This is a genomic window from Mesorhizobium sp. J428, from assembly GCF_024699925.1.
Lineage (GTDB): Bacteria > Pseudomonadota > Alphaproteobacteria > Rhizobiales > Rhizobiaceae > Mesorhizobium_A.
In genome coordinates, this window is record NZ_JAJOMX010000001.1 from 2,118,434 (window position 1) to 2,175,426 (window position 56,993).

Genomic DNA, 56,993 nt, shown 5'->3' on the forward strand with positions numbered 1-56,993 from the left:
TTTCGGCGGCAACGATGCCTGGCGCCTCGCCCAGGCGGACGCAATGGCGAGGACGACCGGCCTGTCTCTGATGGCCACCAACGACGTGCTCTATCATGAACCCGGCCGACGCCATCTGCAGGATGTGTTGAGCGCCACCCGGCTGAAAAGGACCGTGGCGGAGGCAGGGTTTGAACTGGAGGCCAATGCCGAGCGCCATCTGAAATCACCGATGGACATGGCCCGTCTCTTCCGCGGCTACCAGCATGCGATCGCCGAGACGATGCGCTTCGAGCAGGAGCTGAAATTCTCTCTTACCGAACTCAAATACAATTATCCCGATGAACCGACACGCGATGGGGCGACACCTCAGCAGGAACTTGAACGCCTGACCTGGGAAGGCGCGGCATGGCGGTTTCCCAATGGGGTCAAGGACAAGATCAGACAAACGCTAGAGAAGGAACTGCAGCTCGTCGAGGAAATGAAATATGCCGGCTACTTCCTGACCGTGCACGATATAGTCCGAACGGCGAGAGGCATGGACATTCTATGCCAGGGTCGAGGCTCTGCCGCGAATTCGCTGATCTGCTACTGCCTTGGCATCACCGACATCGGCCCCGACCGGATGGAGACCCTGTTCGAGCGCTTCATGTCAAAGGAGCGCGGCGAACCGCCGGACATCGACGTCGATTTCGAGCATAGCCGCCGCAACGAGGTGATCGAATACGTCTATAGAAAATACAACGAGAAACATACCTCGCTGGCCGCCGCGGTCGTCACCTACCGCTCACGCTCGGCGATGCGCGAGACGGCAAAGGCACTCGGCCTGTCGGAAGACACGATCACCGCCCTGTCTTCCTCGACATGGCGCTGGACCTCCGAAGGACTCGGCGCGACCGAGGCGCGAGATGCCGGCCTCGACATGAGTGATACGCTGACGAAGCACCTCTTCGACAATGCCAACGCGTTGATGGGTTTTCCGCGTCACCTCTCCCAGCATGTCGGCGGCTTCGTCATCACCAAGGACCGGCTCGACGAGATCGTTCCGATCATGAAGACGGCGATGCCGGAACGGAAGATGATCGAATGGGACAAGGACGATCTCGATTCCGTCGGTCTCTTCAAGGTCGACATCCTCGCGCTCGGTATGCTGTCCTGCCTGCGCCGCTGTTTCGAGCTGCTCAAAAAGCATTATCCCGAACGCCGAGAAAAAGACCTGGCGACGATCACGGAAGGTGAACAGGCGGTCTACGATATGATCTGTCGCGCCGACACGCTGGGCGTCTTCCAGATCGAAAGCCGTGCGCAGATGACCATGTTGCCACGGCTGCAGCCGCGCGAGTTCTACGATCTCGTCATCGAGGTGGCGATTGTCCGCCCGGGACCGATCCAGGGCGATATGGTGCATCCCTATCTGAGGCGTCGCGAAGGCAAGGAGATACCGGACTACATCAAGCCGGAGCTCGAGGCGATCCTGAAGCGGACACTCGGCGTGCCGCTGTTCCAGGAACAGGCGATGAAGATCGCCATCGTCGCCGGGGGTTTCTCCCCTGACAAGGCCGACAAGCTGCGTCGCGCCATGGCGACATTCCGGCGCGTCGGCACGATCGGCAAACTGCGCGACGAGATGATCGAGGGCATGGTCGGCAAGGGCTATCCGCGCGATTTCGCCGAACGCTGCTTCAAGCAGATCGAAGGCTTCGGCGAATACGGCTTCCCCGAAAGCCACGCCGCCTCCTTTGCCCTGCTGGTCTACGCCTCCTGCTGGTTCAAGGCCTATTATCCCGACGTGTTCTCGACTGCGATTCTGAATTCCCAGCCGATGGGATTCTACGCGCCATCGCAGCTGGTCCGCGACGCGCGCGAACACGGCGTCGAGATCAGGCCCGTCGACGTCAACTGTTCGGACTGGGACTGCACGCTGGAGGAGACACCGTTCGATCCCTCGCGGATTGCGCCGCGCCACGCCTCCATGGCGGGCGTCATCCGCGCGCGCCATGCCGTCCGCCTTGGGCTGCGGCAGGTCAAAGGCCTGGCGAAGAAGGACATGGAGCAGCTTATGGCCTGCCGGGGCGCAGGCTACGATTCAGTGCGCGACCTCTGGCTGCGCAGCGGCCTGCGCGCCGACGCGATGGAGAAGCTCGCCCAGGCGGACGCTTTCCGTTCCCTCGGCCTCGACCGCCGCGAGGCGCTGTGGGCGGTCAAGGCGCTCGACCGCAAGGGAGCGGCAGAGCGGCTGCCTCTGTTCGATCAGTTTCGGATCAGATTGCCCGATCTCGAGCCCGAGACGAGACTGCCAGCCATGCCGCTCGGCGAACATGTCATTCACGACTATCGCTCACTTACCCTCTCGCTGAAGGCGCATCCGGTATCGCTTCTGCGCGAGCGCCTCGCGACCGCGGGCATCGCCCGCTCCGCCGCGCTGGAGACGGCCGCCAACGGCCGGCGCGTTAGCGTCGCCGGCCTGGTTCTGGTTCGCCAGCGCCCCGGTTCAGCCAAGGGCGTCATCTTCATGACCATCGAGGACGAATGCGGCGTCGCCAATGTCATCGTCTGGCCGAAGACATTCGAAACCTACCGCGCCATCGTGCTCGGGGCGCGCTTCGTCAGCGTAACCGGGCGCGTCCAGTCGACAAAGAGTCCCAAATCCTCCACCGCCGTCATCCATGTCGTGGCCGAAAGTATCGAGAATCTGACGCCGTGGCTCTCCGACCTGTCAGAGGAGGCGGACGGCATCGACAGCCTCGCCCACGCGGACGAGGTCCGCCGCCCCGTGGTGGAACAGCGCGACCGCATGTCGCCGCGCTCCGCCATCGGCCGGCTGATCCGAGCGCATCCCGAGCTTGGGCAAGAGTTTGAAAAACTCGCCGCTGAAACCGGCAAGATCATGCCCAAAGGCCGCAACTTCCAGTGATCGTCAGTCCCGCTGCTTCCTGCGTGCCGCAATCTCGTCCTCGCCGAGCTGCCGCGCTTCGGAGGGCAGCATAATCGGAATTCCCTCGCGCACCGGATAGGCGACCTTCGCCGAAAGCGAGACCAGCTCCTTCCTCTCGGCGTCGTAGGAGAGCATGCCCTTGGTCAGCGGGCAGCAGATGAGTTCGAGCAGTTTCGGATCGATGACCGTTTCGGCAGCGCTTTCAGGCATGTCCGTCACTGCAGACTGGAAGAGAAATCGTCACGCTCGCGCGCGAGCGACATCTCGGTGATGGCGATCAGCGTCTCGGCCCGCGTCTTGAGGTCCGGTGCCTCGAGAAGCGCCTGCTTCTCGGCGGCGCCATAGGGCGACATCATCGACAGCGCGTTCACCAGCGTGGCATTTTCCGCACGGCTGATGTTGTCCCAGTCGGCTTCCAACCCGTTCGCTTCGAGATAGCTGCGGAAGCACTTGAGCAGCGCGGCCCGGTCCACACGCTCCGCACCCTTGTCTTCGTCCAGATCGGCCAAAAACGGCATCAGCCGGCAGCGGCGGTAGGGAGTCCTGACCGGGAGTTCCTCGGTCACGCGGAAGCGGCAGATTCCTTGCAGCGAGACGAGATAGCGGCCATCACCCGTCTCAGCGAAGGAGGTGATGCGGCCCAGGCACCCGGTTTCGCACAGTTCCGGCTCACCGTCCTCGCGCAGCGCCCCATCGAGTCGCGGCTGGATCATGCCGATCAGCCGCGTCGAGGCCAGCGCGGCGTCGACCATCTCAAGATAGCGCGGCTCGAAAATGTTCAGCGGCATCCGCCCGCCGGGGAGCAGAAGCGCCGCCGTCAGCGGAAACACCGCCGCTTCCTGCGGCAGATCCTCTTGCCTGCGATAGAATGCGTTGCCGGCCTGCACACCGATACCTTCGCCGAGAATGAGCGGATCAGGACTATGTGGGGCGCTCCGCCTGTTCCGCAAGAGCGCCGACAGGAAGGCCGCTCAGGAAAACAACAGCGACGAAAGCTTGCGGCGGGCGGCCAGCGTCGCCTCGTCGGTCATGCCCCAGGCCTCGAAGAACTGGAGGAGTTGCTTGCGCGCGCCGTCCTCGTTCCACGTCCGGTCGGCCTTCATGATCTCCAGCAGGCAGTCCGCCGCTTCGGTCCGCTCGCCGCGCGCATTGTGCAGCATGGCAAGGTCGAAACGCGCCTGGTGATCCTTGGGATTGGCCTCCAGCCGTCGCAGCAGGTCGCCCGCATCGCCGAGTTTTTCAGCCTGCTCGGCAAGCGCGATGCGCGCGGTAACGCCTGCGATCGATGCATCCGACCGCTTGTTCTCGGGCGCCGTCTCGAGCACCGATCGCGCGGCATCGATCTGGCCTGCGTCGATCAGCAGCCCCGCCAGGCCAGCAATGGCCGCCAGCGTGTCCGGCGCCACCTGAAGGATCTCCTGGTAGATATCGGCAGCCGTCTGGCCGTCGCCGGCCGCAAGCGCCTCGGTGGCCGCTGCGAGCGCCGCCTCGATCTGCGCTCCGGCCCCGCCCGGCCCCGCCACCCGGTCGATGAACTCGTTGACCTTGCTTTCCGGCAGCGCACCCATGAACCCGTCCACCGGCTGGCCATCCTTGAAGGCGATGACGGCGGGGATCGACTGGATGCCGAGCTGCCCTGCGACGGCAGGATGGTCGTCAATGTTCATCTTGACCAGCTTGACGCGCCCGCCGGCCGCCTTGACGGCCTTTTCGAGCACCGGTGTCAACTGCTTGCACGGTCCGCACCACGGCGCCCAGAAATCAACCAGCACCACCTGGTTGCGCGATTCCTGGATCACGTCCGCCGAAAAGCGTTGAGTCGTGGTGTCCTTGACCAGATCGCCCTTCGGTTCGTCCGGCGACGCGCCGAAGCTGACATTGGCCGAATACTGCGCGCCGGCCGGAGCGAACGGATTGTTGTCGGTGCTCATTCGGTGGCTCCCTTAGAGACGGCGCGGCGGATGACCTGAATTGTCGTCAGGCCCGGCGACGCGCCACATGTGGCGATCACTGTCCGACTTTCAAGATGGCGGGGTCGTGGCCGGTCGCGCGCATGAAACGCACGAGGTCGCCCGGTGCGATGGATGTCGTCGCGGTGTTGACGAGCGGATGGCCGTTGACGATGTCATGCGACATGAGCTCCTCGTCGAGAATCGCCTTCACCTGACCGCCCTCGTCGTTGATGACGCCGAAGGCCGTCACCGCGCCGGGCACGACGCCGAGATAGTCCATCAGCTTTTCGGGGTTGCCGAAAGACACCCGGCTCGCCGCTCCGATCAGCTGATGGATCGACTTCAGGTCAACCTGCGTGTCCTCTCCCACAGTGACGAGGAAGAAATTGTCCTTCTTGTCCTTGAGGAACAGGTTCTTGGTGTGACGCCCGCTGATCTCGCCGCGCAACGCCTGCGATTCGGCGACGGTATAGAGCGGCGGGTGCTGTCTGGTCGTCACCCCGATCCCGAGAGCGGAAAGGAAAGCGAACAATTCGTCTGGTGTCTTGGGCATGGCGTCGATGCTCGTGTGCGTGCCTGCTCTAGGCCCAAACCGTGCCGCTGCCAACCCGCAACCTGCCACGCTTGCGGGGCAAGATGCGGCGTCTTGCGCGACAACTCAAACCCGCCCCGCAGCTTTCCGTTCGATCGGCAACTGCATTGCACAATACATGATTTCCCTGTTGCATTCCCCCCGCGCTTCGGCCATATAGGCGCGGCTTTCGGCCTTTGGGCCGTGCGAGCGGGTGTAGCTCAGGGGTAGAGCACAACCTTGCCAAGGTTGGGGTCGAGGGTTCGAATCCCTTCGCCCGCTCCAGTTCCTCTAGGGAAATCAAGCGATTACAACGAAACCGCCGAGAGGCGGTTTTGTCGTCTTTGGCGTGGACCACGCGGTGACCACCAACACCTGCCCGTGGAAAAAACCGTGCCGCGTTCCCGCGACATGTGGCGGCTCTCCCATTGTGCCGGCGAATCCAAAGATGACGCGGGCGGTGTTACCGGCGGTTACATTATAAAACGGTTTGACCGGCCGCTCATCGAGATGGCTGACCGCGTGTCGGATCACATTCTCAGGACGATGCTAGGAGTGCAGATCACGGCGGAGATTGTCATCTTCCGGCCGAGGTCGATTTCCCGCATGCGAAAGACCGCTGCTCCAGGCGAGAAGCGTGAAACCCAAGCGGTCCAAGATCCAGAAAAAGCGTCGGAGGAGTATTCAGGAGTCGAGAGAGTATCTCACGCCAGATGTACCCGCGTCGTCCCAATGCCGGCGTCGAGCATTGGCCGGATTTCATCCTCCAGTCTTTGGCGTTCCTCGACGACCATGGAGACGACATTCTCGCGTCGCGTACCCGTGAGGCGAGGCGTCACCGCCGTAACGTGAATGGCTCCGGCCGGCTGGCCGTCGGATCTGCGCAGCGCCACGGCGACTGCCGCCATGCCAGTCATTTCCGCCATGTCCTTGTAGATGTGCGTGTCGCTAAATGCATATCCATGCTGGCGGGTGAAGGCGACCATGTCGCGCAGCCTGTCGTCGCTGAATGCGTAGCGCAACCGCTCCGCCTGCTGCTGCGCCATCACGCGCTCGATTTCGGGGTCGCTCATGGCCGCCATGATCGCCATGCTGCCCGCGCCGACGCCAAGCGGGCGCTGGTCGCCGACATTGAGCGTCAGCACCTTGATGGGAAACGTGCCTTCGCGTGAATCGAGGCATACGGCATGGTCGCCGATCTTCCCGACGAGATAGACCGTATCCTGCGTCTTGCGGGCCAGCCGCGTCAACGCCGGCTCGGCGAGCTTGGCGATGCCGAACCGATTGCGCGCGGCCGAGGCCCAGCTCAGCAGGCGGATGCCGATGAAGTAGCGGCCGGTTTCCTCGTCGAAATCCACCAGGCCCTGGTCCGCCAATCCGTTCAGCAGGCGGTGGGCCGTCGTCTTGCCCAGTTCTGTTGCCTCGACGATGTCGGTCAGGCGAAGCCCGTGCGCCGATGCGCGCGACAACGTCTCCATGATGATCATCAGCCGCTCGGTGCTGCGCGGCGCATCTCCGCCTTCTGTCGTCTTCAGTTCCATTTTTTTGCCCTTCTGAGAGCGGCCTGATCCGTTCAGCTATCTTAAAACTTTCCCCCTCTCAAGATTCCCGGCCCGAATCCGGCGCAGGGTGGATTGACGTGTTCCGAAAAATATAACATCAATCAAGAAAATTGGAACTCGACAGCTTCATGAACACGGCAAACTTCCTCGCATCCCCGGCATCGCGTCGCACCGCAAGCGACCGCATATGCTACATCGACGGCGGCTTCGTGCCCGAGGCCGAAGCGCGTGTCTCGGTATTCGACCATGGCCTTTTATACGGCGACGGCGTGTTCGACACGGTCGTGGCGTGGAAGGGCTCGCTGTTCCGGCTGGACGACCATGTCGCACGGCTGTTTCGCTCGATGAAGGCTGTGGGGCTGGACGTCGAGTTTTCCGGCGACGACCTCAAGGCGCTGACACTGCGGGCGGTCGTCCTCAACGGACTCCGGGACGCCTACGTGAAGTGGATCGTCACCCGCGGCTCCAACGACACGCCGCTGATGGACCCGGCGGGCTGCCACCCGAACCTGATCATCGTTGTCCGCCCCTACATCGAACGCTTCACCGCGAACGCCGACAAGGGCATCAGCCTGAAAACCGTCGCGATCCGCCGCACGCCGGCGCAATGCCTCGATCCCGGCGTCAAGAATCTCAACTACTTGAACCTGATCCTGGCCAAGATGGAGGCCAAGGCGGCGCAGTGCGACGAGGCGCTGATGCTCGACTTGCAGGGCAACATCTGCGAGGCGCCGGGATATAACGTCTTCGTCGTCGAGGGCGGGCGGCTGCTGACGCCGAACCGCGACATCCTCGAGGGCATCACGCGAGCGAGCGTGCTCGACCTCGCGCGATCACGCGGCATCGAGACGTCGGAGCAGGATATCGGCCTCTACAGGGCCTACACCGCCGAGGAAGTGTTCCTGACGAGCACTGCGGGTGGGTTGATCCCCATCACCAGGGTCGACGGCAGGACGATCGGCGCTGGCCGGCCTGGCCCGGTCTACGCGGCGCTCTCGCGCGCCTACGCCGAGATACTGGGCTCACCCGAATGGGGCGTGCCGGTCGAAGAACCAGACGAAATCGCAACGGAGGTACTGCAATGAGACTGCTTCATGCCTGCCTGGGCGCTGGTGCGCTCGCCCTCATGTCGACCGCAGCTCCGGCGGCCGACCGCTTCGTCACCATCGGCACCGGAGGCGTCACCGGCGTCTATTATCCGGCCGGCGGCGCGGTGTGCCGGCTGGTCAACGCCCGCCGCGCCGAGCACGGACTGCGCTGCTCGGTCGAATCGACCGGCGGATCGGTGTTCAACGCCAACGCGCTCAAGCGCGGCGACCTCGAACTGGCGATCATCCAGTCCGACTTCCAGGCCTACGCCTATGAAGGCACGAACGTGTTCGAGACGCCGTTTCCCGAGATGCGGGCGCTGTTCTCGCTGCATGGCGAGCCCGTTCAGCTAATGGCGCGCACGGATGCGGGCATCAGCGGTTTCGAGGCGCTGAAGGGCAAGCGCGTCAACATCGGCAATGCCGGCTCCGGTCACAGGGTCATGATGGAACTGGTCATGGCGCATGTCGGCATAACCAATGCCGACTTTGCGCTGACTTCGGAGCTTGCCTCGGCTGAGCAGGCCTCCGCGCTGTGCGACAATAGGATCGACGTCGCCTTCTGGGCAGCCGGCGTGCCCAACGGCTCCACCCAGGAAGCCGCCGCCACCTGCGCCATCTCCCTCGTGCCGCTGGAAGGCGAGTGGATGGACAGCTTCCTGGCGCAGAACAAGGCTTACGCGGCGGAGATCATCCCGGCCGGCGTCTACCCCGGCGTCGATGTGGACGTGCCCACCTTCACCGCGCGGGCGACCGTCGTCACCCGGGCCGACATCGCCGACGACGACGCCTATGAGATCGTCAAGTCGATCTTCGAGTCCCTCGACGACTTCAAGCAGCTCCATCCCGCTCTGGCCAATCTCGACCCCACGGCAATGGCGACGACGGCGCTGACGGCACCGCTGCATCCCGGCGCCGAGCGCTACTTCCGCGAAAAGGGCCTGCTCCAGTAGGTTCCTCCGCGGGAATGCCGTCTTGGCGTCCCCGCGGTGATCGCAGACCATCCCTCGCCCACCGCAGGAGTCCGCGTTGACCGTCATCATGAAAGCCACGCAGAGCGACATCGAGGACTATGCGATCCGCGCCGAGTTCGGGCAGCGCGCCCATGCGGGAGCGGCAGGCCGGGTGGTGGCGGCGGTGGCGCTGGTCTGGTCGCTGTTCCAGCTCTGGTATGCGTCGCCGCTGCCGTTCGTCGTGGGCTTCGGGATGTTCAACGACGCCCAGGCGCGCCTGATCCACCTCGCCTTCGCGCTCTTCCTGGCCTTCGCCATCTCGCCGGCATGGTCGCGCTACAGCGAGCGCGTTCCGGCGATTGACTGGCTGCTCGGCCTGGTCGGCGCGGGAACCTGTCTGTTCGGCCTCTACTTTTTCCAGGCACAGGCGATGCGGGCGGGCCTTCCCTCATTCGCGGACCTGGGGATCGGTGCCGTCGGCATCCTGCTGGTGCTCGAGGCGACGCGCCGGTCGATGGGGCCGTTCCTGGTGCTCGTCGCGGTCGTCTTCCTCGCCTATTGCTGGCTCGGGCCTTTCATGCCGGAGGTTATCCAGCATCGCGGCGCGTCGCTCACCCGCATCATCGAACACCAATGGCTGAGTTCGCAGGGAATTTTCGGCGTGCCGCTCGGCGCCTCCGCGACCTTCGTCTTCGTCTATGTGCTGTTCGGAACCGTCTTCAACCAGGCCGGCGCAGGCAACTACATCATGCAGCTTTCGCTGGCGTTTCTCGGGCATCTGCGCGGGGGGCCGGCAAAGGTCGCAGTCGTTTCTTCGGGACTGAACGGCCTGATTTCCGGCTCCTCGCTGGCGAACGTGGTGGCGAGCGGCATCTTCACCATTCCGCTGATGAAGAAGACCGGCGTCTCGGGTGTGAAGGCGGGCGCCATCGAGACCTCGGCGTCGATCAACGGGCAGATCATGCCCCCGGTCATGGGCGCGGCCGCCTTCATCATGGTCGAATATGTCGGCATCCCCTATGCCGAAGTCGTTCGCCACGCCTTCCTGCCTGCCGTCATCTCCTACATCGCGTTCTACTTCATCGCCCACATCGAGGCGCTGAAGACCGGCATCGAGCCGCTGCGCAGGGCCGGCGGCCGCTCCATACGCGGGACGCTGCTGCGCTATGCGTTCGGGACGAGCGCGACGATCGTCGTGGTCGGAGCCATCTACTATGCACTCGACGCGGTCGCGTTCGTCTCGGGCAGCTATGCGCCGGCTGTGCTGGGGGCGCTGGTTCTCGCGCTCTATGTCGGTGGCGTCGCCCTGTCGGCGCGCTATCCGGACCTGCCGCCCGAAGACCCCGACGTGCCGCTCACCGAACTGCCGAACGGCTGGGAGGTGACGCGCACCGGATTGCATCTGCTTCTGCCGGTTGTCGTGCTGGTCTGGTGCCTGATGATCGTGCAGATGTCGCCCGGCCTCGCCGCCTTCTGGGCGACCGTTAGCGCCATGGCGATCATGGTCTCCCAGGAACCGCTGAAGCGGCTGATCCGAAGGCAGGACGGGCTGGCGCCGGCATTCGCCGGCGGTTGCCGCGCAACCGCCGAGGCTCTGGTCCTCGGCGCGCGCAACATGGTCGGCGTCGCGCTCGCCACAGCGACGGCCGGCCTCATCGTCGGCACGATCACGCTGACGGGTCTCGGCCTCATGATGACCGATGCGATCGGCCTCCTGTCGGGCGGCAACATCTATTTCGTGCTGCTGCTCACCGCGCTGGTAACATTGGTGATCGGATGCGGCGTGCCGACGACGGCCAACTACGTGCTCGTGGCGACGCTCATGGCCCCGGTCATCGTCGAGCTGGGCTCGGAAGCCGGGCTCGCCATCCCCCTCATCGGCGTCCATCTCTTCGTGTTCTATTTCGGCATCATGGCCGACGCGACGCCGCCTGTCGGGCTCGGCTCCTATGCTGCGGCCGCGATCTCCGGCGAGTCGCCGATAGCGACCGGCGTCCAGGCCTCCATCTACGGCCTGCGCACGGCCGCCCTTGCCTTCGTCATGATCTTCAATCCAGAGATCATGCTCATCGGCATCGAAAGCATCTGGCACGGCCTGATCGTTACGATTGCGAGCATTGCCGGTTGCCTCGCTTTTACGGCGGCCACGATGCACTACTGGCTGGTGCGCAGTCGCCTGTGGGAGACTTTGGCGCTGCTCGTGGTCGCGCTCGCCCTGATCTATCCTGCTGGCTTCTTCGACTTAGCCTACGAGAAATATCGCGAAGTCCCGGCAACGGAACTAGCGACCCATGTGGAGGCGGCGCCGGCGGCCGGTAGGCTCGTCGTCCGCTTCACCGGCACGACCATCGAAGGCCAGGACATAACCCGGCTGGCCAGCCTGCGCCTCGGCCCGCAGGCGGCGGCGAGCGAACGGCTAGCCTTTTCCGGGCTCCAGTTCTCGGAGAGAGGCGAACGCCTCGTCGTCTCCAACGTCGCCTTCGGCAGCTATGCGGCCAGGCTGCGCATCGAGCCCGGCTTCGAGCTGGCCGCGGTCCTCGTGCCCACCGAGAGACCCAGCAATCTTTGGGTCTACGCGGCCGGCATGCTGCTCCTCGGCGCCGTCGGCTTGATGCAGGTGAGAAGGCGGCGAGCCGGCATCCGGCCATGACGCGCAATGAACGCGGCGTTGTCGTAGGTTGTCGGAGCCGAGTGAACCTGCTCGGCTCGATCACCGACCTTCGACCGGAACATTCGGGACAGCCGGTGCTCGCCGGCTCCCATGGCGGGCGTATCACGGGCCTGTTTGCCGCGGATTTCGGGCTCTCCGGACTCATCTGCCACGACGCCGGCATCGGGCTCGACAAGGCCGGCATCGCCGCCCTCGAAATCCTCGATACTCGTGGAGTACCCGCCGCTGCCGTGGGTCACCTGTCGGCGCGTATCGGCGACCCGGACGACATGTTGAGGCACGGTGTCCTTTCATGCGCCAATCCAAGCGCCAGCGCGATCGGCATCCAGGCGGGAACGACGGTTCGGTCAGCCATGCGCATTCTGCAGGAGCGACAAGGGGGGACCGGCGGTTCTGCAACGCGCCGCCGATGCCGACGGCTATCTTCACGCGCGCGCTGCGCGCAGTGGAGGCCGGCGACTCCGCTTCCACGGCCGTGCTTCTCGATTCTGCTTCGTCTATCGGCCCGCAGGACGAGGGCAAATTCGTGGTCACGGGTTCGCACGGCGGGCTACCCGGAAACTCCGCGACGCGCGCGATCAAGGCCGCGGTCCGGCTCGTGATCTTCAACGATGCCGGGATCGGCAAGGACGATGCGGGCACGCGACGTCTGCCCGCACTGGAACGGCTCGGAATAGCCGGCCTTTGCGTTTCGGCCGCCAGCGCAAGGATCGGTGAGGCAGCGTCCACCTACGAGACGGGCATCGTGTCGGTCTGCAACGCCCTTGCAGGAGAACTTGGCATCCAGCCCGGAGACTGGATCAAGGATCTGCACGCGCGGCTGGCACGAGCCGGTTCGACGGCGTGACGTCCCCCTCCATCGCAACGCAGGAATTCAAATGACCGCGACCATCATGAAAAGCGAAGCCTCAAACAGCACGATTTCCCTCACCGGCGGCGAGGCGATCGTCGAGATTCTGGAGCAGGCGTGCGTTGGACCGATGTTCGGTATGGGCGGGTTCCAATTGCTGCCGTTCTACGACGCAGTTCGCCGGAAGGGGCTGAAGCATCATCTGATAAACGACGAGCGCTGCGGGGCTTTCGCGGCCGATGCGTGGGCACGGATTTCAGGCAGGCCGGGCGTCTGCGACGCCACGCTCGGCCCCGGCGTCACCAATCTGGTGACGGCGCTGGTTGAGAGCTTCAACGCCGGCATCGCCCAGGTGGTCTTCGTCGGCGACACCCACCGCGACCATTCCTGGAAGAACATGACACAGGAGACCCGCCAGCTCGATATATTGCGGCCTGTGGTCAAGGACGTGATCCGCGTCGAGCGGTCCTCCCGGGTGCCGGAGGCGGTCCGCCGTGCCTTTGCGGTCGCCACCTCCGGCAGGCCTGGCCCGGTGGTCGTCGACGTGCCCGAGGACGTCGCGCACGAGAGCTTCGACTATCCGCTCGCAGATTTGTGGATCGACCCGGCTACGACGCGATTTCCCGCCTACAGGTCGAGGCCGGACGCACGCGACATCGAGCGCGCCGCTACCGTGATCGCGAAGGCGAAGCGCCCGCTCCTGCTTGTCGGCGGCGGCATCCACATCTCGCAGGCCTACGATGCGCTGCTGGTCTTCGCCGAAGCCCATGCGATCCCGGTCGCCCATACGCTCTCCGGCAAGGGCGCCATCGCCTGCACCCATCCGCTCTCTGCCGGCCTGTTCGGGCGTTATTCGCGTATCGCCAACGAACTGATCGAGGCGTCGGACTGCCTGATCGTCGTGGGCTGCAAGCTCGGCGAGATCGCGACGAGACGCTTCCAGCTCTTCAACGGTCACGCGCCGGTCATCCACATCGAGGTTATGCCCGAGGAGATCGGCCGCACGACCCGCACCGACCACGCGCTCGTCGGAGACGCACGGTTGGCGCTTGAGGATCTGTCGGTCGCCCTTCAGGGCGAGGCCGCCAAGGCGCGCGCCGTCCGCGTGGACTATGCTGCCGAAGTCCCTGCCCGCATGACAAAGTGGCGCGAGGGCGCGGCGGACCGGCTGCTCTCCGATGAGGTGCCGATCAACATGGGCCGCATGCTCAACGAACTGAACAACGAGATGCCGCCCGAATCCGTACTGGTCGCCGACGGCGGCTTCGCCGCACACTGGGGCGGCCTGCTCTACGACACCAAGACGGCGGGTCGCAGGTTCGTGGCCGATCGGGGCTTCGCCTCGATCGGCTACGGACTGCCCGGCGCGATGGGGGCACAGCTTGCCGTGCCCGGCCAGCCGGTCGTCGCCATCACCGGCGATGGCGGCTTCAACATGACGATCGGCGAACTGGAGACCGCGCGCCGCGCCGGCACACCGTTCACGCTGATGATCGTCAACAATGCCGCCTCCGGCTACATCAAGGCACTTCAGCACGCCATGTATGGTGGCTACCAGTCGTCGGACCTGATCGAGATGAACTATGCCGAGATCGCGAAGGATTTTGGCTGCCACGGCATCCGCGTCACCGATCCGGAACAACTCGCGCCCGCCATCCGCGCCGCCAACAAGGAACGCTCGAAACCATCAGTCATCGACGTCGTCGTCGCCCGCGACCCTGCAAAGATGCTGCCCGGCGTCGACAACCGCACGCTCAAGGTGACCAAGGGCGATCGGCCCGTCTGAGCGTGAATGGAATCGGACGGACGAACGTGAGGATCACATTTCCTGAAAAGTGCATGTCGGGACACCTCCGAGTTCCCGATCAACGTCAGCGCAATGCACACGCTAGCAGCATGAGAACGCGGCGAGCTGCGCTCGCATTGTCCTGATCGGCTGCGGCTGAAGCCTTGCCGATCCCGAGGGGAAACCAAGGGGTCTTACCCCTTTCTCCCCTCAAACGCCGCCTGCGCAATGGCAGGGCCGCCCGCTTCTCAGGTCGGGACATAGCCAGACCCACCCTCAGATTTCCGATCCGAACCGCTCGCCGCGCAGCCCGGTCATGCTCGCCGGCATTTGTCCCCTCCCATCCCCGCGCGCTCACGCCCCCGGGGAGGCATGTCGGGGACATGCCTCCGGCATTAACGGGAAAAGGAGCAACGACCATGAACAGCATCAGCACCAGCCAGAACAGCCAGCCGGTCAGCAGGGGATTCCGCTTGGACATCTCGCGCGGCGAGAATATCGGCCGTGTTTCGTCGGAATGGTTCTCGCGGCCGGATGACGAGCGTTATCTGTCGCTCACCGAGCCTTACGATGCCGTGAAGGCGCGCGCGGATCGCGCCAAGGCCCGCACCGTGGAGAGCCGCGCCGCGCGCGTGGAGGCGAGCCGGGAGAATGCGGAGAGGCTTTCGCTCATCGTCCCCGGTCAGGAACAGCCCGCCCCCCCCGACGCATTGGAGCTTCGGGCGGCTTTGCAGCCTTGTCGGCGCACCTACCAGCTACATGCGGCAGCTTCCCGCGCTGCTGGCAGGCATCAACCTGCAGCACGGCCTGCTGTCGCGTCGCGCCGAGCTTGTGAAGACGCTGGAAACCGAGGATGGCCGCATCGAGCTTCGCGCCGTCACGGGACCGGATTACGGCCGCATTTGGGACCATAAGCTTGTCGCCGCCGTCATGAAGATCGCCGGCAATGGCGTCGGCGATACCATGTGGAAGGTGCCCGGCGTGCTGGGGGCGACCATGATACACAATCCTTTCGTGGACATCACGAAGGACACGACCACGCTTTATGCCAGCGACCGCGACGTGTTCCTGTTTCTGGTGGACGATACGCACCCCATCGAGGCCGGACGCCTGCCGAACGGAGAGCCCGACCTCTATTTTCGCGGCTTCTACTGCTGGAATAGTGAAGTCGGATCGAAGACCCTCGGAATTGCGAGCTTCTACCTGCACGCTGTTTGCATGAACCGCAACCTTTGGGGCGTGGAAGGTTTCGAGGAAATCAGCATCCGGCACAGCAAGTTCGCGGCGCAGCGTTTCGCCCATGAAGCAGCCCCGGCGCTGACCAGCTTCGCCAATTCCTCGCCCGCGCCCTTCGTGGCCGGCATCAGGCGGCGCGGGAGAAGATCGTCGCCCGCACGGACGACGACCGCGAAACCTTCCTGCGCAAGCGCGGTTTCTCGAAGGCCGAGACCGGCCGGATCATCGAGACCGTGTTGCAGGAGGAAGGTGGCCCGCCGGAAAGCATCTTCGATTTCGTGCGGGGCATGACGGCGCACGCCCGCACCAAGGCCCATCAGGACAGCCGGCTTGAGCTGGAGGCGAAGGCGAAGACCCTGCTGGAAAAGGCAGCGTAAGCACGGACGCCGCGCTGACGGAACTACGGCCGCGCGGCTTTCCTTATCTGGAATTTTCCGCCGATCCGTAAAGCCGGATCGGCGGCGCGGCTGTGCCGTTTAGGCACGGCTGCCGCTCGCCGACAGGCCAACTCGGCCAAATTTCGGCTTCTGGGTGGAAAGCGGTCAATCAGGTTTTGCAGGAAGCACAACGGGAGCTGCTATGCACGGAAGCCTCCCTTCATGGGTTGACGGGGTTCAGAACGCACCGACTAACCTTTCCGCTATACTCTCTTCTGCAGATAGCACAGGCGGCGACCATCGCTGGGCGCAGCCTGTTTGTAGAGTTCAAAGGTCCGGGAAGAGACCCCGGACCGGACTCACGCTCTCCAGAAGCGAAGCCACGTGCAGGATCGTGGACTCTGCCTGCCATGCCCCGGCGACCTGCACGTTAATCGGCAACCCGTCCCGGCTCGTTCCAAACCGCATTGCCAGACCGGGCAGCCCGGTGACGTTGAGGGGCACGGTCGCACCCTGTAGGTAGGTCGCGTCCACTGTCTGGCCGTCGATGGTGAACTCCTTGACACCGTGTTTGTGCGCCGGGATTGGCAATACGTGAGTGATCAGGGCATCGAAGCGGGCAAAGTAGTCGGCGTAGCCGTCGCGCAGCCTTTCGGCCGCCTGCTCGGCGTCGATGAAATCGGACATCGACGTGTCGGGCAGCGACAGCATGGTCTTCGACATCTTGTACATCTCAGCTTCGTGGCCGTTGGTCGCCTCACGGAAAGCGGGTTTCATTTCCATGACATGAAGGCGGTTGAACACGTCGAGGGCGAAGTCGCGCTCCAGCGCCGGAATTCCCACGTGCTCGACATGGATGCCAAGGTCCTTCAGGGACTCCGCCGCGGCCTTGACGGTCGCCGCGACCTCGGGATCGACGGGACCGAAGCCGGGACCGACCATCCAGCCGACGCGGAGCGGGCGGTCCGGATTGGGTCCGGTGCCCGCATCGAACTGACCGACGATGGTCGCAAACGCGTCCTGGCCGTCCGGCCCGGCGAGTTGCGAGAAGGCCAACGCGATGTCGCGCACCGAACGCGCCATCGGGCCGACATGCCAGAAGCGGCGCGGCGCCCGTGGCCAGATACCCGTCATGGGCACGCGGCCATGCGTCGCCTTCATAGAGGTGATGCCGGTCTGCGCGGCTGGGCCGCGCACAGATATGGCAAGGTCGGTGCCCAGGCCGAGGGGGGACATGCCTGCTGCAATCGCGGCCGACTCGCCGCCGCTCGATCCGCCCGGCGTGCGGGTCACGTCCCACGGGTTGTTTGAGCGGCCGGACAGGAGATTGTCGCTCTCGATCCAGTAGGAGAACTCGGGCAGGTTGGTTTTCGCTAGGAGAATGCCACCTGCCTTCTTCATGCGGGCGACGCTCGTGGCATCCTCGTGGGGTGTCCGTCCTCGGAAGATCGGCGAGCCGCGCTGCGTGAGCACGCCTGCGGTGTCGATCGAGTCCTTCACGGTGAAGGGGACCCCGTGCAGCGGGCCGAGCTCCTCGCCGGCCATGACGGCCGCTTCCGCAGCCTTGGCCGCGTCGAGCGAGTCTTCAGCGACCGTGACGATCGCATTGATCGTGGGGTTGATCGCCTCGATGCGATCGAGGTGCGCGTGCATGACCTCGACGGGCGAAATCTCACGGGTGCGGATGAGCTCGGCCAGCTTCGTTGCGTCGAAACGTGTGATTTGATGTGTCATGTGATGAACCCTACCTGTCACTTGATAGGTATGCCTTAAGGCTTCCCAAAGCGAGCGTCAACGTCTATCTGTCACTTGGTAGACAGATATCGGGGAAAGGTAGGCGATGGACTCAAACATGAGGGAAGCCATTCTGGCAGCCGCAAAGCATGCGGCGCAGGCGCATGGCTACAGCGGTCTAAATTTCCGGGAGCTCGCGGCCGAGGTCGGAATCAAGGGCGCGAGCATCCACTACCATTTCCGGACGAAGGCCGATCTCGGCGCGGCCGTGGCCAAGCGCTATTGGGAAGATTCGGAGACCGTTCTGGATGAGCTGTGGAACGGCGGGGCGGATCCCGTCCGCGCCCTGGCGGAGTATCCGAACACGTTCCGCCGGTCCCTGGAAAACGGCAACCGAATCTGCCTGTGCAGCTTCATGTCCGCCGAGCACGACGACCTGCCGGATCCGGTGAAGCAGGAGGTGTCGAACTTCGCCGAGATCAATGTGGCATGGCTGGCAAAGGTTCTGTCAGTGACGACCGGCATGCAAGCAGCCGCGTGCGAGCGTCGTGCCCGCGCCATATTCGCGGCCGTTGCCGGCGCCCAGCTCATGGCCCGCAGCCGCTCGGACATCTCCGTGTTCGACGCGCTGATCGAAGGCTATCGCGAGGTGGGTCTACTGCCAGCGTAACGGCGGCAGCGGGGACGTGGCAGCTAGACGTGCAACACGACGGGGCCGCGTATGGCCAGGGCACGCCGTCAACGGCCTCTGCTACCACTGTCCTTGGAGCTGCATCGAATGTCCGCTCCCGGAAGTGTCCTTTGCGCGATCGGACGGCCTCTAGGAGGTCGCAAGCCGAAATTCAAACCGAGACGTTACCCGCGATCGGCACTCGGCTTCGCGACGCGGAAGGCCGTATCGCTGGTCTCTCCGCTAACTGCGCCTGCCGTCCTCACCATCCCGATCGGCATCTGCACGTGCTTCCCGTTGCGGGGCAAACCAGCCACGCAAGAAGCCGTAGGACATGGCCAGAGACGCGAAATCAAGCTCGCGCTGAAGGTCGATATTGTCAGCCACTAGCGCCTTGATCGTCGCCTTCAGGTCTCCCCCGCAGGCTGCTACGGCGTCGCCAGCAAGGCGCTCCAGATTGTTGTCCGGTCGAGAATCGCGGGCGACGCTGCGCGGTCCATGCCGACTGGCTCCTATCTTCATATTGCCGGGAACAAGATAGGAAGAAATTGACGAAGATAACGCAGTTCCATCGTTCAAGCGCACCTCCCTGCTGGTTCGAAAGATCCACAGAGAACTGCTCGCTTCAGACTCCGGAAATACATCGGTTCACACCTCGTGTAACCAAGACGCTGACGGCGTCATTGATCCAAGATTGGATCAATCTCGCTCCTGCTGAGGCCGTGACGCTCTGCCAGAAGCAAGTGCTCAGGAGAGCCGAGGAAGCTCTTCAATTCCCGATCAAAGACTCTTGTGAGCGAGAGATTCTGGGAGCCGAACGAGAATGCGCCCAAAGGCAAGGAGGCTTGGGTTCCTGGCGCTATGTCGACAACCTCGACACCCTCCGCGTTCAGCCGCGTGAGGAAGCCTCGATGGGCCAAAGCTGCACCTGGATAGGCATCGACGTTTCCGGCGATTACCTCGCGCACGACCTCGTGCTGACTCTTGAAGCGCCGTAGCCGTTCCTCCGGAATCCCGGAGGCCAGCGCGGATTCGATTTGGACGTTTCCCTCGACCACGCCAAGCGTGACCGTCCGATCGCGTGCTGCGTCTTCGTAACTACAGATTCGTTTCGGGTTGCCTGCTTGCACGACGAACCCATCGATAAGAGCCCAGATCGGACGGCTGAATATGACCTGCTTGGAGCGGCCGGGCGTCACGAACATGCCCGTATTGATGGCCCACTTGCCCTCGACCACTCCGGGAATTAGCTCGCCGAACGTGACCAGTCTCGAGTCGATACGTTCTATTCCCAAGCGGCGAAGGATGATCTCGGCAACCGAGTAGTCGTAGCCGACCGGCTTTCCATCCGGACCCGGCGCGCCGAATGGTGGCTCGTCGATGAAGGCGTAGATAACGTGCGAAGGAAGCTGACACGTTGCACTGTCAGGCGACGTGGATGTTGGATGCTGGTCGCGCATGAATCAAACCGTGATGTTTGCGGCTGGTTCACGAGAAGTTTCAGTCTTGCGGGCGTTCGCCCCACGCGACACGGTGCCCGGAACGAAGCGCCCATGACCAGCAACACCAACGATCTTTCCGTCCCGCAGAACAAAAGAACCGCGCACAATCGAATGCACGGGTATGCCCCTGGCTCGCATCCCCTCCCAGCTCGTATGCCCTGATCTTGAGAGCATCCCGGCTTTCCGGAACAAGATCTCCTCCTTCATGTTCACGATCGTTAGATCGGCATCGGAGCCGACTTGGATGGTGCCTTTCTGGGGAAATTGCCCGAAGATTCGCGCAGGTTTCTCCGACGCGAGCAAAGCCACGTCGTTGAGTGTGAGCTTTCCCTTGTTCACGGAGTCCAGAAGAAGCGGGACAAACTCTTGAGCGCCCGTCATACCGAGGGGAATGGAAAACATATCCTGCCATCCTGGCTCGGTCTCGTCGCTCGTATGCGGCGCATGTTCGAGCACCACGACATCAGCTATGCCGTTGTGGATACTCCGCCAGCCCTCCTCCGGGCTGTGAGCCCAATTGTAGGTATTAGGTCCAATTTTCTGCATTTGCTGCTTGGTCATCAGCATCGAACCGAGTTCGAGTTCTGCCGTGACCTGCTGACCGAGATCGAACTTTGCGTGCCGAATGAGTTCATATGCCCCGACAGGCATAACCCCCAGGTGCAGAACGTGGAGTTTCACCCCGGCGATCCGAGCGTAGTATAGGGAGGCGGCGAGTCCAGCCACCATGCCGTGACCATACATATATCCGCGCTCGAAACTCTCGTGATAGGCGGCGGCATCGGTTTTGTTCTTCTCGATGTAGTCGCGGAACGTCAGCCGCTTGCACCACTCTGGATCATCGTGGTGAACCGACGCACTCAGGCCCACGTCGCGGGTTGCTTCATAAAGCTCGTAAAGAATGCCGTGATCGAGAACCCCGAGTTCGGAGATGTAGGGATACACCTCCTTGATGTGGCGGGTGTTGAATATCTTGATGCCGATCGCACCAGCCTTTGCAAGCTGCTCGACTGTCCTCGGATAGAGACCGCCGCCATAAAGGGCATAATCTATGTAGGCCTTGGGGGCGACGAGGGCCTTCTTCGCCTCAAAATCTTCCAGAGTGGTTGGATGAGGCGTGTTGTTGGTCATGTCGATACACACGGTCACGCCGCCGGCGGCAGCGGTCTTTGTCCCCGACTCGAAGTCTTCCTTATAGGTGTGGCCGGGCTCACGGAAATGGCAGTGGACATGCCAGATGCCCGGCAGGATATCCAAGCCAGTGGCGTCAAGGCGTTTCCGAGCAGGCCCAAGCGCCGTCCCGATTGCTGCAATCTTTCCGCTCGATATTGCGATATCGGCTTTGCACTGCGCTGTCGGCGTCCAGTAAGTCCCGTTCTCGATGACCAGATCATATTCACTCGGAACCATCATATGCCTCGATGCTCGCGGACAGGGTAGGATCACGGGACGATTCGCCCTGCGTCTTGCCATTCATAAATACACCGTTTATACATAGTCAACGCAAAATTGCCGGGGAGGCATGCCTTAGATGACATCCGGAAGAGCAACGCGCCGAACATCGCGGTCAACCACACCGAAAATCGTGAAGGGGGGCAGCAGCGAGTTCGCCTATCGTGCCCTCCGCGACGAGATCGTGTCTCTGTCGTTGGAGCCCGGAGCCGATCTAGACGAGGCTACCGTGGTAACGCGGCTTGGACTGTCGCGGACGCCGGTGCGGGAGGCACTTGTCCGATTGGCCGGTGAAGGCCTTGTGCAGCTTCTTCCGAACCGGGGCGCTCGCGTATCTCCGATGGGTTGGAACGACATTCGGGAGCACCTGGAAGCGTTCGACGTCGCGCAAAGACTTGTGACCCGTTGGGCCGCGATCCGCAGAACCGAGTCTCAGCTTGTAAGCATCAGGCAAGAGTGCGAGGCCTTCGAGAAGGTGGCCGGCAAGCGCATGGCGGACCAGATGCTGGAATCGAACTGGCGGTTTCATGCGGCCATAGCCGCATGCTGTCGAAACAAAGTTCTTGAGCAGTTCTACTTGCAGCTTCTCACCGGGAACCTGCGCATCTCACGCCTTGCGATGGCGTATCAAGCATATCCTTCTGAAGAGGCCTACCGAAGCCATGTCGGCAACATTCTGCGCGAGCACAGGGAGATCGTCGACGCAATCGAAAGCGGAGATGCGGATCGCGCCGAAGCGCTTGCGCGCTCTCATGCCGGCCTGGCCCGCAAGCGCGTTTCCGAGACCCTCACGCAGAGCCTGACCACGAAGATGGACATCTCGCTCGGCGGCCAGTCGGATGCGGCCTGATGTGCGAGGTCTGCGCGATCTTCGGTGCTGGAGAACATTGGAGCGACTTCGGCCGGCAACGGAACGAACGCTTCCCTTTCGAGGACATCCAGCACTACCGAGACGAGAGGCGCCGCCGAATCGACATTCTGAACGATCTGCTCGTTCCACTTGTGCTGCGCGTAAGCGACTGGGACGGCGAAACACTCGCTTTGGAAGATGCCAAAGGACGCCTCAAGCTCGCACCCTCACTCGGGGATGTTTGGCAACAGATAGAAGCGTTGTCTGGCACGGTCGTTGATCCTCTCGCCGATGCGTTCTACCGCAGGCGTGCCGATGCCTAATCGGATACCGCTGGTGGTCCTGACAGGGTTTCTCGGCAGCGGAAAGACTACCCTGCTGAAACGGTTCCTTGCGTCAGCCGAGGGCGAAGGCAGCGGCGTTGTCGTCAATGAGTTCGGCGAGGTCGGTGTCGATCAAGACCTGCTTGTGCATAACGCCGAAGACATTCAGCTCATCTCGGCGGGCAGGGCGAGACTGCCGGAAGTCAGCCGAGCGCTTCACGAGATCGTTCGGCGATCCAAGGTGGCAGGTGGCGCCAAGCTGACAACCATCTTTTTCGAAACCTCCGGCCTAGCCGATCCGTCGGTGATCGTCGCTGCTCTTGCGGAAGATCCTTGGCTGCGAACGCATATCGACCTGGTTACGGTCATAGCGGTCGTAGATGCGGTCGCCGGCCCCCGAAACATCGAGCTGTTCCCTGAAGCCCGCCAGCAGCTCGCCGTCTGTGACACCGCCGTCGTGACAAAAACCGACCTGCGGTCGGCATGCCCTCTCTCGCACGTTCACCGCCATGTCGCCGAAATCTCTCCCGACATACGGGTGTTGGACTCTCAATCTCCGGAGTTCAACGTCGTCGACCTGTTCTGTTCGGCTCCAACATTTGGAGGTCCTCAACCCTCGGATCGACCGGCAGAAACCAGCACGGAAGACATTTCTTCGTTCGTGCTGCCGCTTGAGGAACCCGTGGACTGGCCAGTATTTACACTTTGGCTATCGGCGCTTCTTCATTCCCACGGCCAGAAAATCCTGCGCGTCAAAGGACTGCTGCGGACGAGCGCGTCGGGGGGGGTGCTCGCCATTCATGGCGTGCAGCATATCATGCACCCGCCCGTCCATTTGCCAGCAGACTCGATGACGCCCCGGTCTTCTCAATTGGTGTTCATCACCCGTGGTCTCGCGCGCCAGGAAATCGGACTCAGTTACCGGCGGTTCTCGTCACGCTTCGCGCCACGGCCCCGCTTGGTTGCAGAAGCCTGCCTATGATGGAGTAACTCAAATTGCGTATCGCCGTTGTATCGGACATCCACGGAAACGATGTAGCTCTCGAAGCGGTGCTGAAGGACGCATCGACCCGTGGATATGATCGACTCCTTGACCTCGGCGATACGGTCTCTGGGCCGCTTCGTCCACTCGAGACGTTCGAGCGTATGCGGAGCCATGATGTAGTTGCCATAGCAGGCAACCATGAGCGCCAGCTTCTGACGCTGCCCCCGGATCAGCTCAACAAGAGCGACGCTTTCACACTTGACCGGCTCGGCAAGGAACGGGTTGAGATGAACCGCGCCGGGTTGATCGGAGGCTCCAATCCTTGAGAAGGTGGAGCCATGACAAGCAAGACAACGAACAGGTTTTCTCCCGAGGTCCGTGCCCGCGCGGTGCGGCTGGTTCTGGATCACGAAGGCGAGCACACCTCGCGGTGGGCGGCGGTGTCGTCGATCGCCGCCAAGATCGGCTGCACGGCGCAGACGTTGCATGAGTGGGTGAAGAAGGCCGAGCGCGATAGCGGCGTTCGCGCCGGTGTGCCTACGGATGTGGCGACGAAGCTCAAGGCTCTGGAACGCGAGAACCGCGAGCTTCGGCAAGCCAACGAGATCCTGCGCAAGGCGAGCGCGTATTTTGCCCAGGCGGAGCTCGACCGCCGGTTCAGGCCATGATCGCGTTCATCGACGATCATCGTGGGGCGCATGGGGTCGAGCCGATCTGCAAGGTGCTGCCGATTGCCCCGTCGACCTACCATGACCGTGTCGCCAAGCGCGTCGATCCCTCCCGGCTGTCGGTTCGGGCAAGACGGGATGCAGCCTTGAAGGATGAGGTTCGCCGCGTGTTCGAGGCTAACTTCCGCGTCTACGGCGTTCGCAAGGTCTGGCGCCAGTTGCAGCGCGAGGGCTTCGATGTTGCCCGCTGCACGGTTGCCCGCCTGATGAAGGCCATGGGTCTCGAAGGCATCATCCGCGGCAAGCCGCTCCGCACCACGGTGAGCGACAAGGCCGCACCTTGTCCGCTCGATCACGTCAATCGCCAGTTCCATGCCCCGGCACCGAACATGCTGTGGGTCTCCGACTTCACCTACGTCGCGACCTGGACCGGCTTCGTCTATGTCGCCTTTGTCATCGACACTTATGCGAGAAGGATCGTCGGCTGGCGGGTGAGCCGGACGGCGCATGCGAGCTTCGTCCTGGACGCTCTGGAACAGGCTCTCCACGATCGGCGGCCAATCCATCGCGGTGGGCTCGTGCACCATAGTGATAGAGGCAGCCAATACGTCAGCATTCGATACACCGAGCGCCTGGCGGAAGCCGGCGTCGAGCCGTCGGTCGGCAGCGTCGGCGACAGCTATGACAACGCTCTCGCCGAAACCATCAACGGTCTCTACAAGGCCGAGGTGATCCACCGACGCGGACCATGGCGCTCATTCGAGGCAGTCGAGTTCGCGACGTTGGAATGGGTGGACTGGTTCAACAATCGCCGGCTGCTGGAGCCCATCGGCAACATCCCGCCGGCGGAAGCCGAGGAACGCTACTACGCCATGCTGGTAGAACCAGCCATGGCCGCGTGACTCAAACGAAACGGCCTCCGGAAAACCCGGCGCGGTTCAAGACGCTGCGGACACGAAAGCCAACGCTGCGCTTTGAAGATATCGCGTTGGTTCACGGCTCGCCGACATCCGACTTGGAATATCTCATGGAGGATGCTGGTGCCGGACTGCCGGTCGCGCGAGACCCTGCAGAAGTTGAAGCAATGACAGCGGGCTTGGGCGAAGACGTGTCGCTGATCCTGTGCGGGCACACGCACATCCAGCGGGCCATGCAACTGGAGAACGGCAAGGTGGTGGTCAATCCTGGAAGCGTCGGGCTTCCGGCCTTCGGGAATCCGGGATTCGGCGCGCCACATCGCATGGAAGCGGGCTCGCGGCACGCCAGGTATGCGATTCTGAAGCGCACGTCTCAAGGTTGGTCTGTCGATTTTCACCTTGTCGACTATGACTGGAAGACCGCGGCAGCAGACGCGCAGCGCGTGGGCCGAAACGACTGGGCTCACGCCATCCTGACCGGGTTCGTCGCCCGCAGCTAGCCATCTCAAAATCCAGCGCTCAACACCACCGACAATCACGACGGCGGCGTGATGACACGCGGCCGTTTGCCCTCAGCCTCTTTCGATGTCGGGCTAACCGCAAAGCTCTTGCGAGCCATGTGACGGTTTGTTATACACGGTAAATACACGGTTGAACAAACAGTCCGACACAACGGACATGACCACACTACGAGCGACCTCATACGCTTTGCTGGGAGAGAAGAGCAAAGAGAGACGCAGTCACATGGCAGTGGAAAGCCCAAACCAAGCAAGGGGAACCAGCAATGAAAATAACTATCGTTGCAGCAGCACTAGCGCTCGCCGGACTGCAATCGCTGTCGACGGCGGCCTACGCCGCGGATGACATGTTCCAAAAGGTGAAGGCGAAGGGCGTGCTCTCAGCCTGCATTTCGAACTACTATCCGTATGCTGTGAAAAATCCGGCGACGAATGAATGGGAAGGGCTCGACATCGACATCGGCGGTGAAATCGCCAAGATGATGGACGTCAAGCTCGAAATCGTCGACGCACCCTGGCCCGTCCTACTTCAGAGCATCACAACCGGCAAATGCGATGTTTCGCTGGCGCCAACGTTCATTCTGCCTGCGCGGGCAGAACAGGTTCTGTTCACGAATCCGTTTTCCTATGACGCGACGGGCGTTTTCGTGACGGGCGACTCGCCGATCACAAATCTTGAAGAACTCGACAAGCCAGGGAACATCATCGCTTTCACGGTCGGCACTGCCGAAGATCGCTGGTCGCGAGACAACTTCAAGAACGCCGAACTGAAGGCACTGCTCGGAGATACGTCGAATGGCGCTCTTCTGGAGGTTGCCGCGGGACGTGCGACCGGCGCGGTCACCACGCGCGCGGGCAATGTCGCGTTCATCAAGAACAACCCCCAACTGAGCTTCAAGGAAATCGTCGAGCCGGTTCTTCCGACACCGTTCGCGTTCATGGTGCCCAAGGGCGAGTATCACTTTCAGCAATACCTCAACGTGGTCCTCGCGAGGCTGGAGCAAAGCGGGGCACTTCCCGACCTGACCAAGAAGTGGCTCGGCGAGCTTGATCGTGGCAACACGCCGGAGTGAAGCAGGTGCCTCCGGCAGCTATTCTTAGGCGCGCCTTCAACGGCGGCACGGTGGCCCCAACCACCGTGCCCTGGACCTACATCGTCTCGACGGGATTGGCGTTGGTGATCCTTTTATGGATCGCTCAGTTCCTTAATTTCGAGGCGATCCGCGCGCTCGATTTTTCGGTGGTCTACGAATACCGCTATGCGTTCCTTCGGGCAGTCGGAACGACCTTTGCCATCACGACCTTCGCGATGGTCGTAGGCTTTGCGGTAGCCGTCGTTTTCGCAGTGCTTATCATTCAGGGCATCTGGCCCGCGAGATGGCTGGTCATTGCCTATGTCGAGGTGTGGCGCAATACGCCGCTCGTCGTCCAACTCTTCTGGGTCCATTTCGCACTGCCGACGGTGACCGGCATTTCCACTACCGCGGTCCAGAGCGGCGTCATCGCCATAACCATGCAGTCGAGCGCCTATCTCACCGACATTGCTCGCGCCGGCATACAGGCCGTTCCGAAAGGCCAGTATGAAGCCGCAACCGCGCTGGGATTGCCGGCCTGGTCCCGATGGTTTGATGTCATTCTGCCGCAGGCAATTCGCATCATCATTCCGCCCTTGGCTTCCCTCGCGATCGGGTTCTTCAAGGCGAGCGCGATACTGTCGCTGCTGTCCGTCGGCGAACTGATGACGCAGACGAAGAACATCGCCTTCTACACTCACAAGCCGATCGAGGTCATGACGTTTGCCGGGCTAATCTATTGGGTGCTCGGCTATTCATTCGGCACCGCGACCTACAAGCTCGAGAGGTTCCTCGGCTCCGACCAGCGAGGCGTCCGATGAGCTTCGATTGGGGCGTGATCTACCTCTATCGCTACGAGCTGCTCCTGGGGCTCCAAAATACGGTCATGCTGGTCGTCGTTGCGATGGTCCTTGGGGTCATCGCAGGAGCAGTCGCCTGTTTCGGAAGACTGCTGGGCAAAGGGCCGATGTTCTGGCTGTCCACCTTTTATGTGAACACTTTTCGAGCAATTCCGGAAACCGTGCTGGTCTTCTGGATCTACTTTTGCGGTCCGTTCATCTTCACGTTCAAGCCAAATGCTTGGGATACAGGTATCCTGTCCATGTCGCTGGTCGCCGGCGCATACTTTGCCGAGATCGCGCGAGCTGGCATCCAGTCAGTCTCGCGAGGCCAATGGGAAGCCGGACGCGCACTGGGCATTTCGGAGTTTTGGCTCTGGACCGACATCGTCATTCCCCAAGCTGTTCGGGCAATGCTGCCAGCTTCCGCTTTGCTGGTGACCAATCTGGTCAAGATGTCCGGTCTGGTTTCGGTAGTGGGTGTGGCAGAACTTATCTATCAGGCGCAGACGCTGGGCTCACTCAGGTTCCGCTACTTTGAGTTCTTCACCGTCGTTGCGATCATCTACTTCCTGCTGATCTTTCCGTTCAGCATGGCCTCGCGGGCGATTGAAGCCCACCTCGATCGGCGAAAATAACATGGATGCTGTTGTGACACACAAGATCGTCGTGGACGCGCGCGCGGTGAACAAACGCTTCGGAAGCACGCATGTCCTGCGCGACGTGTCTCTCGAAGTGAGAGCTGGCGAAGTCGTTTGCATCGTTGGGCCCTCCGGAGGCGGGAAATCCACTTTCCTGCGGCTAGTCAATGGGTTCGAAACCATCGACGAGGGTCAAATCACCGTCGACGGGATCAGATTGCCAGGCTCTCGGCGAGACCTTCTTGCCGTTCGCCGCGACGTCGGCATGGTCTTTCAGAGCTTCAACCTTTTTCCACACCTGTCGGTGTTGGACAACCTAACGCTCGCACCTAGGCGAACCGGGCGTCTCGACCGCGCGAAAGCAGAGGAGCGAGCGCACGAACTTCTGAAGCGCGTTGGGATATTCGATCAGGTTGCCAAGCACCCTTCGCAGCTCTCCGGCGGTCAGCAGCAGCGTGTGGCAATAGCACGAGCGCTGGCGATGGAACCGCGTCTGCTGCTCTTCGATGAGCCGACTTCCGCGCTCGACCCTGAGAATGTCAACGAAGTCCTCAACGTGATGAAGGAACTAGCGCGCTCGGGGATCACCATGATCGTGGTGACGCACGAAATGGGTTTCGCGCGTGAGGTAGCGGACCGCATCGTGTTCATGGCGGAGGGACAGATTCTAGCAGATGCACCGCCCAAACCGTTCTTCGACAATGCCGAAGAGCCACGGCTTCGCGCTTTCCTCTCCAAGATCCTCTGACAGTCAACAGGAACACCCACCGGAGTTTACCGTGTCCGATTTGCCAAGAATCCATTTCACCCGTGAGGAATATGCCCGGCGCCTCGACAAGACATCCCGGGCTATGAAGGCCACTGGCTACGATGCCTTCCTGCTATTCAAAAGCGAGGACATGTATTGGCTCACGGGCCTGGATACGGATGGCTATTATGTCTTCCACACCATGCTCGTTACGGCCGATGGCAAGGTTGCCTATCTCGGTCGGCAGGCGGACTACAACAATGTGTTCTACAGCTCAATCCTGGAAGGTTGCATGGTCTTCGATGAGCTGGCCGGATCGAGCCGAGGGCAGGCCGTAAAGTCTCTGCTGCAGGACCACGGTCTCGCGGGCGGAAGAGTCGGTGTTCAATACAATACGATGGGTCACCGCGCCGACCTCTACGTCGACATCGTCGCCGCTCTCGAAGGTTGGTGCAGCTTCTCCGATGCCTCGCCGACGATTGACAGGCTTCGCCTGGTGAAGACGCCGGCCGAAATCGAGATGATGCGCAAGTCCGCAAACATCGTCCAACTGATGGCGGAAGCTGCTATCGCGGAGACCAGGGCTGGCGTCTTCGAGGGGAAGATCTTCGGAGCCCTTGCCCAGACGATCTACGAGAACGATGGCGATCCGTGCGCGCTGCGCTATCCGATCGGATGCGGCCCAGCGTCAAAGCTCGGCCGCTATACGACCGGCCGGCACCATGTCGCTGAAACTGACCAGTTCATGTTCGAGATCGGATGCGGCTACAGGCACTATCATACCGCCATCTATTTCCATGTCCTGGTCGGCGACGTTCCCCGACAGAGGCTGAGTGACCTTCTCAAGATCGTCGAGGAGGCGCGGGACGCAGGACAGGAGAAAATGCGGCCGGGTAACACGATCGGTAGCGTGCATGCGGCGGTGAGCCAGACCTATCTCAAGCATGACCTGGGCGCCTATTTGCGGAAGTCCTACGGCTACCAGATGGGTATCTGCTACCCGCCGACTTGGGTCTCAGCTCCCATGATTATTGGCAATTCCGAAGAGGTGATCGAGGAGGACATGACAATCTTCCTCCATCCGTCACTGGCAGACACGGAATCAGGACTCCGCGTCTCTTCCGGCGAAACTGTCGTTGTGAAAGCAGCCGGCGTAGAGAAACTGACAGTTGCGCCTTCGGGGCCTATTGTGAACTAGCGCATCGCCTCGATGATCGACTACGAACTCGCCCTGAGATTTGCAAGGGAGTGCCGCGGCAGTAGTGGGCTGCCGCGGGATGCGAAGAGGCTTCTACGTCCGATCTGTAAAGCCTTGAGGGCCGCAGTCGGGTTCAGATCGGCTTCCCCGCCAGCAACGCCGTCTCCCGCATCTCTTCCAAGATCCCGAAACCCCGGCAGACGCGACCGGGAGCGCCGCGGAAGTTTTTGTCGCCGATTGCAGACAGGCACGAGGATGCCGCAATGACAAGCAGTCTCCGTTCGCACGGCCTCTGGAGCGCAAGCGCACCAAAGCCACCACAAACTGCGTCTCTGACCGCCGATCTACGCGAAGATGTCGTAGTTGTTGGCGGAGGGTATTGCCGGCACGTCATGCGCACTTCATCTCGCGGAAGCAGGTGCCTAGGTCGTTCTTCTGGAAGCGGAAGAGATCGGGTTTGGCGGCGCAGGCAGGAATGTCGGCCTCATTAATGCCGGGATGTGGATGCCGCCGGACGACCTCTTAGGTGAGATCGGCCAGGAATATGGAGAGCGGCTGCTTACACTCTTGGCGGACGGTCCAAGCGTCGTCATGCGCCTCATAGAGAAGCATGACATTTCGTGTGAGCTGGAACGGAACGGCACGCTTCATTGTGCCGCAAGCGCGAAAGGCTTCAGCGAAATCGCACGACGAGCCGAGCAATGGCAGCGTCGCGGGGCTCCCGTCGAGTTGCTCGATGCTCACCAAACAGCCAAACCCTTGGGAACGCACCGCTATGCAGGCTCATTGCTCGATCTACGGGCGGGAACATTGCAGCCACTTGCTTACTTTCGAGGGCTTGCCAAGGCGGCGATGGCAGCCGGTGCTCGGTTCTATACCTCAAGTGCCGTAAGAGACGCCGAGCGCAGCGGAACTCGCTGGCTCGTTCGCACCAACGACGGCAGCGTTGATGCTAACTGGATCGTCGTCTGCACGGATGTCTGCAGCACGGGCCCTTGGCGCCAACTCGCTGATGAGCAGGTTCGCCTGCCATATTTCAATTTTGCAACCAGGCCGCTCCCACCTGAACTCTTGGGCACCGTTCTGCGAGGAAAGGAAGGAGCGTGGGATACACGGACCATCTTGTCGTCCTTTCGCCTCGATAGGGCCGGCCGACTTATTTTCGGTAGTGTTGGGGCACTCCGCGGCACGGGGACGATGATCCAGAAGGCTTGGGCGCGTCGCGCCCTGTCACGTCTTTTCCCGCATCTCGAAAACGTCAAATTCGAGCATGAGTGGTATGGACACATAGGAATGACGGCGGACGCGCTGCGCGCTTTCACAAGTTTGCACCCAACGTCGTCAGTCTCTCCGGTTACAATGGACGAGGTATTGCACCGGGAACGGTATTCGGGCGCGAACTCGCCGATTTAGTCGTTTGCAACAAGGGAAACGCTGATATGCCCGTCCCCTTAACGGCTGCTCGGAGAATGCCGTTCCGCGTCTCGCGGGAAATGTCCTATGAAATCTTGTCACAAGTCGCTCATCTGGCGTGATGGAGACTTCGGTTTCCTTTCTTGGGCAGGTGACTGCAATCTACGGTCAAACCGATGTTTCGATAACTCCGCCAGCAATCCAAGGGGTTCGACATCGAGTTTCATTTCGTAGACCGTAGCCGTCTGCCGTCGGGGCTCAGGCGGCTTTGGCCTCCACCGAACCCTCGATGAGTTGCAGGCTCGGCGAGGTTGACTCCTCTCGGCGTGCTGATCCCTTGGTGGCCCCTGCCAACGCAGCCGCTATCTTGCGCGAGACCCGGCTGGCCGCGCGACGGGATGGGTTGTTCTGCATATGCGCGTAGATCGCAGTGGAGCGCATGTTCGCATGGCCGAGGATGGCTCCCGTCAGAGCCAGCGCCTCACCCGTGGAAACGGCAGTCGACCCCATCGTGTGCCTCAACGTGTGAGGTGTCACGCCCGCCAGCCCAGCCTGGGCGACGACTTTCGTCCAAACTCCTTTCGTCCCCTGATAGTGGCCGTCTCCCCGCTCTGCGGGGAACACGAAGCCCGAACCCGGCCTCTTGCCAATGCTGTCCAGCGGCGCGACGGCCGCAGCGCCGAGCGGCCGCAGGGATTTTCCAGTCTTGCTGTCATCCAGAATGAGAAGGCCGCGCCCGAAATCCACCTCGCCCCACCGAAGCGCAGCAATCTCGTCTCGCCGGCAACCCGTCAATGCCCACAGCCGCGCTATATTCAGCGCCTTGACGTTGGCTCCCTCCTGTTCGGGCGCGTCGAAAGCCTTCCCAAGACGGCTGATCTCGTCGATCGTCAGATACCTGTCGCGCCGGTTGTCGGACTTCCTGACGGCGGCGATGTCGCACGGATTCGCGGGCACGATCTTCCGCCGAACCGCGAAGCTGAAAACCGCCGACAGATCCTTCACGACCTTCCGCGCGGCTCCCTCGCCGCCACGGACGATGATGCGCTTGCGAAATCCAACTTTCACATCCTTCGTGGTTTTGCCGCTGGTTACGTCGCGCACGAAGCGCTCGATCTCGCCCGCACCGACTTCCGACACGCGCTTACGTCCGAGCAGCGGCACGACGTGATGCCGCAGTCGCGCGATCGTATATGACTTAGTGCGAGGCTTCATTGGCTGTCCCTGCCGGATACCGCGCTGGATGAAGCACCCTTCCTCTTCATAGATGTCGATCAGATCGGCCATCAGCATTTCGCGGCGCTTCGCCTGGCGGTCGCCGGCAGGGTCTTCACTTTTCGCGGCCGCGCCGAGCAGCTCTTTTGCCTGCGTACGCGCTTCGTCAACGGTCAGGTTTCCGTAGCGGCCGATCGAATGGAATCGTTTCGGGGCGTTCCGTCCGCCGCCATTGGCGCGGTATCGAATAATGAAGGTCTTCGTTCCGCTGGCCTCGACGCGGACACCGAAACCCGACAATTCCTTGTCCCGGACGACGCGGCGTTCGCTACTCGCGGGAATGGCGTCCACTACGGTCTTCGTGAGTCTTGTCGAGCCTTCCTTCGCCATTTTCCGACTCCCAATCGGTGGTCACCATCGTCTATGGTGACCACATGGTGACTACCGCGCTGGGCAGACGGAGATCAATAAACGGTTGAAAAATAGTGGGAAATGCAAGCCAGTCCCACTAGGTAAAACCCCGGAAAAGCCTGTCCGCAACCTTGCCAAGGTTGGGGTCGAGGGTTCGAATCCCTTCGCCCGCTCCAGTTTTCCTTAGATTTGAATGGCTTAGGGCTCGGGGTATCCGGGCCCTTTTTGCTGTCCCTTCGCGATATGCGCGGCAGCCTCGGCATTATCAGCCGGAATCGGCCAGCGTCGCCGAGCATGATCCAAGAGCACTATTCCTCGATCTGAAAGGCAAGACGTAAAGATATAAACATTTCTTTATATCATGCTTGACTTGCCTTCTCGTCCGTATATCAATTCCCGCGCCATGGTTCCTACGAACACATCGTTCGCAGGCTAAGAGGGAAGCCGGTCGAATACCGGCGCTGCCCCCGCAACTGTAGGCGGAGAGCCAAGCCCACTCATGTCACTGAGGCGAAAGTCTCGGGAAGACGGGCGAAGGCGACGACCCGCGAGCCAGGAGACCTGCCACGGCGAAGTAACGTCCACGGGCGGGGTGTCCCGGTGTGCCGTAGCGGGGTCGCTTAGCGGCCTGTCTTGCTATGTGTCCGCTGACCCACGCCCCAACTCATTGGGGTAAGTCATGTCCCACACCAAATTTGCAGCCTCCCTCCAGGGCGCTCCACGTCTTGATCGTCGGCAGACCACGCCGGGCAACGACTTTGCTTTTCGCATCGAGAGCCTTCGCTTCGATGAGGACTACCGCCCCTCGGAGAAGACGCGCGTCACCACCAACTTTGCCAACCTCGCGAGAGGGGCGAACCGGCAGGAGAATTTGTGCAAAGCTTTGCGGATGATCGACAATCGTTTCAATGCCCTGGCGCATTGGGACAACCCGAAAGGCGATCGCTATTCCGTCGAACTCGATATCATTTCGGTCGAACTCGAGATCGATTCCGAAGCCGACGGTCCCTCCTTCCCGCTCATCGAAATGCTGAGCACGACGATCGTTGACCACAAGACCGCCAAGCGGATCGCAGGCGTCGTGGGCAATAACTTCTCCTCCTACGTACGCGACTACGACTTCAATGTTCTGCTCCCCGAGCACAACAAGAACCGTTCGGAGTTTAGCACTCCGCCTGATTTTGGCGATCTGCACGGGAAGCTGTTCAAGTCATTCATTAACTCAAACGCCTACACGAAGCGGTTCGATAAGCCTCCCATCATATGCATCAGCGCGTCGAGCAGCAGGACCTATCACCGAACCGACAACCAGCATCCTATCCTGGGTGTCGAATATCGGCAGGATGAACTCTCCGCGACCGATCAGTATTTCAGCAAGATGGGCTTGGCCGTTCGCTATTTCATGCCTCCGAATAGCGTTGCGCCGCTGGCTTTCTATTTCATCGGCGACCTGCTCGGAGACTACACCAATCTCGAGCTTACCAGCATCATCAGCACGATGGAGACGTTTCAGAAAATCTATCGTCCCGAGATCTACAACGCCAATTCCGCGGCAGGGGCATGCTACCAGCCTAATCTGAAGCATCAGGACTACTCGCTGACGCAGGTCGTCTACGACCGAGAAGAGCGCAGCCGCCTGGGTGTCGAGCAGGGACGGTTCGCGGAGAAGAACTTCATCAAGCCTTACCGGACCATGCTCGAGCAGTGGTCGGCCAATTCCGCTCTCTGACTCATCGAAAAACGAGGCCTTTGCCCGATGAAAACACTGTTGCCCACTTCGACCGCCGGCAGCCTGCCGAAACCTTCCTGGCTGGCAGAGCCCGAGAAGCTCTGGTCTCCCTGGAAACTGCAGGGCGAAGAACTGATCGCGGGCAAGCAGGATGCGCTGCGTCTCTCCCTCGACGATCAGCGACAGGCAGGGATTGATATCGTCAGCGACGGCGAGCAGACGCGGCAGCATTTCGTCACGACGTTCATCGAGCACCTCAGCGGCGTCGACTTCGAGAAGCGCGAGACCGTCAGGATTCGCAACCGCTATGACGCTAGCGTCCCGACGGTCGTCGGCGCCGTATCTCGCCAGAAGCCCGTCTTTGTCAAAGACGCCAGGTTTCTACGGCAACAGACCATGCAGCCGATCAAATGGGCCCTGCCCGGCCCGATGACGATGATCGATACGCTTTACGACAGCCACTACGGGAGTCGCGAGAAGCTGGCGTGGGAGTTCGCCAAGATACTCAACGAAGAGGCCAGGGAATTGGAGGCAGCCGGGATCGACATCATTCAGTTCGATGAGCCCGCGTTCAACGTTTTCTTCGACGAGGTGAATGACTGGGGTGTCGCCACCCTGGAACGAGCGATCGAAGGCCTCAAATGCGAGACCGCGGTCCATATCTGCTACGGCTACGGCATCAAGGCGAACACGGACTGGAAGAAGACTCTGGGATCGGAGTGGCGGCAATATGAGGAAACCTTCCCCAAGCTGCAGAAATCCAGCATCGATCTGATCTCGCTGGAGTGCCACAACTCCCATGTCCCGATGGATCTCATCGAACTCATCCGCGGCAAGAAGGTGATGGTCGGTGCCATCGACGTCGCGACTAACACCGTCGAGACACCGGAAGACGTTGCCGAGACGCTGCGGAAAGCGCTTCGGTTCGTTGATGCCGACAAGCTTTACCCCTGCACGAACTGCGGCATGGCCCCCCTGTCTCGCCAGGTGGCGACGGGCAAGCTGAAGGCCTTGAGTGCGGGCGCCGAAATCGTCCGAAGAGAACTCGCGGCGTAGCACCCGAACAGAGGGATTGCGGGTGAAGACCCGGAAATGGGACGAAGTGCGCGCCCCTGATCAACATGGTCGAGGCGGCCGCCGGGTGTTGAGACAGGCGCTCGCCCAAGCCGCCGAATGATTTAGCTGCGGATGCCGCCATCGACAGGTGGCGGCATTTCCACCTCGAACCGAAAGCCTCAACGGACCCTCGTGGATATCCGTCTCGCTTGCGCGCGTTGTCGATGATATGAAAGTTAGCTAAAATTACAAATCGTTGACCGAGAGTTCCCGTGCTGATTCATGGTTCGAGGCAGCTTCCCGCCCTGACGGGAAGCGCGAAGGCTGTTCTGCGCCGCCTGGTGGCCGAAGGACCTTCCACGCGACCGCAGATCGGCTCGGCGCTCGGCCTGTCGCGGCCGACGATGTCGGCTGCGATCGCCGAGCTGGAACGCCCCGGCTATGTCGAGGAGATGGGCGCGCATAGGGGCCGCTCGGCCGTAGCGCCGTTCAGCACCGCGTCGGACGGAAGGCCGGACATGTGATGGCCGTCGACGCCGGTTCGACCCATGTCCGCCTGCGCGTCTCGACCCTCGACGGCCGCCTTCTGCACAGCCGGGTCTGCAGCCTTCCGGGCAGCCAATTCTCGCTGAACGAAGAGATCAGCCGCGTCGTGGCCCAGGAGGTCGCGGCCGCCCTTGCCGAGGCACACGAGGAATGGGGACCGCTGCGGGCGCTCGGCATCGCGGTTCCCACGCGGGTGGTTGGGCCCGATGGAGACGTCGCCGGCACGCACCAGAATCTCATCTTCAGCGCGTTCAGCCCGCCCGACGGCGTCGATGTCCTCCTGGTCAACAATGTGAACTGTGCCGCCGTCGCCGAGCAGCACTTTGGCGCAGCCCGCGGGCACGACACATTCGCCTATGTGCAGATCGGGCTGAAGATCGGCATGGGCCTGATGCTGGGCGGCCAGCTCATTTCGGGCAAGACCGGCTCGGCCGGCGAGATCGGCCATCTCAGCTTTCCATTCGCGCCCGGAATCGCGCCGGAGCCGGGCGCCGTCGAGCGGTATCTCGGAACAGAGTCGCTGATCGCGCGCGTTCGGGAGACCTGGCCGCGCGAAGAAGGTCCGGCACCGGCGAACACCAGCGAGCTTCTCACCATGGCCGAGAAGGGAAATCCGGTGGCGAAAGCGCATGTCGAGCGTCATGCCGCCGACATCGGCGCGCTGGTCGCCACCTGCGTCAGCGTCGTCGATCCCGGTCTCGTGGTGCTGGGCGGCGGGCTGGGCGCGTCGCCGCTGCTGCTGCCGAAGGTGCGCGAGGTCGTGGATATCCTGACCTATCCGGTCGAGGTGCGAACCACATTGCTGGGCGTCGACGCGACTGTCCTCGGCATCGAGAAGCTGGCCGTCGAACGTGCCATGGGCCGGCTTCTGGGCGACGACGGCTGACCGTCGAAACCCCGTCTTTCCAAGAGCAGCGAGATTCTTCGGTCAGCCGCTTCAGGCGACGCGGCTGACGATTGACTCTTGGCTTGCATCATTTATTTGTTAATGTGCCTAACACACATTGAGGCCGATAGGGGCGCCTCGTGTGGATCGTTTCAACAGGAGGGAATGGCCATGCGCAGTAAATTGTGGAGCAGCATCGCTGCGTTGATCACGGTCGGCTCGACCGGGATGGCGATGGCCCAGGACGTGACGTTGGAATACTGGGTCTACTCCGATTTCGCGCAAGGCGACGCGCTGGCCCTGCAGCAGGAGTTCATCAGCGAATTCGCCGCAAAGCATCCGGGCGTGAAGATCAACATCGTCGGCAAGGGCGATGCGGACCTGACCGCCGGCCAGGTGGCGGGTGCTGCGAGCGGCAACCTCCCCGATGTCTTCATGAACGGGCTCGGCACCGGCGCGCAGCTGGTCGAGGTGGGTGCGCTGGCCAACCTCCACGACAAGTGGATGGCCATGTCCGAGGACTATCGCAGCCAGTTCAACAAGAGCGCCATCGACAACTGCTCTCCAGCGCCTGACAAGATGTATTGCCTGCCCTACACCGGCTACGGCTCGCTGATGTTCCGCAATCTGACCGTGCTCGAAAAGGCCGGCATCGACACCAAGACGCCTCCGGCGACCTGGACCGAGTGGCTCGACCAGATGAAGAAGATCAAGGAAGCCGGGATGTTCGCCATCCCCGACCAGGCTCTGGTCTTCAATTCGATCGCCGAGATGTACGCCGTCTCCGGCGACGTCAGCACCTGGGGCATCGACTGGGACAACCGCAAGACGCGGATCGACCCCAAGGTGATGGCCACCGTGCTGCAGAAATTCGTGGACATGGCTCCCTTGAATTCGGGAACAAGCCGCAACGACCAGGCGACGAAGGACCTGTTCATCACCGACCAGCTCGCATTCCACACGGTCGGTCCGTGGGTCAATCCGACCTATGCCGAGGCGGCGAAGAACGGCAAGCTGAAGTATGACTTCGTGCTGGTTCCCGGCGACACGGCAGACAAGCATGGCGGCATCCAGAACTACGAGATCGTCGGCGTCGCACCGGGCAAGAACTTCGACATCGCCTGGGAGTTCGCCTCCTACATCACCGCCAAGGAGCAGATGGCGCGCTGGGCAAAGCTCCTCTCGCGCTACAACTCCAACGCGGCCGCGATGAGCGAGCCGGACGTGGCTGCGTTGCCGCTCATCGCCGCCTCGGTCGAAGCGGTGAAATACGCCATGGACGTCCAGCCGCCCTACCTCATCAAGGCGGTGCCTGCGTGCTATCCGTCGACGGTGGTGGAATTCGTGTCGGCAACCGCGGACGGCGACTACACGCCGGAGGAGGGTGCCACCGAGATGATCGCCGAGCTGAACGACTGCCTGGCCGAGTGACCAGTTCGTTCTGAGAGCCGCGGCCGGGAGCCTCCCGGCCGCGACGCCAGCAGGGTTCGACCATGCCGATCTATCGCAGGCATCTGCCGCATTATCTGATGATCGCCCCGTTCATGATCCTGTTCGCGGCGTTCTTCCTGTATCCGATCTTCAGCGGCTTCTTCTACAGCTTCCACGACTGGAACGGCGTGCAGCCGCCGCAGTTCGTCGGTCTTGCCAATTACGAGAAGGTCATTGGGTCGCGCGACTTCTCGCGGGCGATGTGGAACCTGCTGACCTATATCTCGATCACGGTACCGCTGGGCATCCTGGTCGCGCTCGGCCTCGCACTTCTGGTCGACAGCTTCACCGGTCGCTGGGCGAGCTTCTTCCGCAATGCCTATTTCATGCCGGTCGTCCTTCCCGCCTTCCTCGCGGCGACGATCTGGCGCTGGATCTACGCCCCCAACTTCGGCCTCCTCAACATGATCCTGGGCTGGCTCGGGATACCTTCGGTCAATTTCCTCAACGACACCGGCACGATGATCTACGCCCTCATCGCCGTGGACGTATGGGTTTCGGCCGGGTTCAACATGGTCATCCTCCTGGCCGGCCTGAAGAACATCCCTTCCGAACTCTATGAGGCCGCACGGCTCGACGGCGCCAACAAGTGGCAGCAGATCGTGCACATCACCGTGCCCATGCTCGGCCCGGTGATGTTCTTCGTCATCACCTACAGCGTGATCTCGGCGATGCAGGTCTTTGACAAGCCCTGGCTGCTGACCGGCTCGTCCTTCTCCGAATATGGCGGCCGCCGCGGCGCGCTGTTGTTCCCGGTGATGGACATGATGGGCCGCGCCTTCGGCGAGGTGAGGTTTGGCGAAGCCTCCGCCTACGGCTTCCTGCTCACCGTCGCCATCGTCACCTTGACCGCCCTCATGTTCGGCGTGCGGGCCTGGAGGGAGCGTCGATGAGCACCGTAACCTCCCCGCGCAGCGTTTCGATCTGGCTCGTCCTGAAATGGGCGATCGCGATCGTCGTCGCCATTGTCGCGGTCTTCCCGGTCTGGTGGATGGTCAACGTGGTCTTCTCCCTGCCCGGAGAACCCGTCTCGATCAATCCGCGCCTCTGGCCGACCTCGATCTCGGCCGGCATCGACAAGATCCACATGATCTTCGCCGAGACCGGCTATCTGCGTGCCTACCTCGTCTCGCTGCTCTACGCCGTCCTGACCATTGCCGGTGTGCTGCTGGTCGGCTCGCTCGCCGCGTTCGAGTTCTCGCAGTTCGACTTCCCCGGCAAGCGCATCCTCTTCGGCACCGTCATGCTGTCCCTCATGGTCCCGACCGCCGCGACCATCATTCCGACCTATCTGCTGACCTCGTCGCTCGGATGGCTCAACACGATGCAGGGGCTGGTGGTGCCGGGCCTCGCCTCGGCCTTCGGCCTTTTCATGCTGGTCCAGTTCATGCGCTCGATCCCGCGCGACATGATCGAGGCGGCGCGGCTCGATGGGGCAGGGCACTTCCAGATCTACTGGTACGTGGCGTTGCCGCTCTGCCGCAACGCCATGATCACGCTCGCGATCCTGACCTTCATGCAGACATGGGGCAACTACATGTGGCCGCTGATCGTCGGCACCCGCCCCGAGATGTACACCGTCGGGCAGGTCGTGGGTCTCTTCAACGCGCCACTGTCGCACCAGACGGTCGACGTGGTCATGACGGCAAACCTCCTGGCCGCGATACCGCCGCTCCTCTTCTTCCTGATCTTCCAGCGCAAGATCGTCGAGGGCATCGCGATGTCGGGCAGCAAGGGCTGATCGGAACCGCACCACATGGCCTTCCTGGAAATCTCCTCGGTGACCAAGTCCTTTGGCACGGTGAACGTGCTGCAGGACGTGAACCTCGCGATCGAACGCGGCGAGTTCGTCGTCTTCGTCGGGCCTTCGGGCTGCGGAAAATCCACGCTGCTGCGGATGATCACCGGCCTCGAGGACCCGACCTCCGGCACCATCGCCATCGAAGGCGAGGTGGTGAACGATGTCGAGCCTGCCAAGCGCGGCACCGCGATGGTGTTCCAGTCCTACGCGCTCTACCCGCATATGACTGTCTTCCAGAACATGTCGTTCGGCCTGCGCATGGCCGGAAAGCCGAAGGACTTCATCGCCGAGCAGGTGCGGCAGGCGGCGGCGATCCTGCGCCTTGAAAAGCTTCTCGACCGCAAGCCCGCGCAACTGTCCGGCGGACAGAAGCAGCGCGTCGCCATCGGCCGCGCCATCGTGCGCGAGCCGCGCGTCTTCCTGTTCGACGAGCCGCTGTCCAACCTGGACGCCGAACTGCGCGTGCAGATGCGTGCCGAGCTCATGGAGCTGCACCGCCGCCTCGGCACCACCATGATCTATGTGACGCATGACCAGGTCGAGGCGATGACGCTAGCCGACAAGATGGTCGTGATGAACGGCGGCAAGATCCAGCAGGCCGGCGCACCGCTCCGTCTCTACGACGATCCCGACAACCGCTTCGTCGCCGGCTTCGTCGGCTCCCCCAAGATGAACTTCCTGCCTGCTCGCGTCGCCGGCTCCGATGCGTCATCGGTCAAGCTGGACGCGATCGGCGGCAGCGGCTCGGCGAGCCTGCATTTCGCGGGGCTGCCTCCGCTCGACAAGCTCGAGATCGGGCTCCGCCCCGAGCATCTAAGGCTCGTCTCCGCCGCCGCTCCCGCCCCGGAAGGCGGGTTGCTGCTCGACGGCCGCGTCGCCTTCGTCGAAGAGCTCGGCGCGGAATCCTATGTCCATGTCGATCTGGCCGACGGAACGCGCATCATAGCGCGCGCCGGCCGCGATGCGGCTGCATCCTCCGACACGGCGCGGATCGCCGGAGATCTCGGCCGCGCGCTTCTCTTCGCTCCCGATGGAACACGGCTGCGCAATGCGGCTGGACGAACCGAATGACCTTACAGACCTCGCAGCCCAATGGTTCACTGATCGTCGGCATCGACATCGGTGGCACCAAGACCCACCTTCGCGCCGAACTTGCCGGCCTGCGGGACCCCGCCCGGGTGAACGACCATATCGTGCCAAGCGCGCAGTGGCGCACCCGCAGCTGGGACGACGATGCGCATCGCCTGCTGGACATGGTCGACGAGCTTGCGGCCGGCATGCCGGTGGCCGCGATCGGCGTCGGCGCACATGGTTGTGACGATGACGAGGAATGCCAGGCCTTCGGCCGCGCCTTCGCTGCCCTGACCGAGATCCCCGTCTCCGTCGTGAATGACGCGGAGCTGATGCCTCTGGCGCTCGGCTTGACCGGCCAGATCGGCGTGGTCGCCGGGACCGGCTCGATAGCCGTCTGCCGGCCGGAGGGAGGCGCGATGATCTCGGCCGGCGGCTGGGGCTGGGTCGTCGGCGACGAAGGCAGCGCGGCCGGGCTGGTGCGTGAAGCGGTGCGCGCCGTTGCACGCTATTTCGATGCCGGCGGAGAATCCGACGAGCCTCTGGCCAAGGCGCTTCTCCACGCCCTCGACGTTCCCGCCATCCCCCGGCTCGGCAGCGCCCTTGCCTCCCTTGGCGGCCCGGCCGCCATCGGCGCCCATGCCGAGGTGGTCTTCGAGGCCGCCGCGTATGGCTCGGAACTCGCCCGGCGGGTCATTCGCGAAGGCGGACAGGAACTCGCCCAGCTCGTCATGCATCTCGATGCCCGCGGCGCTGGCGCCAGCCACGTCGTCGCAGGAGGCAGCGTCATCGTCGCGCAGGCCTCGCTCTGGCAGGCGTTCTCGCATGCGGTCTCCGAACGCTCTTCGGCGCGGATCACGCCGCATCTGTTCAGCGGCAGTCCGGTCGAAGGCGCCTGCCGCCTCGCCGCGGCTGTCGCCCAATCCTCGACCGGCGAACTGAAGCGCCTCGCGCGCTGACATCGCCTCGAGCTGCTCACAGGAAGGGAAAGTCATGAGCTACCGTTCAACCATTGCGCGTCAACCCGAAGCATTGGCGGACACATATTCGGCCGCGCGCGATCAGCTCGCGGGATTGGACCTCAAGCCGCTGGACCGGCCGGTGATCGGCATCACCGGCATCGGCGCCAGCTTCGCGGCAGCCGTCGTCGGCGCGGGCGAACTGCAGACGAAGGGCCGCCGCGCCTTCGCCATCCGCGCCTGTGACATGGCCGAAGGATACGATCTCGTCGACGCGCTCGTCGGCCTGTCGCATCGCGGCCGCAGCGTCGAGACCGTGCTGGCGCACGAGAAGCTGCCTTCGGCGAAGCGACTCGCGATCACCAATGATCCGAAGAGCCCCCTCGCCGAGGCGTCGGACTTCCACGTGACGCTGAACAACGGCTCCGACGCCACGCCCTCCAGCACCGGCTACACGGCCACGCTGCTGGCGATGGGCATGGCGTTCCAGAAGATGCTCGGCGAGACGGACGATGTCTTTGCCGCCATCCCCGACCTGTCGCGGCACGTTCTCTCGGCTGCGGCCCACAAGATGAAGCGGCTGGGCGAGCTGTTCCTGCAACGCCGCGCCATCGACTGCGTCGGCGCCGGATCGTCTCTCGGCACCGCAGACGGTGCGTCGTTGCTGATCCGGGAGGCGTCGCGCATTCCGGCCTCCGCCTACGACACCCGCCACTATCTGCATGGACCGCTGGAATCGATGGATGCCACCACCGGTGTCGTCATCTTCGGCGACGGCCGCGAGATCGAGCTGGCGCATCAGGTCGAGAAGATTGGGTGCCCTGTCCTGCTGATCACGACCCATGCCGGCATCGCGGATGGTGAACTCCTCACGGTCGTGACCGTCCCGAAGCAGGCAAACCAGATCGCCCAGGGCATCCTGAACATCTTTGCCGCGCAATTGTTCGCGGCCGAGCTGTCCGACGCCGCCGGCCTCACCGACACCAAGTTCCGCTACCGCATGTCGGATACCAAGGTGCCGGTGGCCGCCTGACCTACAGGCCACGTCAGTCGAGAATCGAGATGACCGCCTCGATCTCGACCGTGATGTTGCCCGGGAGCGAGGCCATGCCAACCGCCGAACGGGCGTGATGGCCTCGCTCCCCGAAGACCTCGATGAAGAGGTCGGACCAGCTGTTCTGTTGTATCCGGCGGCCAAATTGATGCGATCGGCCAGGCAGGGCGCGATGGCTACTGTCTGACAAGGGATCGACGCCCTCCGTGACAGGCTGCTGCAGAGCAGCCGGGCGCTGTCTTCGCGATAGACCTGTCGAAGTCGGCTAGGCGTCGGGTTTGCCCGACTTGTACAGAAAGCCTTCGACCCGCTCCTCGCCGCCATAGGCCATGCGCTGCATGCGGTAGAGGTTCTTGACATATTCCAGCGCCTCCATCCGGCGCATGTCCATGCCGCGCATCGACGCTTCCATCTCGATCCGCAGCGCGATCAGCGGATGGCGGGCGATGCGTTCGGCATAATCCTCAGCCTTGGCGAGCACTTGATCGGCTGGAACGACGGCATTGACGAGATTGGCGCGCAGCGCCTGTTCGGCATCCAGCGGGTCGCCCGTCAGCAGCATCTCCATGGCGATGGTATGCGGGATGAAACGCGACAGCCGCGTCGAGCCGCCGGCGCCGCCCATGCCATAGTTGATCTCGGGGAAACCGAACTTCGCATCCGGTGAGCAGACGCGGATATCGGTCAGCTGGCTGAGATAGATCATGGCCTGGCCGAAGCAGTAGCCGCGCACGGCCGCGATGATCGGCTTGAACCGGTCGAGCGCCAGCACCTCGCGCGACCAGGTGAACGTGTCGGGCGTCTTGGTCTCCATGCGGAACTTCGGCCACATGTAATATTCAAGCTCGTCCCTCGGTGTGTCGAACTTGGCGTATTCGGTCTTGATGTCGTCGCCGGCCGAGAAGGCGCGGTCGCCTGCACCCTGCATGATGCCGACATGCACGTTGTCGTCGGCGAGGAACTCGATCATGTGACCGTAGAGTTCCTTGTGCATCGCAGGTGTCATCGGGTTCACGCTGCCGTTGCGGATCGTGAAATAGCCGACCTTACCCTTGCGCTCATATTCGAAAGGCATGCGAAAAATCTCCTGAAATGCGTTAGAGCCACGCGCCGGCGACGCGGTCGAAACTGCCGACCCTCAGGTCGGGCTTCTCCGCCACCAGCTTCTGCTTGGCGATCTTCTCGGAAGGGGTCTTGGGCAGCGACTCGCGGTATTCCAGGAAGCGCGGGATCTTGAAGGCCGCGAGCCTGGCCCTGCAATGCTCGAAGACGGCCTCCGGTGGCACGTCGGCCTGCTTCACGCCCGGCTGCAGCACGAGATAGGCTTTCACCTCCTCGCCGCGGGCCGTGTCCTTGACCCCAACGGCGGCTGCCTCCAGTAGCGCCGGGTACTTCGCGCAGCACCGCCTCGACCTCGCGGGCGGCGATGTTCTCGCCTGAGCGGCGGATCATGTCCTTCAGCCGGCCCACGATATAGTGGAAGCCCTGCTCGTCCTTCCAGAACAGGTCGCCGGTGCGGAACCAGTCGCCGAAATAGGACGATTCATTGGCTTCCGGCTTTTTGTAGTAGCCGAGCATGATACCGGGACCGCGGATGCACAGTTCGCCGGTCTCGCCGACAGGCACCTCCTTGCCGTCGGCGTCGACAATCTTGGCCTCGCGGAAGGGCGAGGGGACGCCGCAGGTGCCGGAGCCGACCATGTGGGTCGCCTCGCGCGGCGTGAACAATGCCGAGCCGACCTCCGTCATGCCGAAGCTTTCGCGCGCGACCGTGTTGTAGCGCCGTTCGAGATCGGCGTGCCGCTCCTTGTCGAAGCCGAAGATCGAGATGCGCTTGAGACTGTTCGCGCCGTCGAGCGCCTCCTCCGGCTGCTGGTAGACGATCTCGGGGAACAGGCAGTAGTGGATGTCATATCTGCGCACCCAGTCCATGAAACGGGTCGAGCTCGCCCGTTTCGCGGCGAAGATCTGTCCGCCGGCGCGCATGGCCATCAGGGTGAGCCACTGCGGGTCCATGTAGAAATAGGGTTGGGCGACGAGGATGTTGGTCGCCTGCTCGTCCTGTCCGCCACGCATCTCGGCCACCAGCGACAAAGTCAGCCAGTAGCGATGCGTCAGCATGCACCCCTTGGGAAAGCCGGTGGTGCCGGACGTGTACTGGATGTTGACGAGGTCGTCGATCGCCGGCGCCGGCAGGCCTTCCGGCAGTTTCGGAGCCGTGCGTATGAGTTCGCCCAGGTCGCGCGCGCCTTCGGGGGCGGCGCCGACCACGAGCACGTTTTCGGCGGAGAACGGCGGCTCGCCATCGAGCGCCGCATAGGCAGGCAGGCAATCGGCGTGGATGACGAGAAAGCCGGAATCGGAATCCGTCAGCACGTAATGCAGTTCACGGCCGGTGTAGTTGATGTTGACCGGCACCATCACTGCGCCCAGCCTGGCGATCGCCAGCCATGTCGCGGGAAACTGCGGAATGTTCGGCAGCATCACTGCGACATGCGACCCCTTGCGCACGCCTGCGGCATGAAGCGCCGCCGCGGTGGTCTCGATTCGTGCCTTGACCTCGTCATAGGTTGCCGTCGCATCCTCCTTCTCTTCGAAGAAGGTCCACATCGGCTTGCTGCCGTTCGCCGCCACGCAGGCCTCGACCAGCGACCAGATGTTGGGCGACAGCGGCGTCGCCTCGATCGCGCCGACCAGACGATCGACCTCCTTGCGGAGCTCCGGCCACGGTTTGGGTGATGCTGCGGTGCCGTGCATGTCAGGCCTCTGCGAATGTTGTGGTCTGGTAGCGGCGCTCGTTGCGCCGGCGGATGAGTTCGCCGATGCCCATGCCGGCGATGCTGAGCATGGTCAGCATCACGGCGACGGCCGGAACCGTGGGATCCAGCTTCAGGCCGAGGTCGTTCCAGATGCGGACGGGCAGCGTCTGCGCGCCGCCGGAGACGAACAGCGTGATGATGAGTTCGTCGAACGAGGCGAAGAAGGCGAGCACCCCGGCTGCGAACATCGACGGCACCAGATAGGGCAGGGTCACCAGCATGAAGGCCTTGACCGGCCCCGCGCCGAGTACCCGCGCCGCGCGCTCGATCGTGGTGTCGAAACGTCTCAGGCTCGCCGAGACGAGAAGCACCACATAGGGAATCGCCACGACCGAATGCGCCACGGTGAGCGCCCAGACATTGTCCACCAGCCGGTAGCGCAGGAAGACGATGTAGAGGGCAAGCGCCAGAACGACGGTCGGCAGGATCAGCGGCGCGATGAAGATCGCGGTCAGGAGGCCCTTGCCCGGAAAGCTGGCGCGCACCAGCGCCACCGAGGCCAGCGTTCCGGCGACAAGGCTGATGATCGTCGCGCCTATGCCGACACGGAAGGACAGAAGGGCCGCGCGGACCCAGGTAGGGTCCTCGAAGAAGGCCGCATACCAGCGCAGCGACAGGGACCGGGGCGGGAATTCGAGAAACTGGCTCTCGGTCAGCGAGATCGGCACGAGGAAGATCAGCGGCAGAATCAGGAAAAGCACCAGCGCCACGAAGTAGACGGCGAGGAAGGATCTCATCATCGGCCGAGCCCCGCGCCGGAGAATTCGGCCCGGCCGCGCGTCGCCAGCCGGAAGAGGCCGAGGCAAGCGAGCGTCACGATCAGCAGGGCGCTGGCCAGCACCGCCGCGAAGCCCCAGTTCAGCGTCTGGTGCACCTGAATGTCGATCAGGTTGGCGATGATGATGGAGCGGCGGCCGCCGAGCAGCGCCGGCGTCACGAAAAAGCCGAGGCTCAGGATGAAACATATGATGCCGCCGGTGGCGACGCCGCTCAGGCTCAGCGGCAGGAAGACCTTGAGGAAGGCCTGCGCCGGCGTTGCGCCAAGCGAGCGGGCCGCCTTGATCAGTCCGCGGTCGATGTCGAGCATCGATGCCAGACAGGTGAGGATCACGATGGGCAGCAGTATCTGCACCATGCCGATGCGTACCGCCGTGTCGGTGTAGAGAATCTGCACCGGCGACAGACCTATCGAGCCGAGAAGCCGGTTCACAACGCCTTCACGCCCGAGGACAACGATCCAGGTATATGTCCGGATCAGGATGCTGATCCAGAACGGCAGCAGGATCAGATATGTCACGTAGGCGCGTACCTTCGGGCGCAGGCCGCTCATGAAATACGCGGCCGGATAGCCGAGCACCAGGCAGATCGCCGTCACCGTCAGCGCCAGCCAGAAGGTACGCTCGAGAACGACCAGCGCGACACGCGATTCCAGAAGTTCCCGGACCGGAGCCATCGTGAACCCGGCGTCGTCGTGCACGCTCAACCCGAGGATGCCGACGATGGGCACGATGAAAAGCAGGCCGACCAACAGTACCGCGGGCAGCAGCAGTAACAGCGTGGTCGGCCTGCTCATCATCATCGATCGGGCTTCTTCTCTTTGTGCTGCCTCATTGCTCGGCTGCCCTTAGAGGAGCAGCCATTCGTTCCAGCGCTTCTGTACCGTTTCCAGGTTCTTCGCCCACCAGTCGCCATCGAAGCGGAACTGAACGGCCGCGTTCTCCGGCGCCGTGGGCAAGGTTGCGACGAATTCGGGTTCGAGCAGCTCCATCATGCCGGGCACGAAGCCCGGATACGGCACCATCTTCACGAATTCGGCAGACGCCTTCGGATCCATGCGATACTTCATGAACTCCATCGCTTCCTTGGGATGCTTCGCGCCCTTCGGAATCCCGAGATAAGACAGCATCAGCGCGCCGCCGTCCCAGCTGATGTCGACGGGCTTGCCTTCTTTCTTGAGCGGGGTGATGCGGCCGTTCCAGCACGAGGTCATGTTGACCTCGCCGTCGACCAGCAGCTGCACGTGCTGGGCGCCGTTCTCCCACCAGACGGGGATATGGTCCTTGATCTCGTCGAGCTTTTCAAAAGCCTTGTCGACATCGATCGGGTAGATCTTGTCGAGCGGCACGCCGGCGGCGACCAGGGCGAATTCGAGGTTGCCCTTCGGCGAGTTCTCGAGCGAACGCGGTCCCGGGAAGGTGGCGACGTCCCAGAAATCGGCCCAGGTCTTCGGTGCCTTTCCCTCGAAGCGGTCGGTGCGATAGGCCATCACAGTGGAGTAGGAGGCGCGGACCATCGCCGTCGGCAGCTTGGCCATCTCCGGCAGCTTGTTGTCGGGATCGATGATCGAGTAGTCGATCTTTTCCAGCCAGCCGGCCTCGGTCGCGAGCGCGACGTCGTCGCCGTTGAGCTCGGTCAGATCCCACTCGACATTGCCGGACTCCACCATGGCCTTCAGTTTCGGAAGGCTCACCGGAGCGGTCGAGCGGACCTTGATGCCGGTCGCTTCCGTGAACGGATCTTCGAACAGCTTCTTCAGCACTTCGGCCAGCGAGCCGCCCGAACCGTTGACGACGATCTCCACGTCCTCGGCAAATGCCGGACGGAGAGCCGACGCGGCGAGAGCGACGGATGCCGCCCCGATATTGAATGCACGTCTCGTCAGATTTGCCATCGAAGTGTTCCCTGTTCTTCGTTGCGATGCCTGTGAGCCTGCACCGGCCTAAGCCGGCAAAAGGGTTATGTTGTCCTCGTCGAAAGCGATGCCGATAGATGCGCCTGGCGCCGAGATCTCCGTGCCGGGCTGGCGCGATTCCACGAACGAAAAGGTCGTTCCATCCTTTGCCTCGACCACGTAACGGACCGCGTCGCCGAAAAAGACCGCCTGCCGCACGGTGACGGGCCAGTTCTCGCCGGACGATCTGCGGATATGCTCGGGCCGCAGCGCGACGAAGCCGCCGGCATGGCCCGACATCGCGGGAATGCGCACGACGCCGAGGCCTTCCACGAGAACACCTTCTTCCGTCTGACCGCGGATTTTCAGGATGTTGTTCGAGCCGATGAACTCCGCGACGAAACGAGAGTTCGGCCGGTCGTAGAGGTCTTCCGGGGTGCCGAGCTGGCGGATCGCTCCCTTCTCCATCACGGCCAGGCGATCCGACAGCGCAAGCGCCTCGCCCTGGTCGTGCGTGACGTAGATGACCGTGCAGCCGATCTCGCGCTGGTACTGCTTGATCTCGATCTGCAGCGCCTCGCGCAGCTTCAGGTCGAGCGCGCCCAGCGGCTCGTCCATGAGAAGGACGCGCGGCTCGAACACGACCGCACGGGCGAAGGCCACGCGCTGCTTCTGCCCGCCCGACAGTTCGTGCGGCATGCGCTTCGCAAGCCCGTCGAGCCGCACCATTTCGAGTGCCTTCATCGACCGGTTCAGGATTTCGCTCTTCGCGACCCCGCGCATCTCAAGCGGAAAGGCGACGTTTGCGAGCACGTTGCGGTGCGGGAACAGGGAATAGTTCTGGAACACCATGCCGATGTTCCGCTTCTCGGTCGGCATGCGGGCGATCGAGACGCCGTCGATCAGGATGTCGCCCTGGTTGATGTCGACAAAACCGGCAAGGCTGTTCAGGGCCGTCGTCTTTCCGGAGCCGCTCGGCCCGAGCAGGGTCATGAACTCACCCGGGGCGACATCCATCGAAAAGCTCTCGAGCGCGACGAAGTCGCCATAGGTCTTGCGGACCTCCCGAAATTCGATCGATGCACCCCTGATGGCCATTCAGCGTCCAATCCCAGCGTGACGGACAAAAAGTGACAAGATCGTCATTTTCTGTCAAGCGGTCTTTGCGAGGGGCACTTTCATTGCTATGCCGGAGATCGACGGCGCCGCCCGCGGGAGTGTTGAGACGTGACGTACAACTACGTCCAATATCTGGAGAAAAAGCTTTTCGAAGCCCGTGACTCCCGCAAGACGGTCCGCACCGAACTTCAGATAGAGATCGCCATGGCCTCGCTGCTGCAAACGAGGGCCTATCATTCGATCTCGGTCGACATGATCACCGAGCGAGCCAGGCTCGCCCATGGAACATTCTACAGATACTTCGCCGGCAAGCGTGAATTGGTCGCCAAGACACTGGCCGACTATTTCGAGTTCGTGCGCACCACGCGGCCGAAGAGCTCGCCCGAAACGGCGGACTACGAAGCCATCAGCATCGGCAACCGCCACTATGTCCGCTGCTTCCGCGAGAATGTCGGCCTGATGCGCTGCCATTTCCATCTGAAGGACGAGGACGACCTGATCGCCGAGGTCGCCCGCCGGGCGGACCGCCAGATGTCGGACCGGTCGATACGTCGGGTGCTGCGCAAGAGCCGGCTGGCGGAGGACGAGCTCCACGAACTGCGTCTCACCACATATGCACTGATCAGCATGGTCGACGAACTGCTGCTGAAGGTCTACGGCCAGATGAACCCGCCGCTGGCCAACCTCGCCGACCAGCCTGACGTCGTCGCCGACACGCTGACGCGGCTCTGGCATGCCGCGCTCGATGGCTACGGCCAGAAGACGCCGGTCGAAACAGCCAGCCCGACGGAGCATCGCATCGACATCGCAGGCGAATGAGCCGCCGGCATTCCCGGTCGCGCCTCTCTGCGACGGGACAGAAGCGAGGCGGTATTCCCGCTTCGGTCAAACTCCGGGCAACTCGCCCAGCATGTCCTTGAGGCGATCCGCGATCAACGCGGTGACCGGGCTCATGCGGGCGTGTCGCTGCGCAATCAGCGACAGTTGCGAGCCCGGATGGATCTTGTCGGCGAAGGGAATGTGGACGACGCCTTCCGGATCGATGTCGAGAAACACGTCCGCCAGCCCCAGCACGGCGATCTGGCCGTGATCGCGCACCAGCATCTTCGTCACCCGGATCGAGTTCGTCGTGACGATGTGGCGCGGAGTGAACTTCAGCCGCTCGAGCGACTTGTCCAGCTTCTCGCGCAGGCTGAGCGAAGCGTCCGGCATGACGAAGGAATAGTCCGAGCAGTCGCTGATACGGATGCTCTTCTTGTTGGCCAGCGGATGGTCGCGCCCGACGATGATGCCGGGACGCGGTTCGACCATCTTGATCACGGCGAGGTCGGGAAGACTGGGCGCGGCGTAGCAGATGACGAGATCGAGCTCGCCAGCAAGCAGCCGGTCGATCAGCGTCTCCGTGCCGCCGACCACGATGTCGAGCGAGATCAGCGACCGGCGCTCGCGCATCGAGGTCATCAGCCGCGACACCATGTATTCGGACAGGCTCTCCATCAGGCCGATGGAGGTGTGGCCCTTGATGTCGCCCTTTAGTTCGGCCAGATGCCGCCGCGACTTCTCCTGGTCCTGCAACCAGCGACGCACGTCCGCCACCAGCACCTCGCCGGCCGCCGTCAGCCGCACGCCGCGCGGCAGCCGCTCGAACAGTTGCGCGCCGTATTCCTCCTCCAGGTTGAGGATCTGCCGGTTGAGGGCCGAGGGCGAGATGTTCTGCTTCGCCGCCGCGCCGCGGATGGAACCGGCCTTGGCGACAGCATTGAGCAAGATTGCCGCCGAGGCGATCAGCGGCATGGGATGCGATCCGTTCTGTTATTGCACATGAAAGGCAGGAACCCGGCCAATGGTCTGCCGACACACTGGCCGGAATCGCTGCCCCTGTCCAATGCGTGGCGGCGGAGAAAGCAAGCCGCCGTCGCGCCGGGACGGCGTTACTTCTCGTAGATGAAATCGGCGGGCGTCAGCTCCGTGGTCACGCCCTGCGCCTGCTTCGCGACGTCGAGCGTCGCCGCAACACCGTCCATGTTCCAGCCGAAACCGCTTGCCTTGAACTTCGCGTCCTCGAAGACCAGCGGCAGGGCGGCCTTGGCGATGCCGGTGTGCACGGCCACGTCGAGACCGCCGACGACGGCGTTCATCGCCTCGACCGCGCCATCCGGATCGGCCTTGGCGGCCTCGAAGGAACAGATGGCGGCCTCCTTGAAGCGGGCGACGAGGTCCGGGTTCTTCGCGATCGTGTCCTCGGAGGCGAGGAGCGAATTGGAATAGACGCCGAGCTCGGAGGCGAAGTTGATCGTCTTGACCTCCTTGCCGGCCTTCTGCGCCGCCGCGTTGATCAGCATCGCGGTCGTCACGAAGGTGGTGATGGCGTTGACCTGGCCCTGGATCAGCAGGCCGCTGAGCGTCGCCGCCTCCACGGTCTCGACCTTCACCTTGGCGAAGTCCGCTCCGGATTTGCCGAAGGCGATCGGCAGGATCTTGATGCCGGAATCGCCCGGTGCATGCGCGATCGTCTTGCCCTCGAGATCGGCGATCTTGCCGATGCCGCTGTCGGCCAGCACCGCGACCGCGACCGGCGAGGTCGAATAGATCGGCATGATCGCCTTCACCTTGGCGCCGGCGGTGATCTTGCCCAGCATGATCGAGCTCAGGTCGGCGGTGCCGAACGGCGCGACGCCGGCTGCGATCTTGGTCACCGTATCGCCGCCGCCATAACCGCGCTCGACGGTGAGGTTGATGCCCCTGTCGCCGAAGCAGCCGTTTTTGGCGCCGAGATACCAGGCCCCCGCGAGGCCGCCGGGCGTCCAGTCGAGCATCAACGTGACGTCGTCGGCAGCGCGTGCCGCCGTGGACAGAATGGAACCGGCGGCGACCGCGAGGGCCGCGACGGACATTAGAAACTTGCGAGTCATGGAAGGTCTCCGGGAGATGAGAGGACGGATCAGTGATCGTGCATGCAGCCGCCGAGTTCGGCGGCACTTCCCTCGGCGATTACCGGCTCCAGCGTGACCAAGTCGTTGGTCGACATCATGCCGAAGTCGGTGAAGCCGTAGTTTGGAATGTTGGGCAGGCTGAGCCCGTTCATGCGCAGCAGCACCTTCTGCATGCGCGGCGCGCCGAGCCTTTCGGACAGGATCTCCACCATCTCGCGCGTCCAGGCCGCAACCTCCTCGAGCGATCCCTCGCTCAGCAGGCCCGCGATCGGCAGCGGCAGCTCGTAGATCACCTCGCCGTCGAGGACGAGCGCATAGCCGCCATTGTTGGCGATGACGCGGTTGGCGGCGATCGCCATATCTTCATGGCTGGCGCCGATCACCATCAGGTTGTGCGCGTCATGCGACACGGTGGACGCGATCGCCCCGCGCTTGAGGAAGAGCTTGCTCACGAAGCCCTTGCCGATGCGGCCGGACGCTTTGTGGCGGTCGATCACCGCGACCGAGGAAGCGCCAGCCTCCGGATCCGGCATGACGACCCCGTCGACCACCGGCAGCGTGAACTCCTCCTCCGACTTCGGCGAAGTGACGGCCAGCGCACGCACGCGCGCCGCGCTCGCATTGCTGGAGACCCTGACCGCGAGCATGTCCGCCGTGATCGCGCCGCTGACCCGCATGGTCTGCTTCGACCAGTCCGGATAGGTGAAGTTCCCTTTGGACGGCGCATGTTCGCCGTCGAGATAGGCCCATTCCCCGTCGATCATCGTTGCGAAGATCTCCACCTTCTCAAAATCGTCGAGCACGACCAGGTCGGCATATTTTCCCGGCGTGACCGAGCCGTACATGCGGTTGATCCGCAGCCCTTCCGCGACATTGATCGTCGCCATCTGGTAAGCCGTCATCGGATCGATGCCTTCCTCGATGGCGATCCTGATGCGAGTGTTGATGTGGCCCTCGTCGATCAGCTCGTGCGCATAGACGTCGTCGGTGCAGAACTGCAGGTAGCGCGTGTCGAGGCCTCGCTCCCGGATCACCCCGGCAAGCTGGCGCAGCTCCGGCCGGTGAAGCCGGTGCGGCCTGAGCGCGAATACAGTCCGCAGCCCCATGCGCTGGTTCTCGACGATCTCGTCGACGCTCTTGGCGACGTGGCTGTCTTCGGGCCCCGCCGCCACGTAGGCGTTGAGATCCTGCCCGGTCAGGTAAGGCGACTGGCCCGAAATGGTCATGCCGCGCGCGATGCCCATCTCGATCTTCGTCATCTGCTCGTCGTCCTTGCGGATGAGGAGCTGCGGATTGATGTCGCCGGCGAGGCACAGCGCCTCCGGCCAGTCCATCAGCTTGCCGGTGGCCTCGATGTCGACCCGCGCGCCGGAGGTCTCCAACCACTCCGGCATGGCGGGAATGCGCGCCGGCACGCGCAGCTGCATCTTCAGCGGTACGTATTTCGCCTCGTCGAACATCAGCCGCATGCCCGGCACGCCGAGCACGTTGCCGATCTCGTGCGGATCTGCCCCGATGAAGGTCACGCCCTGGCTGACCGTCGCCTTCGAATATTCGCGCACCGTCAGCATCGACGATTCGACATGGACGTGAGGGTCCATGAAGCCGGGCGTGACATAGCGGCCTTCGAGATCCTTGGTCGCCCTGGTGCGCCAGGCGTTCTGGCCGGCGAGCGAGACCGCGGCCACGCGGTCGCCGAGGATGGCGATGTCGGACAGGATGATCTCGCGCGACAGCGTGTAGAAGATCCTGGCATTGGTCAGGACGAGATCGGCCTCGGCCGCGCCGAGCGCGACGTCGACCAGGGATTTGCGGATGCTTGCTTCCGACACGCTGTGCTCCTGGATGTGAACATCGCGAGACTGCGTCGGGAAGGCGTTCGCTGAGAAGCGCAATCTTTGGCACTTCGTGTGCGGAAAATACGCACAGTCGAAGGCCGCCGAACCGCTTGTTTCCCGCGCAATCCTTCGACTAGGCTTGGTTGCGGGAGGATATGTGATCATGACCGCTGCGTCGGCAGCGGGCTGTCTGTTCGGTTCATTGCAACGCGGAGCTGTCCTTGACGATTTCGGACCAACCGGCCGCCGGCTTGCCTGCAAATGCCGAGGCGATACGGTTCGACCATGTGTCCGTGGAGTTCCGGACACGGCATGGCGAGCCCGTCCTCGCCCTCGACAGCTTCGACCTTTCGGTGGCCCAGGGCGAATTCGTCTCGCTGGTCGGACCGTCCGGCTGTGGCAAGTCGACAGCGCTGCGCCTCGTCGCGCAACTGACGGAAGCGACCAAAGGCCAGGTGCGGGTGGCGGGAGCCGAAAGCCTGCGCGGCTTCTCGCGCGTCGCCCTCGTCTTCCAGTCTCCCAACCTCCTGCCGTGGAAGACGGTGATCGACAATGTGCTCTATCCCGTCCGCTTCGGCTCGCCTGTCGCAGGCATCGACCACCGGGCGCGGGCGCGCGAGCTGCTGGCGCTCGTCGGCCTGGAGCGGTTCGAAAACGCCTATCCATCGGAACTGTCGGGCGGCATGCAGCAGCGCGTCGCGATCTGCCGCTCGCTGGTGCTCGATCCGAAGATCCTTTTGATGGACGAGCCCTTCAGCGCGCTCGACGCGTTGACGCGCGAGGAGCTCCAGTTCGAGCTTCGCCGTATCCATCGCCATACCGGCAAGACGATCCTGTTCGTCACACACTCCATTTCGGAATCGGTGCTGCTTGCCGATCGCATCGTCGTGATGGCGCCGCGGCCCGGCCGTCTCAAGGACAGCTTCGTCGTCGAGCTGGCGCCGGACCGCACCCCGGCCACGCTGCACGATCCGCGCTTCGCGCAGTATTCCGACCGCGTCCGCGAAGGCATTTATGGAAGGGCCGCGGCATGAGCAACGCAGCACTCCGCCCGATCCTCCTTCCAATCTTCGCCTTCCTGGCCGCGCTGGCGCTGTGGCAGTTCGTCGTGCGCGCCTTCGACGTGCCGGAATTCCTGCTGCCGGCGCCCACCGCCATCTTTCGCGCCGCAGTCAATTTCGGCTGGCCGCTGCTTACGGTCCATACGCTGGCGACGCTGCAGACCATCCTGCTCGGCTTCGCCATGGCGGCCGCGATCGCCGTGCCGCTCGGCGTGCTGCTCGCCGCCAACCGGTTCACTTCCGAAGCGCTCTATCCGCTGATCGTCTTCGCGCATGCCGTGCCGGTGATCGCGATCGCGCCGATCGTCGTGGTCGTCTTCGGCGTCGGGCTGACATCGCGGTTGATCGTCGTCACCCTGATCAGCTTCTTTCCCATCATGGTGTCGACCGCGTCGGGCATTCTGAATACCCCGCGCGACATGAACGACCTCGGCATCACGGTCGGCGCGTCCAAGGTGGAGCGCGTGCTCACCATATCGCTGCCCAACGCGCTGCCCTTCATCTTCAACGGTTTCCGCATCGGCATCACCGGTTCAGTCATCGGCGCGGTGGTCGGCGAATTCGTCAGTGCCAATTCCGGGCTCGGTTACATCGTCGTGCGGTCGACCAGCGACTTCGACATTCCGATGGCGATGGCGGCCGTGATCGTGCTCGCAACGATCAGCGTGACGCTCTACCAGCTCGTCTCCGCAATCCAGGTCCGACTGACGCCCTGGGCTCCGAAGCTCGACAGATAAGCCGAGCTGAACGGCACGTCGTTTCAGGAGCGTGGCTCCTGGCGATGCCGCTCCCCTCTGTTCCTCCCATCCCATGCGCAGCATCTCACGATCTACAATCTCGGC

51 protein-coding genes, 1 tRNA gene, 4 pseudogenes, 1 riboswitch and 1 other annotated feature (2 of these 58 running past the window's edge) are annotated in these 56,993 nt (G+C 62.8%); of the genes and pseudogenes, 35 read left to right on the forward strand and 21 right to left on the reverse strand.

Annotated features, from left to right (window positions below):
• Nucleotides 1–2,893: the 3' portion of an error-prone DNA polymerase gene (locus LRS09_RS10680; protein WP_257806277.1), read on the forward strand. 488 nt of this gene lie to the left of the window's left edge; only the last 2,893 of its 3,381 coding nucleotides appear in the window; the start codon falls outside the window, past its left edge; the stop codon is at nucleotides 2,891–2,893.
• A 3-nt stretch (nucleotides 2,894–2,896) separates the two neighbouring features.
• Here the strand turns inward: LRS09_RS10680 and LRS09_RS10685 are convergent, their stop codons facing one another.
• The 4 genes from LRS09_RS10685 to LRS09_RS10700 all read right to left on the reverse strand — a co-directional run bounded on the left by LRS09_RS10685 (nucleotide 2,897) and on the right by LRS09_RS10700 (nucleotide 5,419).
• Complete coding sequence (locus LRS09_RS10685; RefSeq protein WP_257806278.1) at nucleotides 2,897–3,124, reverse strand: Trm112 family protein; 228 nt, start codon at nucleotides 3,122–3,124, stop codon at nucleotides 2,897–2,899.
• A 5-nt stretch (nucleotides 3,125–3,129) separates the two neighbouring features.
• Complete coding sequence (locus LRS09_RS10690) at nucleotides 3,130–3,801, reverse strand: LON peptidase substrate-binding domain-containing protein (protein ID WP_257806281.1); 672 nt, start codon at nucleotides 3,799–3,801, stop codon at nucleotides 3,130–3,132.
• Between the two features lie 84 nt (nucleotides 3,802–3,885).
• Nucleotides 3,886–4,845 (reverse strand): thioredoxin, encoded by a 960-nt coding sequence (trxA, locus tag LRS09_RS10695; protein WP_257806284.1) that lies wholly within the window; start codon nucleotides 4,843–4,845, stop codon nucleotides 3,886–3,888.
• 76 nt (nucleotides 4,846–4,921) lie between these two features.
• The gene (locus LRS09_RS10700; protein ID WP_257806288.1) at nucleotides 4,922–5,419 is read right to left on the reverse strand and encodes a prolyl-tRNA synthetase associated domain-containing protein; all 498 of its coding nucleotides are present in this window, start codon (nucleotides 5,417–5,419) and stop codon (nucleotides 4,922–4,924) included.
• Between the two features lie 228 nt (nucleotides 5,420–5,647).
• On the opposite strand from LRS09_RS10700, the gene LRS09_RS10705 reads away from it, so the two are divergent.
• Nucleotides 5,648–5,722: transfer RNA gene (locus tag LRS09_RS10705), tRNA-Gly, on the forward strand.
• Nucleotides 5,723–6,141: 419 nt separating this feature from the next.
• Here LRS09_RS10705 and LRS09_RS10710 read toward each other — a convergent pair.
• Nucleotides 6,142–6,978 (reverse strand): IclR family transcriptional regulator, encoded by an 837-nt coding sequence (locus LRS09_RS10710; protein ID WP_257806290.1) that lies wholly within the window; start codon nucleotides 6,976–6,978, stop codon nucleotides 6,142–6,144.
• A 149-nt stretch (nucleotides 6,979–7,127) separates the two neighbouring features.
• Here LRS09_RS10710 and ilvE point away from each other — a divergent pair, with 149 nt between their 5' ends.
• The 6 genes and pseudogenes from ilvE to LRS09_RS10740 all read left to right on the forward strand — a co-directional run bounded on the left by ilvE (nucleotide 7,128) and on the right by LRS09_RS10740 (nucleotide 15,960).
• A complete protein-coding gene (gene ilvE / locus LRS09_RS10715; protein WP_257806300.1) occupies nucleotides 7,128–8,084 on the forward strand; it encodes a branched-chain-amino-acid transaminase in 957 nt (318 codons plus the stop codon).
• A complete protein-coding gene (locus LRS09_RS10720) occupies nucleotides 8,081–9,040 on the forward strand; it encodes a TAXI family TRAP transporter solute-binding subunit (protein WP_257806302.1) in 960 nt (319 codons plus the stop codon). Before ilvE ends, LRS09_RS10720 begins: the two co-directional genes overlap by 4 nt.
• 88 nt (nucleotides 9,041–9,128) lie before the next feature.
• Nucleotides 9,129–11,690: a TRAP transporter permease gene (locus LRS09_RS10725; protein WP_374684905.1), complete on the forward strand. Its 2,562-nt coding sequence runs from the start codon at nucleotides 9,129–9,131 to the stop codon at nucleotides 11,688–11,690.
• 430 nt (nucleotides 11,691–12,120) lie between these two features.
• Entirely contained in the window at nucleotides 12,121–12,558 is a 438-nt protein-coding gene (locus LRS09_RS10730; RefSeq protein WP_257806307.1) for a hypothetical protein, read from the forward strand.
• Nucleotides 12,559–12,589: 31 nt separating this feature from the next.
• Nucleotides 12,590–14,347 (forward strand): thiamine pyrophosphate-binding protein, encoded by a 1,758-nt coding sequence (locus LRS09_RS10735; protein WP_257806309.1) that lies wholly within the window; start codon nucleotides 12,590–12,592, stop codon nucleotides 14,345–14,347.
• A gap of 419 nt (nucleotides 14,348–14,766) precedes the next feature.
• Nucleotides 14,767–15,960, forward strand: a pseudogene (locus LRS09_RS10740) (DUF932 domain-containing protein).
• 327 nt (nucleotides 15,961–16,287) lie between these two features.
• Here LRS09_RS10740 and LRS09_RS10745 read toward each other — a convergent pair.
• Nucleotides 16,288–17,694: an amidase gene (locus LRS09_RS10745; protein ID WP_257806312.1), complete on the reverse strand. Its 1,407-nt coding sequence runs from the start codon at nucleotides 17,692–17,694 to the stop codon at nucleotides 16,288–16,290.
• A gap of 106 nt (nucleotides 17,695–17,800) precedes the next feature.
• Between LRS09_RS10745 and LRS09_RS10750 the strand changes: the two genes are divergently transcribed.
• Complete coding sequence (locus tag LRS09_RS10750; RefSeq protein ID WP_257806314.1) at nucleotides 17,801–18,364, forward strand: TetR/AcrR family transcriptional regulator; 564 nt, start codon at nucleotides 17,801–17,803, stop codon at nucleotides 18,362–18,364.
• A 243-nt stretch (nucleotides 18,365–18,607) separates the two neighbouring features.
• Here LRS09_RS10750 and LRS09_RS10755 read toward each other — a convergent pair whose 3' ends face one another.
• The 3 genes from LRS09_RS10755 to LRS09_RS10765 form a co-directional block, all read right to left on the reverse strand.
• Nucleotides 18,608–18,943: a hypothetical protein gene (locus LRS09_RS10755; protein ID WP_257806317.1), complete on the reverse strand. Its 336-nt coding sequence runs from the start codon at nucleotides 18,941–18,943 to the stop codon at nucleotides 18,608–18,610.
• A gap of 101 nt (nucleotides 18,944–19,044) precedes the next feature.
• Entirely contained in the window at nucleotides 19,045–19,824 is a 780-nt protein-coding gene (locus LRS09_RS10760; RefSeq protein ID WP_257806320.1) for a transporter substrate-binding domain-containing protein, read from the reverse strand.
• Between the two features lie 3 nt (nucleotides 19,825–19,827).
• Nucleotides 19,828–21,276, reverse strand: coding sequence for a dihydroorotase family protein (locus LRS09_RS10765; RefSeq protein WP_257806321.1), 1,449 nt, complete (start codon nucleotides 21,274–21,276; stop codon nucleotides 19,828–19,830).
• 175 nt (nucleotides 21,277–21,451) lie between these two features.
• Here LRS09_RS10765 and LRS09_RS10770 point away from each other — a divergent pair, with 175 nt between their 5' ends.
• The 12 genes and pseudogenes from LRS09_RS10770 to LRS09_RS10825 all read left to right on the forward strand — a co-directional run bounded on the left by LRS09_RS10770 (nucleotide 21,452) and on the right by LRS09_RS10825 (nucleotide 31,613).
• On the forward strand, nucleotides 21,452–22,168 hold the full coding sequence (locus LRS09_RS10770; protein WP_257806323.1) for a GntR family transcriptional regulator: 717 nt from the start codon (nucleotides 21,452–21,454) through the stop codon (nucleotides 22,166–22,168).
• Nucleotides 22,168–22,491, forward strand: a complete 324-nt coding sequence (locus LRS09_RS10775) for a hypothetical protein (RefSeq protein ID WP_257806326.1) — start codon at nucleotides 22,168–22,170, stop codon at nucleotides 22,489–22,491. Before LRS09_RS10770 ends, LRS09_RS10775 begins: the two co-directional genes overlap by 1 nt.
• 13 nt (nucleotides 22,492–22,504) lie before the next feature.
• Entirely contained in the window at nucleotides 22,505–23,473 is a 969-nt protein-coding gene (locus tag LRS09_RS10780; RefSeq protein WP_257806328.1) for a GTP-binding protein, read from the forward strand.
• A gap of 14 nt (nucleotides 23,474–23,487) precedes the next feature.
• Nucleotides 23,488–23,802 (forward strand): metallophosphoesterase, encoded by a 315-nt coding sequence (locus LRS09_RS10785; RefSeq protein WP_257806330.1) that lies wholly within the window; start codon nucleotides 23,488–23,490, stop codon nucleotides 23,800–23,802.
• A 12-nt stretch (nucleotides 23,803–23,814) separates the two neighbouring features.
• Nucleotides 23,815–25,046, forward strand: a protein-coding gene (locus tag LRS09_RS10790) for an IS3 family transposase (protein ID WP_257804818.1) whose coding sequence is annotated in 2 segments (ribosomal slippage) — nucleotides 23,815–24,106 and nucleotides 24,106–25,046 — 1,233 coding nt in all. Because the reading frame shifts where the segments join, the coding sequence is not laid out codon by codon here.
• Nucleotides 24,099–24,215 (forward strand) — a sequence feature (AL1L pseudoknot). (Overlaps the previous gene by 117 nt.)
• Nucleotides 25,043–25,561, forward strand: coding sequence for a metallophosphoesterase (locus tag LRS09_RS10795; RefSeq protein WP_257806332.1), 519 nt, complete (start codon nucleotides 25,043–25,045; stop codon nucleotides 25,559–25,561). The genes LRS09_RS10790 and LRS09_RS10795 overlap by 4 nt, the downstream gene beginning before the upstream one ends.
• 284 nt (nucleotides 25,562–25,845) lie before the next feature.
• Entirely contained in the window at nucleotides 25,846–26,652 is an 807-nt protein-coding gene (locus tag LRS09_RS10800) for an ABC transporter substrate-binding protein (RefSeq protein ID WP_257806334.1), read from the forward strand.
• A gap of 5 nt (nucleotides 26,653–26,657) precedes the next feature.
• Nucleotides 26,658–27,473, forward strand: coding sequence for an amino acid ABC transporter permease (locus LRS09_RS10805; RefSeq protein ID WP_257806337.1), 816 nt, complete (start codon nucleotides 26,658–26,660; stop codon nucleotides 27,471–27,473).
• The gene (locus tag LRS09_RS10810) at nucleotides 27,470–28,129 is read left to right on the forward strand and encodes an amino acid ABC transporter permease (protein WP_257806338.1); all 660 of its coding nucleotides are present in this window, start codon (nucleotides 27,470–27,472) and stop codon (nucleotides 28,127–28,129) included. Before LRS09_RS10805 ends, LRS09_RS10810 begins: the two co-directional genes overlap by 4 nt.
• Before the next feature lies 1 nt (nucleotide 28,130).
• A complete protein-coding gene (locus LRS09_RS10815) occupies nucleotides 28,131–28,880 on the forward strand; it encodes an amino acid ABC transporter ATP-binding protein (protein WP_257806340.1) in 750 nt (249 codons plus the stop codon).
• A gap of 31 nt (nucleotides 28,881–28,911) precedes the next feature.
• The gene (locus LRS09_RS10820) at nucleotides 28,912–30,078 is read left to right on the forward strand and encodes a Xaa-Pro peptidase family protein (protein ID WP_257806342.1); all 1,167 of its coding nucleotides are present in this window, start codon (nucleotides 28,912–28,914) and stop codon (nucleotides 30,076–30,078) included.
• A gap of 263 nt (nucleotides 30,079–30,341) precedes the next feature.
• A pseudogene (locus LRS09_RS10825) lies at nucleotides 30,342–31,613 on the forward strand (NAD(P)/FAD-dependent oxidoreductase).
• A gap of 136 nt (nucleotides 31,614–31,749) precedes the next feature.
• On the opposite strand, the gene LRS09_RS10830 reads toward LRS09_RS10825, so the two are convergent.
• Nucleotides 31,750–33,096, reverse strand: coding sequence for a site-specific integrase (locus LRS09_RS10830; RefSeq protein WP_257806343.1), 1,347 nt, complete (start codon nucleotides 33,094–33,096; stop codon nucleotides 31,750–31,752).
• Nucleotides 33,097–33,504: 408 nt separating this feature from the next.
• Nucleotides 33,505–33,701: riboswitch (cobalamin riboswitch) on the forward strand.
• A gap of 95 nt (nucleotides 33,702–33,796) precedes the next feature.
• On the opposite strand from LRS09_RS10830, the gene LRS09_RS10835 reads away from it, so the two are divergent.
• The 10 genes from LRS09_RS10835 (at nucleotide 33,797) to LRS09_RS10880 (ending at nucleotide 43,689) form a co-directional block, all read left to right on the forward strand.
• A complete protein-coding gene (locus tag LRS09_RS10835; protein WP_257806345.1) occupies nucleotides 33,797–34,846 on the forward strand; it encodes a DUF1852 domain-containing protein in 1,050 nt (349 codons plus the stop codon).
• 27 nt (nucleotides 34,847–34,873) lie between these two features.
• Complete coding sequence (locus tag LRS09_RS10840; protein ID WP_257806347.1) at nucleotides 34,874–35,902, forward strand: methionine synthase; 1,029 nt, start codon at nucleotides 34,874–34,876, stop codon at nucleotides 35,900–35,902.
• Nucleotides 35,903–36,174: 272 nt separating this feature from the next.
• Nucleotides 36,175–36,426 (forward strand): helix-turn-helix domain-containing protein, encoded by a 252-nt coding sequence (locus LRS09_RS10845; RefSeq protein WP_257806350.1) that lies wholly within the window; start codon nucleotides 36,175–36,177, stop codon nucleotides 36,424–36,426.
• Nucleotides 36,426–37,334: an ROK family protein gene (locus tag LRS09_RS10850; RefSeq protein WP_257806352.1), complete on the forward strand. Its 909-nt coding sequence runs from the start codon at nucleotides 36,426–36,428 to the stop codon at nucleotides 37,332–37,334. Before LRS09_RS10845 ends, LRS09_RS10850 begins: the two co-directional genes overlap by 1 nt.
• A gap of 171 nt (nucleotides 37,335–37,505) precedes the next feature.
• On the forward strand, nucleotides 37,506–38,765 hold the full coding sequence (locus tag LRS09_RS10855) for an ABC transporter substrate-binding protein (protein ID WP_257806354.1): 1,260 nt from the start codon (nucleotides 37,506–37,508) through the stop codon (nucleotides 38,763–38,765).
• A 62-nt stretch (nucleotides 38,766–38,827) separates the two neighbouring features.
• Complete coding sequence (locus tag LRS09_RS10860) at nucleotides 38,828–39,718, forward strand: carbohydrate ABC transporter permease (protein WP_257806356.1); 891 nt, start codon at nucleotides 38,828–38,830, stop codon at nucleotides 39,716–39,718.
• Entirely contained in the window at nucleotides 39,715–40,566 is an 852-nt protein-coding gene (locus LRS09_RS10865) for a carbohydrate ABC transporter permease (RefSeq protein ID WP_257806358.1), read from the forward strand. Before LRS09_RS10860 ends, LRS09_RS10865 begins: the two co-directional genes overlap by 4 nt.
• 15 nt (nucleotides 40,567–40,581) lie before the next feature.
• Nucleotides 40,582–41,697 (forward strand): ABC transporter ATP-binding protein, encoded by a 1,116-nt coding sequence (locus LRS09_RS10870; RefSeq protein WP_257806360.1) that lies wholly within the window; start codon nucleotides 40,582–40,584, stop codon nucleotides 41,695–41,697.
• Complete coding sequence (locus tag LRS09_RS10875; protein ID WP_257806362.1) at nucleotides 41,694–42,656, forward strand: N-acetylglucosamine kinase; 963 nt, start codon at nucleotides 41,694–41,696, stop codon at nucleotides 42,654–42,656. Before LRS09_RS10870 ends, LRS09_RS10875 begins: the two co-directional genes overlap by 4 nt.
• Nucleotides 42,657–42,690: 34 nt before the next feature.
• Nucleotides 42,691–43,689, forward strand: a complete 999-nt coding sequence (locus tag LRS09_RS10880) for an SIS domain-containing protein (RefSeq protein ID WP_257806365.1) — start codon at nucleotides 42,691–42,693, stop codon at nucleotides 43,687–43,689.
• 13 nt (nucleotides 43,690–43,702) lie between these two features.
• On the opposite strand, the pseudogene LRS09_RS10885 reads toward LRS09_RS10880, so the two are convergent.
• From LRS09_RS10885 to LRS09_RS10915, 8 genes and pseudogenes are all read right to left on the reverse strand, one after another.
• Nucleotides 43,703–43,834: pseudogene (locus LRS09_RS10885) on the reverse strand (RidA family protein); the annotation flags it as partial.
• Nucleotides 43,835–43,975: 141 nt separating this feature from the next.
• A complete protein-coding gene (locus tag LRS09_RS10890; protein WP_257806368.1) occupies nucleotides 43,976–44,785 on the reverse strand; it encodes an enoyl-CoA hydratase/isomerase family protein in 810 nt (269 codons plus the stop codon).
• A 22-nt stretch (nucleotides 44,786–44,807) separates the two neighbouring features.
• Entirely contained in the window at nucleotides 44,808–45,089 is a 282-nt protein-coding gene (locus LRS09_RS30260) for a hypothetical protein (RefSeq protein ID WP_374684906.1), read from the reverse strand.
• A 196-nt stretch (nucleotides 45,090–45,285) separates the two neighbouring features.
• Nucleotides 45,286–46,467, reverse strand: a pseudogene (locus LRS09_RS10895) (AMP-binding protein); the annotation flags it as partial.
• Between the two features lies 1 nt (nucleotide 46,468).
• The gene (locus LRS09_RS10900; RefSeq protein ID WP_257806375.1) at nucleotides 46,469–47,269 is read right to left on the reverse strand and encodes an ABC transporter permease; all 801 of its coding nucleotides are present in this window, start codon (nucleotides 47,267–47,269) and stop codon (nucleotides 46,469–46,471) included.
• Complete coding sequence (locus LRS09_RS10905; protein ID WP_257806377.1) at nucleotides 47,266–48,108, reverse strand: ABC transporter permease; 843 nt, start codon at nucleotides 48,106–48,108, stop codon at nucleotides 47,266–47,268. The genes LRS09_RS10900 and LRS09_RS10905 overlap by 4 nt, the downstream gene beginning before the upstream one ends.
• A gap of 45 nt (nucleotides 48,109–48,153) precedes the next feature.
• Nucleotides 48,154–49,200 carry an ABC transporter substrate-binding protein gene (locus LRS09_RS10910; RefSeq protein WP_257806380.1) on the reverse strand — a complete coding sequence of 349 codons (1,047 nt, stop codon included), beginning with the start codon at nucleotides 49,198–49,200 and terminating at the stop codon, nucleotides 48,154–48,156.
• A gap of 48 nt (nucleotides 49,201–49,248) precedes the next feature.
• Nucleotides 49,249–50,298 carry an ABC transporter ATP-binding protein gene (locus tag LRS09_RS10915; RefSeq protein WP_257806382.1) on the reverse strand — a complete coding sequence of 350 codons (1,050 nt, stop codon included), beginning with the start codon at nucleotides 50,296–50,298 and terminating at the stop codon, nucleotides 49,249–49,251.
• A gap of 129 nt (nucleotides 50,299–50,427) precedes the next feature.
• On the opposite strand from LRS09_RS10915, the gene LRS09_RS10920 reads away from it, so the two are divergent.
• On the forward strand, nucleotides 50,428–51,138 hold the full coding sequence (locus LRS09_RS10920; protein WP_257806384.1) for a TetR/AcrR family transcriptional regulator: 711 nt from the start codon (nucleotides 50,428–50,430) through the stop codon (nucleotides 51,136–51,138).
• Between the two features lie 66 nt (nucleotides 51,139–51,204).
• Here LRS09_RS10920 and LRS09_RS10925 read toward each other — a convergent pair whose 3' ends face one another.
• The 3 genes from LRS09_RS10925 to LRS09_RS10935 form a co-directional block, all read right to left on the reverse strand.
• Entirely contained in the window at nucleotides 51,205–52,113 is a 909-nt protein-coding gene (locus LRS09_RS10925) for a LysR family transcriptional regulator (protein ID WP_257806387.1), read from the reverse strand.
• Nucleotides 52,114–52,250: 137 nt separating this feature from the next.
• Nucleotides 52,251–53,231, reverse strand: coding sequence for an ABC transporter substrate-binding protein (locus LRS09_RS10930; protein WP_257806389.1), 981 nt, complete (start codon nucleotides 53,229–53,231; stop codon nucleotides 52,251–52,253).
• Nucleotides 53,232–53,260: 29 nt separating this feature from the next.
• Nucleotides 53,261–55,084 carry an adenine deaminase C-terminal domain-containing protein gene (locus LRS09_RS10935; RefSeq protein WP_257806390.1) on the reverse strand — a complete coding sequence of 608 codons (1,824 nt, stop codon included), beginning with the start codon at nucleotides 55,082–55,084 and terminating at the stop codon, nucleotides 53,261–53,263.
• 227 nt (nucleotides 55,085–55,311) lie between these two features.
• Between LRS09_RS10935 and LRS09_RS10940 the strand changes: the two genes are divergently transcribed.
• The 3 genes from LRS09_RS10940 to LRS09_RS10950 form a co-directional block, all read left to right on the forward strand.
• Complete coding sequence (locus LRS09_RS10940) at nucleotides 55,312–56,124, forward strand: ABC transporter ATP-binding protein (protein WP_257806391.1); 813 nt, start codon at nucleotides 55,312–55,314, stop codon at nucleotides 56,122–56,124.
• Complete coding sequence (locus tag LRS09_RS10945; protein WP_257806392.1) at nucleotides 56,121–56,888, forward strand: ABC transporter permease; 768 nt, start codon at nucleotides 56,121–56,123, stop codon at nucleotides 56,886–56,888. Before LRS09_RS10940 ends, LRS09_RS10945 begins: the two co-directional genes overlap by 4 nt.
• Before the next feature lie 73 nt (nucleotides 56,889–56,961).
• Nucleotides 56,962–56,993: the 5' end (the start) of a GMC family oxidoreductase gene (locus tag LRS09_RS10950; RefSeq protein ID WP_257806395.1), read on the forward strand. The gene runs 901 nt beyond the window's last position; only the first 32 of its 933 coding nucleotides appear in the window; the start codon lies at nucleotides 56,962–56,964; its stop codon lies off the right edge, out of view.

What these genes read in the sequence shown, in the direction of transcription:
- LRS09_RS10830 (WP_257806343.1), bottom strand. Translation starts at nt 33,096, where the DNA reads ATGGCGAAGGAAGGCTCGACAAGACTCACGAAGACCGTAGTGGACGCC.
- LRS09_RS10750 (WP_257806314.1), top strand. Translation starts at nt 17,801, where the DNA reads ATGGACTCAAACATGAGGGAAGCCATTCTGGCAGCCGCAAAGCATGCG.
- LRS09_RS10840 (WP_257806347.1), top strand. Translation starts at nt 34,874, where the DNA reads ATGAAAACACTGTTGCCCACTTCGACCGCCGGCAGCCTGCCGAAACCT.
- LRS09_RS10915 (WP_257806382.1), bottom strand. Translation starts at nt 50,298, where the DNA reads ATGGCCATCAGGGGTGCATCGATCGAATTTCGGGAGGTCCGCAAGACC.
- LRS09_RS10725 (WP_374684905.1), top strand. Translation starts at nt 9,129, where the DNA reads ATGAAAGCCACGCAGAGCGACATCGAGGACTATGCGATCCGCGCCGAG.
- LRS09_RS10735 (WP_257806309.1), top strand. Translation starts at nt 12,590, where the DNA reads ATGACCGCGACCATCATGAAAAGCGAAGCCTCAAACAGCACGATTTCC.
- LRS09_RS10760 (WP_257806320.1), bottom strand. Translation starts at nt 19,824, where the DNA reads ATGCGCGACCAGCATCCAACATCCACGTCGCCTGACAGTGCAACGTGT.
- LRS09_RS10685 (WP_257806278.1), bottom strand. Translation starts at nt 3,124, where the DNA reads ATGCCTGAAAGCGCTGCCGAAACGGTCATCGATCCGAAACTGCTCGAA.
- LRS09_RS10925 (WP_257806387.1), bottom strand. Translation starts at nt 52,113, where the DNA reads ATGCCGCTGATCGCCTCGGCGGCAATCTTGCTCAATGCTGTCGCCAAG.
- LRS09_RS10900 (WP_257806375.1), bottom strand. Translation starts at nt 47,269, where the DNA reads ATGATGAGATCCTTCCTCGCCGTCTACTTCGTGGCGCTGGTGCTTTTC.
- LRS09_RS10815 (WP_257806340.1), top strand. Translation starts at nt 28,131, where the DNA reads ATGGATGCTGTTGTGACACACAAGATCGTCGTGGACGCGCGCGCGGTG.
- trxA (WP_257806284.1), bottom strand. Translation starts at nt 4,845, where the DNA reads ATGAGCACCGACAACAATCCGTTCGCTCCGGCCGGCGCGCAGTATTCG.
- LRS09_RS10775 (WP_257806326.1), top strand. Translation starts at nt 22,168, where the DNA reads ATGTGCGAGGTCTGCGCGATCTTCGGTGCTGGAGAACATTGGAGCGAC.
- LRS09_RS10835 (WP_257806345.1), top strand. Translation starts at nt 33,797, where the DNA reads ATGTCCCACACCAAATTTGCAGCCTCCCTCCAGGGCGCTCCACGTCTT.
- LRS09_RS10875 (WP_257806362.1), top strand. Translation starts at nt 41,694, where the DNA reads ATGACCTTACAGACCTCGCAGCCCAATGGTTCACTGATCGTCGGCATC.
- LRS09_RS10855 (WP_257806354.1), top strand. Translation starts at nt 37,506, where the DNA reads ATGCGCAGTAAATTGTGGAGCAGCATCGCTGCGTTGATCACGGTCGGC.
- LRS09_RS10800 (WP_257806334.1), top strand. Translation starts at nt 25,846, where the DNA reads ATGAAAATAACTATCGTTGCAGCAGCACTAGCGCTCGCCGGACTGCAA.
- LRS09_RS10865 (WP_257806358.1), top strand. Translation starts at nt 39,715, where the DNA reads ATGAGCACCGTAACCTCCCCGCGCAGCGTTTCGATCTGGCTCGTCCTG.
- LRS09_RS10910 (WP_257806380.1), bottom strand. Translation starts at nt 49,200, where the DNA reads ATGGCAAATCTGACGAGACGTGCATTCAATATCGGGGCGGCATCCGTC.
- LRS09_RS10905 (WP_257806377.1), bottom strand. Translation starts at nt 48,108, where the DNA reads ATGATGATGAGCAGGCCGACCACGCTGTTACTGCTGCTGCCCGCGGTA.
- LRS09_RS10730 (WP_257806307.1), top strand. Translation starts at nt 12,121, where the DNA reads ATGCCGACGGCTATCTTCACGCGCGCGCTGCGCGCAGTGGAGGCCGGC.
- LRS09_RS10890 (WP_257806368.1), bottom strand. Translation starts at nt 44,785, where the DNA reads ATGCCTTTCGAATATGAGCGCAAGGGTAAGGTCGGCTATTTCACGATC.
- LRS09_RS10810 (WP_257806338.1), top strand. Translation starts at nt 27,470, where the DNA reads ATGAGCTTCGATTGGGGCGTGATCTACCTCTATCGCTACGAGCTGCTC.
- LRS09_RS10850 (WP_257806352.1), top strand. Translation starts at nt 36,426, where the DNA reads ATGGCCGTCGACGCCGGTTCGACCCATGTCCGCCTGCGCGTCTCGACC.
- LRS09_RS10720 (WP_257806302.1), top strand. Translation starts at nt 8,081, where the DNA reads ATGAGACTGCTTCATGCCTGCCTGGGCGCTGGTGCGCTCGCCCTCATG.
- LRS09_RS10710 (WP_257806290.1), bottom strand. Translation starts at nt 6,978, where the DNA reads ATGGAACTGAAGACGACAGAAGGCGGAGATGCGCCGCGCAGCACCGAG.
- ilvE (WP_257806300.1), top strand. Translation starts at nt 7,128, where the DNA reads ATGAACACGGCAAACTTCCTCGCATCCCCGGCATCGCGTCGCACCGCA.
- LRS09_RS10870 (WP_257806360.1), top strand. Translation starts at nt 40,582, where the DNA reads ATGGCCTTCCTGGAAATCTCCTCGGTGACCAAGTCCTTTGGCACGGTG.
- LRS09_RS10700 (WP_257806288.1), bottom strand. Translation starts at nt 5,419, where the DNA reads ATGCCCAAGACACCAGACGAATTGTTCGCTTTCCTTTCCGCTCTCGGG.
- LRS09_RS10880 (WP_257806365.1), top strand. Translation starts at nt 42,691, where the DNA reads ATGAGCTACCGTTCAACCATTGCGCGTCAACCCGAAGCATTGGCGGAC.
- LRS09_RS10930 (WP_257806389.1), bottom strand. Translation starts at nt 53,231, where the DNA reads ATGACTCGCAAGTTTCTAATGTCCGTCGCGGCCCTCGCGGTCGCCGCC.
- LRS09_RS10945 (WP_257806392.1), top strand. Translation starts at nt 56,121, where the DNA reads ATGAGCAACGCAGCACTCCGCCCGATCCTCCTTCCAATCTTCGCCTTC.
- LRS09_RS10765 (WP_257806321.1), bottom strand. Translation starts at nt 21,276, where the DNA reads ATGGTTCCGAGTGAATATGATCTGGTCATCGAGAACGGGACTTACTGG.
- LRS09_RS10860 (WP_257806356.1), top strand. Translation starts at nt 38,828, where the DNA reads ATGCCGATCTATCGCAGGCATCTGCCGCATTATCTGATGATCGCCCCG.
- LRS09_RS10745 (WP_257806312.1), bottom strand. Translation starts at nt 17,694, where the DNA reads ATGACACATCAAATCACACGTTTCGACGCAACGAAGCTGGCCGAGCTC.